Source organism: Gemmata algarum, from assembly GCF_034097035.1.
Taxonomy (GTDB): Bacteria; Planctomycetota; Planctomycetia; order Gemmatales; family Gemmataceae; genus Gemmata; species Gemmata algarum.
Genome location: NZ_JAXBLV010000077.1, coordinates 1 through 57,671, shown reverse-complemented (window position 1 = coordinate 57,671; position 57,671 = coordinate 1). Strand labels below are relative to the sequence as shown.

Annotated in this window: 48 protein-coding genes; 21 read left to right on the top strand and 27 right to left on the bottom strand. The window is 67.4% G+C overall.

The genetic code is table 11. The features are described from left to right. Positions 1 to 203 precede the first annotated feature (203 nt). From R5W23_RS07885 to pepT, 7 genes are all read left to right on the top strand, one after another. Complete coding sequence (locus R5W23_RS07885; RefSeq protein ID WP_320685864.1) at positions 204 to 1,367, top strand: hypothetical protein; 1,164 nt, start codon at positions 204 to 206, stop codon at positions 1,365 to 1,367. Between the two features lie 368 nt (positions 1,368 to 1,735). Then, on the top strand, positions 1,736 to 2,680 hold the full coding sequence (locus R5W23_RS07880) for a DUF1559 domain-containing protein (protein WP_320685863.1): 945 nt from the start codon (positions 1,736 to 1,738) through the stop codon (positions 2,678 to 2,680). A 70-nt stretch (positions 2,681 to 2,750) separates the two neighbouring features. After that, complete coding sequence (locus R5W23_RS07875; RefSeq protein ID WP_320685862.1) at positions 2,751 to 3,212, top strand: DUF6795 domain-containing protein; 462 nt, start codon at positions 2,751 to 2,753, stop codon at positions 3,210 to 3,212. Positions 3,213 to 3,243: 31 nt separating this feature from the next. Beyond that, entirely contained in the window at positions 3,244 to 4,374 is a 1,131-nt protein-coding gene (locus R5W23_RS07870) for a heparan-alpha-glucosaminide N-acetyltransferase domain-containing protein (RefSeq protein ID WP_320685861.1), read from the top strand. Between the two features lie 63 nt (positions 4,375 to 4,437). After that, positions 4,438 to 5,271, top strand: coding sequence for an enoyl-CoA hydratase/isomerase family protein (locus R5W23_RS07865; protein ID WP_320685860.1), 834 nt, complete (start codon positions 4,438 to 4,440; stop codon positions 5,269 to 5,271). A 1-nt stretch (position 5,272) separates the two neighbouring features. Beyond that, positions 5,273 to 6,025 carry an endonuclease III gene (gene nth, locus R5W23_RS07860; RefSeq protein WP_320685859.1) on the top strand — a complete coding sequence of 251 codons (753 nt, stop codon included), beginning with the start codon at positions 5,273 to 5,275 and terminating at the stop codon, positions 6,023 to 6,025. A 47-nt stretch (positions 6,026 to 6,072) separates the two neighbouring features. Next, positions 6,073 to 7,311 (top strand): peptidase T, encoded by a 1,239-nt coding sequence (gene pepT, locus R5W23_RS07855; protein WP_320685858.1) that lies wholly within the window; start codon positions 6,073 to 6,075, stop codon positions 7,309 to 7,311. Between the two features lie 484 nt (positions 7,312 to 7,795). Here pepT and R5W23_RS07850 read toward each other — a convergent pair whose 3' ends face one another. The 8 genes from R5W23_RS07850 to R5W23_RS07815 all read right to left on the bottom strand — a co-directional run bounded on the left by R5W23_RS07850 (position 7,796) and on the right by R5W23_RS07815 (position 17,416). Beyond that, the gene (locus R5W23_RS07850; RefSeq protein ID WP_320685857.1) at positions 7,796 to 8,851 is read right to left on the bottom strand and encodes a glycosyltransferase family 2 protein; all 1,056 of its coding nucleotides are present in this window, start codon (positions 8,849 to 8,851) and stop codon (positions 7,796 to 7,798) included. 194 nt (positions 8,852 to 9,045) lie between these two features. Beyond that, a complete protein-coding gene (locus R5W23_RS07845; RefSeq protein ID WP_320685856.1) occupies positions 9,046 to 9,732 on the bottom strand; it encodes a sugar transferase in 687 nt (228 codons plus the stop codon). Between the two features lie 85 nt (positions 9,733 to 9,817). Continuing rightward, the gene (locus tag R5W23_RS07840) at positions 9,818 to 10,462 is read right to left on the bottom strand and encodes a hypothetical protein (protein WP_261187115.1); all 645 of its coding nucleotides are present in this window, start codon (positions 10,460 to 10,462) and stop codon (positions 9,818 to 9,820) included. Positions 10,463 to 10,508: 46 nt separating this feature from the next. Then, positions 10,509 to 12,764, bottom strand: coding sequence for a tyrosine-protein kinase domain-containing protein (locus tag R5W23_RS07835; protein ID WP_320685855.1), 2,256 nt, complete (start codon positions 12,762 to 12,764; stop codon positions 10,509 to 10,511). 131 nt (positions 12,765 to 12,895) lie between these two features. Continuing rightward, positions 12,896 to 13,783 (bottom strand): exosortase/archaeosortase family protein, encoded by an 888-nt coding sequence (locus R5W23_RS07830; protein WP_261187113.1) that lies wholly within the window; start codon positions 13,781 to 13,783, stop codon positions 12,896 to 12,898. Between the two features lie 398 nt (positions 13,784 to 14,181). After that, positions 14,182 to 15,813 (bottom strand): glucose-6-phosphate isomerase, encoded by a 1,632-nt coding sequence (gene pgi / locus R5W23_RS07825; RefSeq protein ID WP_320685854.1) that lies wholly within the window; start codon positions 15,811 to 15,813, stop codon positions 14,182 to 14,184. A gap of 257 nt (positions 15,814 to 16,070) precedes the next feature. Continuing rightward, positions 16,071 to 16,934 (bottom strand): alpha/beta hydrolase, encoded by an 864-nt coding sequence (locus tag R5W23_RS07820; RefSeq protein WP_320685853.1) that lies wholly within the window; start codon positions 16,932 to 16,934, stop codon positions 16,071 to 16,073. Continuing rightward, the gene (locus R5W23_RS07815) at positions 16,931 to 17,416 is read right to left on the bottom strand and encodes a hypothetical protein (RefSeq protein ID WP_261187110.1); all 486 of its coding nucleotides are present in this window, start codon (positions 17,414 to 17,416) and stop codon (positions 16,931 to 16,933) included. Before R5W23_RS07815 ends, R5W23_RS07820 begins: the two co-directional genes overlap by 4 nt. Positions 17,417 to 17,834: 418 nt before the next feature. Here R5W23_RS07815 and R5W23_RS07810 point away from each other — a divergent pair, with 418 nt between their 5' ends. The 4 genes from R5W23_RS07810 (at position 17,835) to R5W23_RS07795 (ending at position 22,243) form a co-directional block, all read left to right on the top strand. Further along, the gene (locus R5W23_RS07810; RefSeq protein WP_320685852.1) at positions 17,835 to 18,482 is read left to right on the top strand and encodes a hypothetical protein; all 648 of its coding nucleotides are present in this window, start codon (positions 17,835 to 17,837) and stop codon (positions 18,480 to 18,482) included. 287 nt (positions 18,483 to 18,769) lie between these two features. Beyond that, entirely contained in the window at positions 18,770 to 20,245 is a 1,476-nt protein-coding gene (locus R5W23_RS07805) for a spinster family MFS transporter (RefSeq protein ID WP_320685851.1), read from the top strand. A 592-nt stretch (positions 20,246 to 20,837) separates the two neighbouring features. Then, positions 20,838 to 21,818: a DUF1559 domain-containing protein gene (locus tag R5W23_RS07800; RefSeq protein WP_261187106.1), complete on the top strand. Its 981-nt coding sequence runs from the start codon at positions 20,838 to 20,840 to the stop codon at positions 21,816 to 21,818. A 20-nt stretch (positions 21,819 to 21,838) separates the two neighbouring features. Continuing rightward, positions 21,839 to 22,243 (top strand): hypothetical protein, encoded by a 405-nt coding sequence (locus R5W23_RS07795; RefSeq protein ID WP_320685850.1) that lies wholly within the window; start codon positions 21,839 to 21,841, stop codon positions 22,241 to 22,243. 192 nt (positions 22,244 to 22,435) lie between these two features. Here R5W23_RS07795 and R5W23_RS07790 read toward each other — a convergent pair whose 3' ends face one another. Further along, positions 22,436 to 23,407, bottom strand: coding sequence for a sodium:calcium antiporter (locus R5W23_RS07790; RefSeq protein ID WP_320685849.1), 972 nt, complete (start codon positions 23,405 to 23,407; stop codon positions 22,436 to 22,438). A gap of 160 nt (positions 23,408 to 23,567) precedes the next feature. Here R5W23_RS07790 and R5W23_RS07785 point away from each other — a divergent pair, with 160 nt between their 5' ends. Together R5W23_RS07785 and R5W23_RS07780 are read left to right on the top strand one after the other, a co-directional pair. Beyond that, on the top strand, positions 23,568 to 25,811 hold the full coding sequence (locus tag R5W23_RS07785; protein WP_320685848.1) for a DUF4139 domain-containing protein: 2,244 nt from the start codon (positions 23,568 to 23,570) through the stop codon (positions 25,809 to 25,811). Positions 25,812 to 25,952: 141 nt separating this feature from the next. Continuing rightward, on the top strand, positions 25,953 to 27,569 hold the full coding sequence (locus tag R5W23_RS07780; RefSeq protein ID WP_320685847.1) for an alkaline phosphatase D family protein: 1,617 nt from the start codon (positions 25,953 to 25,955) through the stop codon (positions 27,567 to 27,569). Between the two features lie 21 nt (positions 27,570 to 27,590). Here the strand turns inward: R5W23_RS07780 and R5W23_RS07775 are convergent, their stop codons facing one another. From R5W23_RS07775 to R5W23_RS07720, 12 genes are all read right to left on the bottom strand, one after another. Continuing rightward, positions 27,591 to 27,908 (bottom strand): GIY-YIG nuclease family protein, encoded by a 318-nt coding sequence (locus R5W23_RS07775; RefSeq protein ID WP_320685846.1) that lies wholly within the window; start codon positions 27,906 to 27,908, stop codon positions 27,591 to 27,593. 302 nt (positions 27,909 to 28,210) lie between these two features. Next, entirely contained in the window at positions 28,211 to 29,152 is a 942-nt protein-coding gene (locus R5W23_RS07770; protein ID WP_320685845.1) for a TIGR03009 domain-containing protein, read from the bottom strand. Positions 29,153 to 29,235: 83 nt separating this feature from the next. After that, complete coding sequence (locus tag R5W23_RS07765) at positions 29,236 to 30,426, bottom strand: VWA domain-containing protein (protein WP_320685844.1); 1,191 nt, start codon at positions 30,424 to 30,426, stop codon at positions 29,236 to 29,238. Positions 30,427 to 30,576: 150 nt separating this feature from the next. Further along, positions 30,577 to 33,000 carry a DUF5682 family protein gene (locus tag R5W23_RS07760; RefSeq protein WP_320685843.1) on the bottom strand — a complete coding sequence of 808 codons (2,424 nt, stop codon included), beginning with the start codon at positions 32,998 to 33,000 and terminating at the stop codon, positions 30,577 to 30,579. A gap of 110 nt (positions 33,001 to 33,110) precedes the next feature. Then, positions 33,111 to 33,509 carry a GxxExxY protein gene (locus R5W23_RS07755; protein ID WP_320685842.1) on the bottom strand — a complete coding sequence of 133 codons (399 nt, stop codon included), beginning with the start codon at positions 33,507 to 33,509 and terminating at the stop codon, positions 33,111 to 33,113. Positions 33,510 to 33,584: 75 nt separating this feature from the next. Further along, positions 33,585 to 34,778: an AAA family ATPase gene (locus tag R5W23_RS07750; RefSeq protein WP_320685841.1), complete on the bottom strand. Its 1,194-nt coding sequence runs from the start codon at positions 34,776 to 34,778 to the stop codon at positions 33,585 to 33,587. A 21-nt stretch (positions 34,779 to 34,799) separates the two neighbouring features. Continuing rightward, entirely contained in the window at positions 34,800 to 35,921 is a 1,122-nt protein-coding gene (locus R5W23_RS07745) for a hypothetical protein (RefSeq protein ID WP_320685840.1), read from the bottom strand. Positions 35,922 to 35,923: 2 nt separating this feature from the next. Continuing rightward, positions 35,924 to 36,268, bottom strand: coding sequence for a hypothetical protein (locus R5W23_RS07740; protein ID WP_320685839.1), 345 nt, complete (start codon positions 36,266 to 36,268; stop codon positions 35,924 to 35,926). A gap of 874 nt (positions 36,269 to 37,142) precedes the next feature. Then, positions 37,143 to 38,321, bottom strand: a complete 1,179-nt coding sequence (locus R5W23_RS07735) for an ABC exporter membrane fusion protein (protein WP_320685838.1) — start codon at positions 38,319 to 38,321, stop codon at positions 37,143 to 37,145. 1 nt (position 38,322) lies between these two features. Beyond that, complete coding sequence (locus R5W23_RS07730; protein WP_261188212.1) at positions 38,323 to 38,700, bottom strand: DUF3307 domain-containing protein; 378 nt, start codon at positions 38,698 to 38,700, stop codon at positions 38,323 to 38,325. A 48-nt stretch (positions 38,701 to 38,748) separates the two neighbouring features. Further along, entirely contained in the window at positions 38,749 to 40,044 is a 1,296-nt protein-coding gene (locus R5W23_RS07725; protein ID WP_320685837.1) for an L-lactate MFS transporter, read from the bottom strand. A gap of 121 nt (positions 40,045 to 40,165) precedes the next feature. After that, positions 40,166 to 42,889: an RIFT barrel domain-containing protein gene (locus R5W23_RS07720; protein WP_320685836.1), complete on the bottom strand. Its 2,724-nt coding sequence runs from the start codon at positions 42,887 to 42,889 to the stop codon at positions 40,166 to 40,168. Between the two features lie 140 nt (positions 42,890 to 43,029). Here R5W23_RS07720 and R5W23_RS07715 point away from each other — a divergent pair, with 140 nt between their 5' ends. The 4 genes from R5W23_RS07715 to R5W23_RS07700 all read left to right on the top strand — a co-directional run bounded on the left by R5W23_RS07715 (position 43,030) and on the right by R5W23_RS07700 (position 47,544). Beyond that, positions 43,030 to 44,409 carry an O-antigen ligase family protein gene (locus R5W23_RS07715; RefSeq protein WP_261188215.1) on the top strand — a complete coding sequence of 460 codons (1,380 nt, stop codon included), beginning with the start codon at positions 43,030 to 43,032 and terminating at the stop codon, positions 44,407 to 44,409. Further along, on the top strand, positions 44,406 to 45,527 hold the full coding sequence (locus R5W23_RS07710; RefSeq protein WP_320685835.1) for a glycosyltransferase: 1,122 nt from the start codon (positions 44,406 to 44,408) through the stop codon (positions 45,525 to 45,527). The genes R5W23_RS07715 and R5W23_RS07710 overlap by 4 nt, the downstream gene beginning before the upstream one ends. A 158-nt stretch (positions 45,528 to 45,685) precedes the next feature. Continuing rightward, the gene (locus R5W23_RS07705; RefSeq protein WP_320685834.1) at positions 45,686 to 46,339 is read left to right on the top strand and encodes an acyltransferase; all 654 of its coding nucleotides are present in this window, start codon (positions 45,686 to 45,688) and stop codon (positions 46,337 to 46,339) included. Continuing rightward, positions 46,336 to 47,544 (top strand): glycosyltransferase family 4 protein, encoded by a 1,209-nt coding sequence (locus R5W23_RS07700; RefSeq protein WP_320685833.1) that lies wholly within the window; start codon positions 46,336 to 46,338, stop codon positions 47,542 to 47,544. Before R5W23_RS07705 ends, R5W23_RS07700 begins: the two co-directional genes overlap by 4 nt. A 454-nt stretch (positions 47,545 to 47,998) precedes the next feature. On the opposite strand, the gene gatA is transcribed toward R5W23_RS07700, so the two are convergent. After that, positions 47,999 to 49,462, bottom strand: a complete 1,464-nt coding sequence (gatA, locus tag R5W23_RS07695) for an Asp-tRNA(Asn)/Glu-tRNA(Gln) amidotransferase subunit GatA (protein WP_320685832.1) — start codon at positions 49,460 to 49,462, stop codon at positions 47,999 to 48,001. A 130-nt stretch (positions 49,463 to 49,592) separates the two neighbouring features. Next, positions 49,593 to 49,913, bottom strand: a complete 321-nt coding sequence (gene gatC / locus R5W23_RS07690; protein WP_010049848.1) for an Asp-tRNA(Asn)/Glu-tRNA(Gln) amidotransferase subunit GatC — start codon at positions 49,911 to 49,913, stop codon at positions 49,593 to 49,595. A gap of 231 nt (positions 49,914 to 50,144) precedes the next feature. Between gatC and R5W23_RS07685 the strand changes: the two genes are divergently transcribed. Next, on the top strand, positions 50,145 to 50,639 hold the full coding sequence (locus R5W23_RS07685; protein WP_407936110.1) for a pyridoxamine 5'-phosphate oxidase family protein: 495 nt from the start codon (positions 50,145 to 50,147) through the stop codon (positions 50,637 to 50,639). A gap of 302 nt (positions 50,640 to 50,941) precedes the next feature. Here R5W23_RS07685 and R5W23_RS07680 read toward each other — a convergent pair whose 3' ends face one another. Both R5W23_RS07680 and R5W23_RS07675 read right to left on the bottom strand, forming a co-directional pair. Beyond that, the gene (locus tag R5W23_RS07680; protein WP_320685831.1) at positions 50,942 to 51,775 is read right to left on the bottom strand and encodes a DUF1559 family PulG-like putative transporter; all 834 of its coding nucleotides are present in this window, start codon (positions 51,773 to 51,775) and stop codon (positions 50,942 to 50,944) included. Positions 51,776 to 51,852: 77 nt separating this feature from the next. After that, positions 51,853 to 52,287: a hypothetical protein gene (locus R5W23_RS07675; protein ID WP_320685830.1), complete on the bottom strand. Its 435-nt coding sequence runs from the start codon at positions 52,285 to 52,287 to the stop codon at positions 51,853 to 51,855. A gap of 866 nt (positions 52,288 to 53,153) precedes the next feature. Between R5W23_RS07675 and R5W23_RS07670 the strand changes: the two genes are divergently transcribed. Beyond that, on the top strand, positions 53,154 to 53,531 hold the full coding sequence (locus tag R5W23_RS07670) for a hypothetical protein (protein WP_320685829.1): 378 nt from the start codon (positions 53,154 to 53,156) through the stop codon (positions 53,529 to 53,531). Positions 53,532 to 53,767: 236 nt separating this feature from the next. Here R5W23_RS07670 and R5W23_RS07665 read toward each other — a convergent pair whose 3' ends face one another. Together R5W23_RS07665 and R5W23_RS07660 are read right to left on the bottom strand one after the other, a co-directional pair. After that, on the bottom strand, positions 53,768 to 55,660 hold the full coding sequence (locus R5W23_RS07665; protein ID WP_320685828.1) for a thiamine pyrophosphate-binding protein: 1,893 nt from the start codon (positions 55,658 to 55,660) through the stop codon (positions 53,768 to 53,770). A 224-nt stretch (positions 55,661 to 55,884) separates the two neighbouring features. Beyond that, a complete protein-coding gene (locus R5W23_RS07660; RefSeq protein WP_320685827.1) occupies positions 55,885 to 56,085 on the bottom strand; it encodes a hypothetical protein in 201 nt (66 codons plus the stop codon). A gap of 544 nt (positions 56,086 to 56,629) precedes the next feature. Between R5W23_RS07660 and R5W23_RS07655 the strand changes: the two genes are divergently transcribed. Continuing rightward, positions 56,630 to 57,010, top strand: coding sequence for a type II toxin-antitoxin system HigB family toxin (locus R5W23_RS07655; RefSeq protein WP_320685826.1), 381 nt, complete (start codon positions 56,630 to 56,632; stop codon positions 57,008 to 57,010). 53 nt (positions 57,011 to 57,063) lie between these two features. Further along, complete coding sequence (locus R5W23_RS07650; protein WP_320685825.1) at positions 57,064 to 57,555, top strand: helix-turn-helix domain-containing protein; 492 nt, start codon at positions 57,064 to 57,066, stop codon at positions 57,553 to 57,555. Positions 57,556 to 57,671 lie beyond the last annotated feature (116 nt).

The following is a 57,671-nucleotide window of genomic DNA, read 5'->3' as shown; positions in this document are numbered from 1 at the left end:
GCCGAGTGCAATCAAACCGAAAATGCCAGTGCCTGGGCGGTGGCCCCCGAATCACGCCAACCGTGCAATGTTGGCGCCGCCGCGGGTGAAACGCGGCCCTCTTGCAAGTGCCAACCACAGCACTCATTCTCCCTCCCCTCACTTAATTCTTCCCGATTGCGACCGCAGCCGAGCGGCTGTCGCTGCGTCGATATGAATTGTTTTTGAATTTCCGTGATGAAGAAAAGACAAAAAATGCGACACCGAGCTTGCATCCGCCGAACGGTGCAGTTAACCTTACCGTCGCGATCGGCAACAATCTTCAAATCACACGTGCGTCGTCAAAGCGCGTGTTGCCGATCGCTGCATTGCTTGCAAATCGGAGAGCAGCCATGTTCAGCCTTCTCAGCCGCATCGCCGGGCGAATCGGTTCGCGTTCCATTCAGGCTCGGTTCGCCAATCGCTCACCACTGCAATTGCTGGAACTCGAATCGCGCGACACGCCATCGGTGTACTACGTCACTAACGGGAACGATTCAGGCCCGGGCTCACTGAGAGCTGCGTATGAGGCCGCGATCATCAACGGCAACAGTGCCGAACTGCTCATCGACGACGGGGTCTCTGTTATCACATTAGACAGTCCACTGGTCAATGCTAGTGCCATTAACCTGACGGATTTAACTATAAGTGCAGAAGACAGCGATAACGTATATGTTAACGCATCGATAGCTCATCAATACAGATTTATCGACCACGTGGGAAATAACGGAATAACAATAACTCTGAATGATATTTCGGTTGTGGGTTTTGGGTCGCTATCTGGAGACGGGGGGGCTATCAAGACCGTCGCTCCGCTGCATATAAATTCGTGCATATTCGAAGGTAATAGCGCGGCCGGTGGCGGCGGGGCCATTTTTGCTGAGTACATACTTGAAGCAAACGATTCTGAATTCTACTATAATTATGCGTATGGGGATGGAGGGGCAATCTGTTCAGTCCCTCAGAACACCGCAGCTAGTTTAACAGTAAGAGATTGCTACTTTGAAGAAAATAATTCGGATGGCAACGGCGCAGCAATATATTTTAACACGGTTGCTGGAGTGTTTGGTCTTTATTCTTCTGAGTTTGTTCATAATGTAACTGATGCACTAGGGGTCGTGTATCAGTATGGTGGGACGTTTGAAGGTATTGGTGGGTCTATAATACATCATAACCATGCGTGGGGAGGTATTGGTGTCTTGTACCTCACAGAAGTGTACGCTGCGCACGTTGATATGCTGGTTAGTAGCGTTAATTTAACTAGCTCTATTCCGCCTGCTGTTCACTCGTATTGGGCTGACATAAATGAATTGGCCGCTGGCTACATCGTGAGCAACTGGCCATATTAATTAACGGTCTTGAGGTGGATTGCTGTGTCTACTGGCGAAGGTGGCGCCTAATTGGATTTTATTGGGCGGCGCGCTGTGTTTAGTGACCTATGTTTGGTCAATTAATACTGTGTTCATTGTTAATTATTTAAACTTGTTGTATTGTTTTTGTGATGGCCAAATCGCGCGCATGCGATGCTGATGTAGGCATGAGGTGGTTTCGGAATAATGTCCCCTGGCACATTCATGCCGGATAAAGCCGAATACTCCTGATCCTCACGCGCTACTCATCTTCTGCTTTTCGACTGTTTTTTCGCTGCGCGCTTGACTACATTCCCTTCACGCTGCCGCGGCTCGTCAGTTCACGTCACGTAAAGATAGAGGGCAGTATGACACGTCACCGGCGTGGGTTTACGCTTATTGAATTGCTGGTGGTGATCGCGATCATCGCGATCCTCATCGGCTTGCTGCTGCCTGCTGTCCAGAAGGTGCGCGAGGCCGCCGCACGCATGCAGTGCAGTAACAACCTCAAGCAGCTCGGTCTGGCGTTGCACAACCACCACGACAGTCAGGGTGCGTTTCCGGACGGGGTCCACCGCAACCAATCCGCGGCAGCGCCATCGACGCAGAACTACGCGCTGACAGAAAGCCCGATCCGGCGGTTCAACTGGCTGATCGCGGTTTTGCCCTACGTGGAACAAGACAACGTTTACAAGCTGTGGAACATGACGGATTTTAGTGCCAATCGCGGCATTACGGGTAATCAGGTGACCGTCTCGTGGCGCGTAATCAAAACTTACATCTGCCCGTCCGATCCGATGAGTCATGGCGGGGTAGACACGAGTGAGGGCTCCGAGTCGCCGCCGCGGCACTGGGCCATCACCAGCTACGGAGCGAATTCCGGGCGGCGCAACTACCGACGGCCGGATCAGAGCAATGACGGTCCGTTCGTTCACAACACGCCACGCAAGTTCGGAGACATTTCGGACGGCACTTCGAACACAATTTTCGTCGGTGAGCGCTCTCACAAGGACCCGGTTTTCGACGCCGCCGGCGCAATGGGCAACCTGGACACGTGGGGGTGGTGGGCGTTCGGGGCCGAAGGGGACGTGCTGCTGAGCGCCGCCGAGCGCATCAACTGGAAGGTGACAGGCACGTCGCCGACTCAGGCCGACCTCGATCTGCGGATCAACACTTTTGGTAGCGGACATAGCGGCGGGGCCAACTTCTGCATGGGTGACGGGTCCGTCCGGTTTATGACGGACAGCATGGACCTCGTTACACTTCAGCGTTTGTGCATGCACCAGGACGGTCTGGTCGTTACCCTGCCGTAACTCGTGATACGCTCTCGGGGCCGGCGCGTTCTGCGCCGGCCGCTCCCATTCCCCGAATCCACAAACCACGATGCGCCACTTATTACGCCGGTCGCTGCCGCTTGCGCTGCTCGCCACGCTCACGGCCGGGTGTTCCGACGAACCGCCGCTTACACCGGTCAGCGGGCAAGTTACGATGAACGGCAAACCTCTGAAAAACGTTCGTGTGGACTTTCACCCCGACCCCGATAAGGGGACAAAAGGGAAGGGCTCGACGGCAACAACGGACGAGAATGGCAATTTTACCCTGTCCTACGACGGGACCAAGCCCGGCGCGATCGTCGGGCACCATCGCGTCATTCTGACTGATCTCGATCCATACGGGAACGTGCTCGTCGGCCGGGGCGATTACCGCACGGACGATCCGAAGGGGCCGAAAGAAACGCCAAAGAAGTCCCGCTTCGGTGCGGCTTACTCGAACCTGGGCCAGACGCCCATAAAAGAGGAAGTCAAACCGGGCATGGGGCAGGTAACAATTGACATTAAAAAGTGACCGGCCCTTTGGCCGAGAAGATGGACGCCCCATGAGTCAGCCCTCATCAGCCCCGCGCCTCGCGTCACTGGACCAGTTCCGCGGGTACACCGTCCTGGGCATGCTGCTGGTGAACTTCGTCGGCTCGTTCGCCGTCATCAAGGCGGACGTGCCGGTGCTCGCGCACCACCACACGTACTGCAGCTACGCCGACACGATCATGCCGCAGTTCCTGTTCGCGGTGGGGTTCGCGTTCCGGCTCACCTTCGCGCGCCGCCGGGACGCGGTCGGCCCGCGCGCCGCCTACGGGCACGCGGCGCGGCGCAACCTCGCGCTGCTCCTGGTCGCGTTCGCGGTGTACAGCGTCGGCTCGCGCTGGGAGAAGTGGGACGACCTCGCCCAGCGCGACGCGGTCCTGCTCCGCTGGGCCAAACAGGACCTGTTCCAGACCCTGGGGCACATCGCGGTCACGTCGCTGTGGGTGCTCCCGGTGATCGCGGCCCGGCCCCGGGTGCGGTTCGGGTTCGCGGTGCTCTCAGGCGCCCTGCATGTGGGGCTCTCGTACTGGTTCAACTACCGCTGGGCGAACACCCCACCCAACGGCGTGGACGGCGGGCCGCTCGGGTTCCTCACCTGGGCCGTTCCGCTGCTGGCCGGCACCCTGGCGTGCGACCTGTACCGGGCCGTCGCGAGCCGCGGGCGGCTGTGCGGCCTCCTGCTGGTCATGGGGCTCGCGGTCGGCGCGCTGGCCTACGGGCTGTCGTGCCTGCACCTCGCGCCGTCGGACCTCGACGAGTGGCGGTTCCACGTGACCGCGTCAGCCGCCGCGCCGCCGCTCGTGTACGTGGACGTGAAGCCGCCCACCAACGACCTGTTCACGATGAGCCAGCGGTCCGGGAGCCTGACCTACACGCTGTTCGGCGCGGGCGTGTCGCTGGTCGTGCTGGCGCTGTTCGTGCTGGCGTGCGACGTGGGCGGGCTGCGGTGGGGCGTGTTCGACACGTTCGGCTCGAACGCGCTGGCGGCGTACATCGTCCACGGGCTCGTGTTCGACGCCGCCAAGCCGTTCGTGCCGCGGGACGCGCCGCTGTGGTACGTCGCCGCCGCGTGCGGGCTCGCGCTCGGCCTCTGCTACCTGTTCGTGCGGCACCTCGAAAAGCACCGGCTGTTCCTGAAGCTGTGATCCGGCCCGCCGGCGCGGCGAGTTCGGGTTGAATTCTCGCGGCCGAGCCGCCACCATTCTGGAATGCTGTTCGAGTCCGCACACCTGCGCGTCACCTGCGAGTACGGCACCGCCACCCTGTGGCTGGCGTTCCCCGGCGAACCGGTGAACGCCCTCGACGCGCCGCGGCTCGCGGAACTCGATTCCGCACTCGCGGCGGTCGAGCGCAACCTCTTCGTTCACACACTCGTGGTGCGCTCCGCGAAGCCGTTCGGCTTCTGTGCCGGGCTCCACCCGGATGTCGCGCGCGTCACCGACCGGGCCACCTTCGCGGGGCGCGGGCAGCGCGTGCTCGCCCGCCTCGGCGCGCTGCCGTTCGCGACGGTCGCGCTCATCGACGGGCCGTGCCTGGGCGCGGGCCTCGAACTGGCCCTCGCGTGCGACCACCGGCTGTGCGTGTCCGCGCCGCACACCTTGCTCGGGTTCCCGGGCCGGTTCGCGTGCTTCGGCGGGAGCAACCGCCTGCGGAACGTCCTCGGGAAGCGGGCCGGCGCGTTCATCGAATCCGGCCGGACGGTGTCCGGACGCGAGGCACGCGACCTGGGGCTCGTGGACCGCGCGTTCTGCACCCGGCGGGCCAAGATCGAGCTGCGAACCTTCCTCGACGAGCGGGAACGTTACCCGCGCGCCCCCGACCGCGTGCCGGACGAAACCGGCTTCGCGGACGAGCGCCGGGCCTTCGCGCGGGTCGCGGCCGAGAGCCTGAGCGCCCGGGCACGCGCCCCGCAGGACGCGGACACGCTGCTCGCCCGCGGGTTCATCACGCCGCTCGAAGCCGAGCAGATGCGGGCGCGCGCCGCGGCCCCCGCGCCCGCCCCGGCGGCCGAACCCGAACCCGCGCTCCGCAGGGCCGCGTGACATGGACGAATCCGACCCGACCGCCCCGAAACTCGCGCCCGCGCGAGACCGCGTCGGCCCCATCAACGAGCGCCTGGCCCCGCTGTACCCCGAGTTCGAGGGCCTCAACTACGCCAACCCGTTTCAGCTCCTCGTCGCGGTCGTGTTGTCGGCTCAGTGTACCGACAAGCGGGTGAACACCATCACTCCGGCACTCTTCGCCCGGTTCCCAACCGCCGCCGACATGGCGACCTGCGACATCCGGGAACTGGAGCAACTCGTCAAGCCGTCCGGGTTCTACAAGAACAAGGCCAAGAACATCCGCGCCGCGTGCGTGGAGATGGTCGCCCGGTTCGGCGGCGAGGTGCCCACCGATCTCGACGACCTCGTGAGCCTGCCCGGCGTGGGCCGCAAGACCGCGAACGTGATCCGCGGGCACGCGTTCGAGACCCCCGGCGTGACGGTGGACACGCACGTCGGGCGGCTCTCGCGGCGGCTCGGGCTCACCCGCCACCAGAACCCCGTGAAAGTGGAACTGGCGCTCGCGGAGATCGTGCCGCAGGCCGAGTGGCTGCACTTCAGCGGCCGGCTCATCATGCACGGGCGGAAGGTCTGCCTGGCGCGCAAGCCGCGGTGCGAGCAGTGCGCGGTCGCGGACCTGTGCCCCAAGGTCGGGGTGAAGGGGCTGGCTGCTTCCCGGCGCCGGAAGAAAAAAGCGAAACCGGATTCACCGCAGAGGGCGCAGAGGGCACAGAGAGAGCCGGAGAGTAAATAAGACTCTGTCGCCCTCTCGTGCCCTTTGGCCGCCGCGGTGGAACTCTCATGGCCCTCGCCACGCACACCCTTCTGGACCGGTTCCTGCGGTACGTCCGCATCGACACCAAGGCGGACGAGCGGTCCACGTCGTACCCGAGTTCGCCGGGGCAGCTCGTGCTGGGCGCGATGCTCCGCGACGAACTCCTGGCCCTGGGGCTGAAAGACGCGGTGCAGGACGAACACGGCCTCGTGTTCGCGACCGTCCCCGGCAACGTGGCCGGCGCCCCCACGATCGCGTTCAACGCCCACGTGGACACGAACCCCGAGAACAGCGGGAAGGACGTGCAGCCGCAGGTCATCCGCGACTACCGCGGCGGCGACATCGTTCTGCCGAAGGACACCTCGAAGGTGATCCGGGTCGCGGAGAACCCGGAGCTGAACGGCCTGATCGGCAAGACCATCATCACCACCGACGGCACGACCCTGCTCGGCGCCGACGACAAGGCCGGGGTGGCGGTCATCATGGAGGCCGCGCGGCTGCTGACGGAGAACCCGCAGATCCCGCACGGCCCGGTGCGGATCGTGTTCACCTGCGACGAGGAGATCGGGTTCGGCGTCAAACACCTCGAGCCGGCGCAGATCGGCTCGGCGGTGGCGTACACGCTCGACGGCGCGGGCAGCGGCGAGATCGAGGACGAGACGTTCTCCGCGGACGCCGCGACCGTCACCATTACGGGCGTGAATATCCACCCGTCGATCGCGAAGGGGCGGATGGTGAACGCGGTGCGCCTGGCGGCGATGTTCGTCGACCGCCTGCCGCAGCGGACGATGAGCCCCGAAACCACCGACGGCCGGCAGGGGTTCCTGCACCCGATCACGATCGAGGGCGGGGCCGGCGAGGTGAAAATCGGGTTCATCCTGCGCGACTTCGACACCGCACAACTCGCGGTCCAGGCCGACCTGCTGCGCGAGATCGGCCGCCAGGTCGAGCGCGAGCACCCGGCCGCGAAGGTGACCGTCGAGACGCGCAAGCAGTACCGCAACATGAAGGACGGGATCGCGCGGCTGCCGGCGGCGGTGACGCGCGCCGCGGAGGCGGTGCGGCGGGCCGGGATGGAGCCGAAGCACAAGATCATCCGCGGCGGCACGGACGGCTCGCAGCTCACCGAAAAGGGCCTGCCGACGCCGAACCTCTCGACCGGCGAGCACAACCCGCACTCGCCGCTCGAGTGGACGTGCCTGGAGGAGATGGAGGCCGCCGTCCGCGTGGTGCTGGAGCTGTGCCAGGTGTGGGCCGAGAAGTGACCCGGGTGCGCGTCACACCAAATCCGGTAGTTTCCAGTTCGCGCAGCGTGGTCCCGGCCTTTGAGTGTGGTCCGCTCACTCCGTGAGCGGTCGGCCCGCGCGTCCGACTAACCTCGTCGTTGCGCGCCACGCCCCTCCGATACCCGGAGCGCCCGCTCACGGAGTGAGCGGGCCACGCTCAAAGACCCGTGCGGGGCACGCCAACTGGAAACCACGGGATTCGGTATCACGCACCCGGAGCCGTTTCGTGCCCGCTCGCTCGGAGAGTGGGCAGAAGTTGTGACGGAATAAGAAAGGCTCGCTTTGGGAAACGCCGCTGGCCGGGGCTCGATGGACACGCCCAGAAGATTTTGACAGGATTCACAGGATCAACAGAGCTTTGGTCCCAGTGGTCTTCATCCGGTGAATCCTGTTCATCCTGTCAGAACTCGTTCTTTGTGAGCACGAGGCCCGTGTGGGGCGGAACGTGGTCGCAACCATTCGTCTATTTCGCCATCAGTTCTGAGCGCCTCGCCGGCTTGAAGGCGGGCGCCCCCGCCCGGTGCTGGAGCGACCGCCGCAACTGCTTCGCGGCCTCCTTCCAGAACCCCCACGCGAACCCGAAGTGGATCGCCACGAACACCACCGGGATGCGGGCCGCGACCCCGCGGTGCTTCTTGCGCCCGAGCACGGCGCCCGCGGCCAGCAGCACGCCCAGGTAAAAGGCGACGCTCGCGAGCCACAGCCAGCCCGCGTAAGGGACGGCGAGGCTCAGCAGCGCCCCGGCGATCACCCACACGGCCCACAGCGGCGGCACCAGGGCGGGCACCGAGAGCGACTTCGGGTGCTTGAACGCCAGCTTGGCCCGGCCGCTGCCGTACCGGCCCAGTTGGTAGAACAGGGCGCGGAAGCTCGCCCGCGGCTCGTACACGATCTTCACCGCCGGCGTGAAGTAGCAGCTCAGCCCGGCCGCGTGGACGCGCTCGTTGAACTCCACGTCCTCGCAGGCGTCGAACGCCTGATCGAACAGCCCGACCGCGTGGAACACGGTCCGCGAGTACGCGACCGCGGTGCTCTGCGGCGGCACGAACTTCGGCTCGTTCGAGTAGATGTCGGAGTCCGGGTTGTGGCCCAGCCGGCTGCTCCGCGCGGCGCTCACCGCGGACTGGAACGGCGTCGGGTCCGGCACGTCCAGCGGCTGCGGCCGGCCCAGGCAGTCCGCCTGACTCGTCTCGAACGCGGCGGACAGGTTCCGCAGGTAGTCGCGGTCGGGCACGTGGCAGTGCCCGTCCACGATCACGAGCACGTCCTTGGTGGCGTGCCGGACCGCGGTGTTGCGCCCCGCCGAGGCCAGCTTGTCGGCGTTGAACACCAGCTTCAGGTTGGGGAACTCGCCCTGGAGCCGGCGCACGATGGGGACCGTGTCGTCGGTGGACGCGCCGTCGGCGACGATGACCTCGAAGTCGGCCCGGGGGAAGTCCTGCGTGAGCAGCAGCCGGAGCGTGTGCTCGATCGACCGCGACTCGTTCCGCACCGGGACGATGACAGAAACGGACGGCATGGGTGCTCCAGCAAAGAAGTCATTTCACCGCAGGGGTGCGGGAGGGCGCTTAGGTTCTTGGTGAGCGGCACGACGAACCCGCAAAGAAGTCATTTCACCGCCGAGGGCACGGGAGGGCGCAGAGAAAACGCAGTTTTGGCGCCGTCTCTGTGTTTTCTCTGCGCCCTCCCGCGCCCTCGGCGGTGAATCGGTCTTTATTCCGTCGGCACGCGCGGGGCGCGGTAGTACAGGCGCTTCAGCCCCAGCGCCTTGAGCCCGGTGGCGAACAGGAGGAACAGCTCCATCCGCCAGGACCGGTTGCGGATGTAGAACAGGTCGTACACGAGCTTGTTCCGCACGCTGCGGACGCACGTGTCCGGCGGCAGGTGGACCTGCGCGAACCCGGTGATCCCGGGCCGCACCGTGTGGCGGCGGTCGTACCCGACGACCACGTCGCGGAGCGTCTTCACGATCTCCGGGCGCTCCGGGCGCGGCCCCACGAGGCTCATCTCGCCCCGCAGCACGTTGAGCAGTTGCGGCAGCTCGTCGAGGTGGAGCTTCCGCAGCACGCGGCCCACGGGGGTGATCCGGGCGTCGCCCGGGGTGCTCCACCGCGGCCCGGTCAGCCGCTCGCAGTCGTGGTACATGGTGCGCAGCTTGTACAGCGTGAACACGGCCCCGCCGCGGCCGACCCGGGCCTGCGTGTACACGGCCGGCCCGCGCGAGGTGAGCTTCACCAGCGCCGCGCACGCCAGGACCGCGGGCAGGGCCGGGATCAGCATGAGCGCCGCGAGCGCGAAGTCCGCCGCCGCCTTCGCCCGCGCGCCGCGCGACAGCGGCCCCGGGGCCGGGGCGGGGCCGGCGCGGCGCGGACGCGGGGGCAGTTGTAAGGGGGCTCGCAACGCGGACCTCGGGCTGGTGCGTACGGGAGGCATCCTCGTTCCTCGGGTGCGGACTCGCTGGGTGTCGGTCGGTCGGTCGGGCGGCTCACGGGCGGGCGCACGCGGCGCCGTACTGCGCCCAGGTCGCGGCGACGAACCCCTTCACGACCGGGTCGTCCTCGACCTCGGTGTCGGACTCGGGCAGGCTCGACGCGATGTACACCTTGTAGATGGTCGGGGCGCGGAGCTGGCTGGCGAACTGCCACCGCGGGTTGTCCGGCGCGACCCAGGCGCCGTCGGTGGTCCAGGCCCACCGCACCCGCACCCGGTCCACCTTCGTCTGCGTCTTCTTCTCGAAGTCCGCCACGTACACGGCGGCCGGCGCGCCGTTCACCTCGAACGTCTCCTTGCGGGTGGCGCGGAGCGTCTTGTACCCGCTGCCCGGGTAGCACACGTCCGGCGTGTGGGTCGCGACCGACCCCGGGATGCCGCTGATGAAGCTCACCACCGCGACCGACCCGCCCGCGCCGAAGTACCGCCGGCTGGTGGCGACGCTGCGCTCGTTGAGCGGCATCTCGGTGTCCACCGGCTCGGACCGGAGGTCCTCGAACTTCACCTCGAGGTCGTGGAGCCGGGCGGTGCGCTCGGTGTTCGAGGCGACGATGTTCCAGCGCTGCGTGACGGCGCCGTGAACGAACGCCCCGCACACGACCAGCGCGAGGACCGAACAGAACGTGAGCGGCTTCATCATGATGTTCCTCGAAGGAGCCCCGGGCCGGCGCGCCCGCGGGGCGGGTTCAGCACAGGGCCTCTTGCTCGGTGGCGCCAACGTACACGACGCCCGAGAACGGGATCTCCATCGTCGCGACCCGCTCGGCGGCCCGCTTCAGCAGCGGGGCGGCGGTCTCGCGGTACCGGGCGCACAGCAGCACCGCCTCGCACCGCCGGGCCACCTCCACCGACTCGGCGACGGTGAGCAGCGCGTGCCCGTGGATCACGACGCAGTCGTACGGCTCCCGCAGCTTGGCGAGCAGGGCCTCGAGCTTCTCGCCGGTCGCGGCCTTGCGGGCCTCGTCGGACCACTTCCCGGCCGGCAGCAGGTGCAGCCCGCTGGGCAGGAACTGCACCACCGACCGCACGTCCGTCTCCGCCCGCAGCAGCTCGCACACGCCGGCCGCGTTCGGGACGCCCGCGTAGGGGTGGATGGCCGGCTCGCGCAGGTCGAAGTCGACCAGCAGGGTCCGGTACCCGGCCTGGGCCAGGCTGCTCGCCAGCCCGAACGCGGTGAACGCCTTGCCCTCGTCGCCGATGGGGCTGGTGACCGCGATGGCGGTGGCGCCGCGGCTGAGCCACGTCTGCGAGACGTACGCGCGGAGCTTGTCGATGGCCTCGTTCGCCGCCGCCCGGCGCACCGGGTCCTTGCCCGCCGCGTCGGCGGGCAGCCCCGGGATCACCCCCACCACCGGCGCGGGCGCCGCCGCCCGCACGTCCGCCAGCGAGCTGACCCGGCGCGACACGGTCTCGTACCCGACCACCCCGAGCCCCATCAGCACGAACCCGATGACGCTCGCGAACCCGGTGCCCAGGAGCTGCTTCTTGGTGTCCTTCTGCGTGGGCGTGGACGCCTGCTGGAGCACCGAGATGCGGGCCGGCGCCGCGATCTCGAGCTGCGTGAGGTAGAACTTCTGCGCCGTGTCGCGGAAGATGCTGTCGGACACCAGGAGCACGCTGTCCTCGAGCTTGTACTCCTTTTCCCTATCGAACCGGGCCTGCGTGACGCCGCTCTTCTCCAGGGGGGGCAGCTCCGCCCAGTATTTCTCGAGCAGGGCGAGCGCCTTCTCCGCCTCCTTCTGCTTCTCCTCGTTCTCCTGGGCCCTGAAGACCACCGCTTGCAGCTCCTGCACAATCGGCGTGGCCTCTTGGAGCTTGCGGACCCCCTCAATCGTCTTGATCTTGTCTTCCTTGAGGGCCTTGTACCGCTTCTCGTAGGCCTCGTAGATCTGCTGGAACTTTTGGATCGCGGGCCCGCTCGGGTCCGCACTGTTGCGGGCGTGCTTCGTCCAGTCAATATGTGCCCCGACCATCAGCCGCCGTGCGGCGTCCACGTCCGCGTCGGCCTCGACTCGCTCTCGTACGAGCGGGGACACGTCCCCGTCCTGGATCGCCTTCAGCTTCGACTGGAGCACGTCTTGCTTGCGCTTGAGGGCGTTGAGGTCCAGCGTGAGCCTCTCGATCTCAGCACGCCGCGCGTGGACGTTTTTGATGAGGAGGCCCGGCTCCAGTGCATAGATCGCGCGGTCCATCTGGGTCAGGCCCGGGGTCGGGGCGGGTGCGGCGCCGGGCGCGGCGGGCGCCACCGGCAGCGCGCCCGGCGCCGCCGTGCCGCCCGCCCGCACTACCCCGGGGCCGGTCTTGCCGGTGGGCATCTCGTTGCGAACGGTTCGCTCCATCTGGTCCCGCGCTTCCCGGACCTGTTCCAGCAGCTTCTGCGTCTGGAGCGCGTTCTGCTCCTGCACGCGCTCCACGAACGCCTTCTGCACCGCGTTGATGATCTTCCGCGCGTCGTCCGGCTCGTGCCCCTTGAAGGTGATGCGGATCACCTCGGACTGGTCCGGCCACGACGCGACCAGCTCCTCGTCGAGGAACTTGAGCGGGTCCTTCTGGGCCTTGATGGTGGGCAGGTCCTTGATGTCGCGCAGCGCCGCGTTCAGCACGGACTCGGACTTGAGCAGCGTGAGCTGGGTTTTCACGTACGTGCTGAAGTCGGCGCGGGGCTGGCTGTTGCTGTTCTGGTTCACCACGTTGAGCGGCACCGCGGACACCCGGAACAGCCCGTACGACTCGTACTTGCTGGCGAGCAGCTCCCACGCCACGGCGGCCCCGGCGGCGCCGATCAGCGTGCCGCAGAACAGGACCATCAGCCAGTGCAGCTTCAGGTACACCAGGATGCGCGCGCCGGCCGCGTCGTCCGGCCGCTCGCCCGTCTTCGGGGCGGGGCGCGGCGCCCGCGGCGGCGAGGCGGGCGCGTGGGTGGCGAAGGTGGGTCCGGTCATTGGCCCTGAGTCCGTTCAGGTTTGGTGACGGGGGCGAAAACGCCTCCCCCGGTCCTTCCCGAAAGGGAAGGGGAGAATAACCGACGTCGGCCCGCGCCGCGGCGCCAGGCCCCCCGGCGGGCGGGGCGGGGTCAGGCCGCCTTCTCGTCGACCACGAGCCGCTTGAGCGCCCACACCTCGGCGCCCAGCAGCGCCAGGCCCAGCGGCATCATGAGGTAGCCGTACGCGTCGTGCAGGAACTCCCGCGTGCCCTTGTCGGAGATGAACGCGAAGCTCACCCCGGTGGCGGTGATGCGGAGCACGTTGGTCAGCACCGCGATCGGGGCGATGCCGAGCACCACCATGAACTTCTCGAACCGGCTGCGGGCCATCATCAGCACCGCGCCCACCGAGAACGCGGCGAACGTGACCATCATCTTCAGCCCGCTGCACGCGTCCACCACGCCCAGCCGCACCTCGTCGATGAGGATCAGGTTGCCGTCGCGGATGGCCGGCTGGCCCAGCGTCTGGAGCAGGAACGTGCTGGCGACGGTCGCGGCCGTCTTCAGCGGCCCGCCGACGTTCCGCTCGAGCTCGTAGGGGAGCGGGATCATGAACACGAGGAACAGGATGCCCGGGCCGACGAGCTTGAGCAGCGGCAGCCCGCCCGCCGCGAGCGCGACGCCCACGAGGGCCAGCAGCAGCGAGGCCGCGTCGAGCTGGTGGAACAGCAGGGCGCCGGCGGCGGCCCGCAGCACGAGGATGGCGACGAGCAGCGCGCACCCGATCACCGGCAGCGGCCGGAGCACCAGGGCGGAGCCCTTCGCCCCGCGCCAGATCAGGAACGCGGAGAAGAACGGCACCAGCACCCCGTGCGAGTACTGCGGGTCGTTGATCCACTTGTCGGCGAACACGCGGAGCATGGGCAGGTAGGCCCAGCCGAGCGCGGCGACGAGCGCGACGCCCTGCCACAGTGCGAGGCGCGATTGGGATGCGGCGGGCGCGGCGGAATTCGACGGTGCGAAGCTGACAGACGACATCCGTGTCCCCGTACGAACCGGGCGATTGCGGGTCTTAGTCCGTGACCCGGAATCCGAGAGTTGGGGGATTGTGTCAGATGCGCGGAGGGCGAATCAACCCCAAGTTTCGCGTTCGAGGCTGGAAGGAAACGGCCGTGAAACGGCAGAAGAGGCTTGGCCACAAAAAGGAGCAGAAGAAGGCAAGAGGATTGGCCGCAAAAGGAGCCGCGAAAGCAGAAGAGGATTGGCCGCAAAAAAGCACAAAAAGCACAAAAGGGAACAGAAACGAAGGCAGAAGACTGAGTTCAAAACCCTGTCTGCTGTTTTGGTTCTTTCTGCTCCCTTTTGTGCTTTTTGTGCTTTTTTGCGGCCAATCCTCTTCTGCCTTTTTGCGGCCGTTCCTCTTCAGCTTTCGCGGCTCACTTCTTGCCCTGGCGGTAGCGGCGGATCAGCGCGTTGGTCGAGCTGTCGTGTTTCAGGTCGGGTTCGGCCGGGGCTTCGAGCTCCGGCACGATCCGCGACGCCAGCGCCTTGCCCAGTTCCACGCCCCACTGGTCGAACGAGCCGATGTCCCAGATCACCCCCTGCGTGAACACGATGTGCTCGTACAGGGCCACGAGCGTGCCCAGCGCGAACGGGGTCAGCTTCTCCAGCAGCAGCACGTTCGACGGCCGGTTGCCCGGGAACGTCTTGTGCGGCACCAGCCACTCCTCCACCTTGTCGGCCCGCACCTGTTCGGCGGTCTTGCCGAACGCCAGCGCCTCGGCCTGCGCGAACACGTTCGCCATCAGCAGGTCGTGGTGCCGGCCCACCGGGTTCAGCGACCGGCAGAACGCGATGAAGTCGCACGGGATCAGCTTCGTCCCCTGGTGGATGAGCTGGTAGAAGCTGTGCTGGCCGTTCGTGCCCGGCTCGCCCCAGTACACCGCGCCGGTCTGGTAATCCACCTCGGCCCCGCCCAGCGTGACCCGCTTCCCGTTGCTCTCCATCGTGAGCTGCTGGAGGTACGCCGGGAACCGCTTCAGGTACTGGTCGTAGGGGAGCACCGCGGCGGTCTCGGCGCCGAAGAAGCTGCCGTACCACACGCTGATGAGCCCCAAGATCACCGGGACGTTCTTTTCAAAGGGCGCCGTCCGGAAGTGCTCGTCCATCGCGTGGAAGCCGGCGAGCAGCTCCCGGAAGTGGGTCGGGCCGAGCGCGAGCACCGTGGCGAGGCCGACGGCGGAGTCCATCGAGTACCGCCCGCCGACCCAGTCCCAGAACCCGAACATGTTGGCGGTGTCGATCCCGAACTCTTTCACCTTCGCGGCGTTGGTGCTGACCGCCACGAAGTGCTTCGCCACGCTCGCCGGGTCCTTCAGGGCCGCGAGCGACCAGGCGCGGGCGCTCTCCGCGTTGGTCATCGTCTCCTGGGTGGTGAACGTCTTCGAGCACACGATGAACAGCGTTTCCGCCGGGTCCAGGTCGCGCACCGTCTCGCTAAAGTCGGTGCCATCGACATTGGAGAGGAACCGGAAGGTGAGGTCCCGCTGCGCGTAAAAGCGCAGCGCCTCGTTCGCCATCACCGGGCCGAGGTCGGACCCGCCGATGCCGATGTTCACCACGCTCTTGATCGGCTTGCCGGTGTAGCCCTTCCACTCCCCCGAACGGACGCGGTCGGCGAACGCCGACATCGCGTCGAGCACCGCGTGAACCTCCGGCACCACGTTCTTGCCGTCAACGGTGACGACGGCCCCCTTCGGGGCGCGGAGGGCGGTGTGCAGGACGGCCCGGTTCTCGGTGATGTTGATCTTCTCGCCGCCGAACATCGCCCCGATGCGCCCCTTCAGGTCGCACTCGCCGGCGAGCGCGAACAGGAGCGTGAGCGTCTCGTCCGTGACGCGGTTCTTGGAGTAGTCCGCGAACACGCCGACCGCTTCGGCGGTGAGCCGGGTGCCGCGGTCGGGGTCGGCGGCGAACAGGTCGCGCAGGTGCGCGCCCTTGAGGTCCTGAAAGTGCGACCGCAGCGCGGCCCACGCGGGGCGCTGAGTCAGGAGCGTGTGCTGGGCCATCTGGCGGCTCTCCGTTTCGGTTAGAACAGCGCGGGGAGGAACCGATGATACTACGATTTGTGGCGCGGGTGGGAATTTCGCTTGTGCCAAGTTGGCAGCGAGTTCCGCCGGGCGGTACCGGCGGCAGCGGACGGACAGGAGACTATGGACTTACGGGCAAAGGCCCGCTTATCGAAAGCCATAAAATCACAAATTCATTATGGGGAATTCTTGTGGCTTTATGACTCGCTGACGTGACGACTTCTGACCAGCCGCCCTTACTCACCCGCCGGAACGGGTCTGGGGGCGTGGCGGTTCAGGAACGACACGAGCGCCGGCAGGTACAACTCGGCGGGCAACCGCGTGTGCCCGATGCCGTCGAGCCGCACGAACTCCTTCGGCTCGTTGGCCGCGGCGTAGAGCCGCTCCGAGTGATCGAACGGCACCACCCGGTCGGCCCTGCCGTGAACGAAGAACACCGGCCGCGGACACTTCGCGATTTTGGACAGGTTGTCGAACCGGGTCCGCATGAGCGTCTTCACCGGCAGGAACGGGAAGCGGTGCTTTGCGGCGTCGGGCAGGCTGGTAAAGGTGTAGATGAGAACGAGCGCCCGGTGCTCGCGCGTGGCGGCCAGCTCGACCGCGGTTCCGCCGCCCAGCGATTCGCCGTACAGAATGATGCGGTCTGTGCTAATCGTTCGCTCGTCCGTGAGCCACTTGTACGCGGCTTCGCCGGCCGCGTAGCACCCGCTTTCGGAGGGTGCGCCTTCGCTCTTGCCGTAACCGGGGTAGTCGAACAGTAGCACCCCGGCGCCGGTCGCCCGGCGCAAATCGGCCGCGAGCCCGCCGCGGTGCGTGAGGTTGCCGCCGTTGCCGTTTGCGACCAGCACCGCCCCGTGCTGCGGCGTCTCCGGCGGGAGCCAGCGGCCCGCGATCTTACTCCCGTCGGCCGAGTGGAACCACACGTCTTGCGTGCGGCGGTCTTCGGGTTCCAGCCACTCCTCCTGGGCCGACGTGGGGACGAACACGAGCCGGCGTTCGAGGGACCAGAGCACGGCAACTATCCCCAGGGAGGTAATCAGGAGGAGCACGGCCCACCGCCGCGCCCGGCGCCAGAGCGAGCGTCGCGGGGTACCGCTCACGCCCGCTCCTCGACAATGAACCCCTCGGCGGCGCGGATCAGGTCCGCGAGCGCGGCCCACGCGGCGAACGGGTTGTCGCGGTCGACCAGCACGAACGGCACGCCCGCGAGCCGCGACGCCTCGCCCTCCTCCTCGTCGGTGTCGCCGATGCTCGCGATCACCCGGTACTCGCGGGCGAGGGTCGCGTGAACTTCGGCCTTGTGGCGGCGGGAGCTTTTCCAGTTGGGGCAGTAGTGGACGTTGCGGTAGCCCGGCAGGCGATACTCCGCCAGAAAGTCCTCGGTCCCGCGGCGGCTCGCATCAGTACGGGCCGTGACGTAGTGAACGTCCACCTTTTGCCGGTGGAGGCGCGCGAGCACGTCGAGGGCCGCGCGCAGCGGGCACGCGAAACTGGTGCAGACCGTGTCGTCAAGATCGACGATCAGCGCCAGCCGTTTGGGCGGTGCGTCGGTGCCGAAGAGTTGTCGGGCGAGGTCGGACATGTTTTCGATCTACCGGTTGACGGTGACGAGTACAGGTTCACGGGAAAAGCCGCGCAAGCACGCCGCTTGATTCTCCCGTGTTGGAAAGTCGGCCGATGCTCGCCTGAAAACAGGCAGAGCCTTGAACACGCCTCGGGCGCCCGACTCGTGAACAGTCTGGCGGGCCGGGCCGTCGCGGACGGGTGCGGATCTCGCCCTCACGTGAACCCTCTGCCCGTCACAGTTCGGCTCGTGTCGGCCCTGTTCTGCTGGCCGGCGCGTTAAACCTCGAAGGTGGGTTCTGTGGTAATCTATACCGGTTACGCCGCCCGATTACGCGCCCCGTGCGTCGCACGCCCCTGTGTGCCTCGACTCGACGCGCCGATCGTGCCGAAAGTGAGGGTGCGTCGGATCACTTCACCCGCACGGAGGCGGAAACATGAAACGCTTATACCTCGCGGCGGTGGCGGGCTTGTGTGCGGTCGTACCGGTGGGCGCTCAAGAGCGCGCCCTGGCACCGACCGCGCCGGTGGTCCCGCCCCCGTCGCTGCACAACGGGAGCCTGGTCGCCCCGGCGGGCGCGTGGGGCGGGGGCGGCGGGATGCTCTCCCGCAGCAGTTGGGCGCCGGGGCGAGAGCTGGCGGGCACGAGCGACCGGGCGTACTTGGGCGCGGTGGCCGGGGTTCCGTGCGGCCCGGCCGGGTGCGGCACCGCGGAGCCGCGCCGCTCCTGTCTGGAGCGAATCAAGTCGTGGCTGTGCTTCCAGTACACGCCCACCGAACTGCCGAAGATGCGCCCGACCCCATACGTCACCCCGATTCAGGGGCTGCTCGGTTGCTCCTCGGGCGCCGGGTGCGCGCCGTGCGGGACGACCGGCGGCGGTTACCCGAGCGGGCAACCGGTGCCGCAACCGACCCCGCTGCCGGTGCCGATGAAGCCGCCTGCGGGGGCCGGCGCGGTGCTGATGCCCTCGCGCGGCACGCAGTGGATGATCGCACCGACCGAGTTCGGCACGGCGAAGACCACCACCGCACAGGGCGCACCGGGACCGGTGGTGAACACCGGCTACCGCGCGCCGCAACGGTAAGTTCCGTCCGCCTTCCACCCACTTTAGCCCCGTGTGGCTTTTCCGCGCGGGTTCTGTCCGAATAGATGCACCGAGTGCGGCCCGCCGGGCCGCTCTCGGTTTGCGCAATCAGCGCCGCCGCGGCGGTCTCGTGATGCCGTCGCGAGCCGCGCCCCGTATCAGGGCGCGCGAGAACGTGCCCCCGCAATGCGATGCCGCGCGGGGCGTTCGGAACGCGCGGTGTTCGCCCGCCGCTGTGCCTTCTATCCTGAACTCCCGCCCACCCGCCCCCATTTCGTGGAGCCCCGATGCACGCCGGAACGGATTCTGCTGGCCCCAAGGAACCGGTGCCGGGCGCGCGATCGGCCCTCGCACTGCTGCTCATCATCAACCTGTTCAACTACATCGACCGGCAGGTGCTGTCCGCGGTGCTCCCGCTGCTCCTGCTCGACGGCACCATCATCGACCCGAACGACCCGGACCCAAACTTCAAGCTCGGGCTGCTGACCAGTGCGTTTCTGATCACGTATATGGTGTTCTCGCCGCTGTTCGGGTGGCTGGACGGACGGGGGGCGCGGCGGTGGGTGATCCTGGGCATCGGTGTCGTCTTCTGGAGCCTCGCGAGCGGCGCGAGCGGTCTGGCGACCGGATACGCCATGCTGCTGGCGACGCGGTGCCTGGTGGGCATCGGCGAGGCGGCGTATGCCCCGGTCGCGTCGGCCATGTTGTCGGACGCGTACCCGGCCAACCAGCGCGGTAAAGTGCTGGCAATCTTCAACCTCGCGGTCCCGGTCGGTAGCGCGCTGGGGTTCGGAATCGGGGGCGTGATCGCTTTACTCACTGGCGACTGGCGGCCGGCGTTCTGGTTCACGCTCTCCGGGCTACTGCTCGGAGCGTGGTGCTTTGCCAAGCGGGAGTTGCCGCGACCGCCGGTGCAGCCGCCGACCGATCGGCCGTCATACTGGGCGGTACTCGGCAGGCTGAGTCAGGTCCGCTCGTTCGCCCTCTGCTGCGCGGGGATGACCGCGATCACGTTCGTCACCGGCGGGGTAGGGGTATGGGTGCCGGCTTACTTCTTTCAGCGCGAAGCTCGGTTTGAAGTCACCCCGGCGGCGCTGGCGAAGTTGGAAGGCGATTTACCCGCGGCCGACGTGAACAAGCTGCGCCCCCTGGCCGATGGCACCGAGCGGGCTTACCCGGAGATGCGCAAAGCGGTGGCCGCAGCCCTCGGCGAAGGAGAGAAGCGCCGTGCGGAGAAGGTGTTCCTGGCAACCGTCACGCCGGCCTCACCGAACCCGGCCGGGTTGCCTATCATTTTCGGAGGCATTCTGGTGATCGGCGGTTTGACCGCGACGGCCGCCGGGGCTTGGCTCGGAGAGCGGCTCCGCACCCGGGGCACACGAGGGGCTTACTTTCTGGTGTGTGGCGGCGGTGCGGCGCTGGCTCTTCCGTTCTTCCTCGCCATGCTCTTCGCTCCTTTACCACTCGCCTGGGTGTTCACCTTCCTGACCATCTTTTGCCTGTTCCTCTACACCGGCCCGGGGAACGTGATCCTGGCGAACGTAGTACGATCTGATGTGCGGGGCACCGCGTTCGCAATCAACGTGCTGGTCATCCACGCGCTGGGAGACGTTATCTCTCCGCCGCTGATCGGTACGGTCGGCGATCGCTATGGCCTTCAGACCGCGTTCGTGCTCACGTCGGTGATGATCGCGGTCGGTGCGGTGCTGTGGCTGTGGGGCGTGAAGTTCCTCGACGCCGACACCGCGCGAGCTGAGGAGTGATACTCCATCCGGTTGATGCGTGTCGGTGTTTCTGCCTTTGCCGGAGCGCGGGCCTCCGGCCCGCCTGACGTTCGCGCGTCGGTTCGTTTCGGCGGGAACTCGGTGCTCACTCCTGGCGCATACCAGCGGGCCAGAGGCCCGTGCTCCGGCGGGGGCACGATCCTATTGGGTTTGGCCTCTGCTGGAGCGCGGGCCTCTGGCCCGCCGGACGTTCGCGCGTCGATTCAGTTCCGTGGGAACTCGTCGCTCACTCCTGGCGCATACCAGCGGGCCAGAGGCCCGTGCTCCGGCGGGGGCACGATCCTATCGGATTTCGAATGGGCACCGCTTGCGGCGCTCAGACGCCACATGCGTTCTCGATCAACCGCTCCCCATACGGCCGCTTGCCTGCCACGTGAGCAAAGCACGCTTATTAAGGCCACATGGGAACCGCAATCAATTCATGAGAAACAACGTAGCTCGCGTGTGCGCAAAACCACTGTTACGCTAGCCGGTTGCACATGAAAGTGCCCTGGTTGTGACGAGACACGCGGTCTATCATAAACTGTGGTCCGTTGATTAGTTTACCTTATTGGTCTCTCCCGAGGTTTTCATGTCCGTTTCGTCCCACCTCCGGCGGCGCCGGGGGTTCACACTCATTGAATTGCTGGTGGTGATCGCGATCATCGCGATTCTGATCGGGCTGCTCCTGCCCGCGGTGCAAAAGGTGCGTGAGGCCGCCGCACGCATGAAGTGCCAGAACAACTTCAAGCAGATCGGTCTGGCCTGCCACACCTATCACGACACGTACTCCACGCTCCCGCCCGCTACTGCCGCCTCCGGTAACAAGTGGGGCTGGGGCTCCTTCATCCTGCCCTACGTCGAGCAGGGCGCCCTGTACTCGACGCTCGGCTCGCCCACCCCGGCGACGACCGCGGACATGCCGACCCCGTCGGCCCAACCGCTGATGCAGACGAAGCTGAGCGTGTACCTGTGCCCGTCGGACCCGAACGACAACAACCCCAACACGTTCTACCCGGTCGGCGGCGCCGGCTACGGGAAGAGCAACTACGTGGCGATGGCCGGGGTGATGGACGGCGCCGGCAGCGGGCGCGACAAGACCAAGATCCAGGGCATCCAGGACGGGTCGAGCAACACGTTCATGATCGGCGAGCGGGACAGCAAGCTGCTGATGGGCTCCATCTGGGCGGGCCGCACGACGCACACCGGCGGGGTGAACGTTGCCATCGCCGTCTGGAAGCCGAACACTCCGTGGGCCGGTGGGTACAACGCGAAGCCGACCACCTGCTGCGGCAACGAGACCACCAACAACTGGCCGGGCGAAGTGTCGGGCCGCGACCCGTGCCTCCGCCTGGGCATCTCCAGCGGTCACACCGGCGGGGCCAACTTCGGGTTCTGCGACGGCTCGGTCCGGTTCGTGCGCGACTCGATCGAGACCTCGCCCACCGCGAAGGGACAGCCGGCGCTGGACCCGGCGTCCACCGGCGCCACCGGGTGCCTGCCGGGCAAGACCAACTTCCTGTACCAGAAGCTGATGTTCGCGGACGACGGTTTCCCGATCGGCGACTTCTAACCCCACCTGCGGAGGCACACGTGCGTGCATTAGCTGGGGCCGGTTTGGCCCTGATTTGTGCCGCCCTCGCCGGGTGCGGGGGCGGCGGTGGGTCGGCGGTCGAAGGCGCCGTCACTTACGACGGCACCCCGGTGAAAGCCGGCGCCATCTCCTTCATCGCGGCCGACACCAAGGGCGGCGGGAGCGGGGGGGCGGCCATCGTGGACGGCACCTACAAGATTCCGCCGGAGCCGGGGCTCAAGCCCGGAAAGTACAAGGTCGAGATCCGGTGGGCGAAGCCGACCGGCAAGAAGTTCAAGAGCGAGTCCGGCGACATGCTCGACATGACCGAAGAGGGGTTGCCGGAGAAGTACCACACCAAGTCGGAACTGACCGCGGAAGTGACATCCGGTCCGAACAAGATCGATTTCACTCTCACGAAGTGACCGCCACCGGCCCCGAATGGGGCCGGTTCTCATTTCGGCCCCCACGCCGAATCACACCCGATTCGCGGCCACGCCGACTGGGGCGCGGACTGGCCGTTCGCTACCAACCGACTGGCCCCCAGCGGGTCACTCGCTGGGCGGTTGCGGCCGCGCGAATCGCACCCTCCGAACCCGATCCGACCCGCGCAGGCACTAACGCAACCGAAGCACCTGCCAAGTCACGAACCCGATATAAGCCGCAAACAGCAGCGCCCCCTCCCACCGCGGCACGCGCCCGTTGATTAGCGCGGGCGACACGAGGGCGGTGCTCAGCACCATCGCGGGCACTTCGTAGAGGATCGCGTGTTCGGTCAGCACGAGCGGGCGCACCAGCGCAACCGCACCAACCACCAGGGACACGTTGAACAGAGGCGGACCGACCACTAGCCCCAGCGCAACATCCGGACGCCCGCGCCGAACGGCAAGCACCGCCGCGACCAGTGCCGGCAAGGCGGTGCCGAACGCCGCGAGCGTCATTCCCGTTACTGGCGTACTGAGCCTCAATCCGACTGCCGCTTGGAGGAAAGACCCGGCGGCGAGCCACGCCCCGCTCGCGACTCCGGCCAGTCCCGTCAGCGAAAGCAGCACCGCAACCCACACCGGCATTCGCTCCGGCACCCAGCCGGCGAGCGCGGCCCGCACATCCGGCGGCTCTCGCCGTGCGGCGCGCGCGATCAGCACCAGCGCGGCGACGGCTGCCATCAGGAGGATAGCGGCATCCGGGCGCGAGATCGCTTTGTCAGCCGCGAGGAACCAGAACAGTAGGGTCATCGTGAACAGAAGCGGAATCGCCGTACCGAACAGCCGCGCCGACACCGTTACGGGACGCACGAGCGCCGCCACGCCCAGCACGAGCAGCGAACTGGCGATGTTCCCACCGATCACGGTTGCGAGAGCGGCAGCGTCCAGCCGGCGGGCCTCCAGTGCCGCGGCCGGCCGGATCACGAGGGCCAGTGCGAGAGCGAACCCCGAAACGCACGGCCCGAGCCCGATCGCGACCAACCCGACCGCAAACGCTCCGCGCCCGGTCGCGCGGTCCAGGCGTGCCGCCCCGGCCACCAGCGCCCCGCTCCCGACCGCGAGCAGCCCCAGCCCGACCGCGAACAAGATCCCGTGTTCCGCCATGCGCCCCTCGGTCCGGCCGTTCGTGTCACGGAATGTAACAGATTCTGTTGCTGCGGCAAACTTTGCGCGGCGTCGTGGCGTCGGAATACCGCACCGGCGGGCGAACGCTGCGGTGCGACCACTCCCGCCCCACACGGGGCCGTTAACGAGGGCCAGTGCGATGTCGAAGGCGAAGTGGCTGCTGTGGGCGGCGCCGGTGGCGGGAGCTGTGGGCCTGGGCGTGTGCGTGGACCAGTGGCTCAGCGCCGCCGGCGAGGCGAAGCAGGACCTGAAGCCGGCGGTGACGCTGCCGATCAGCCGGGTGGTGCTGTTCAACAGCGGGGTGGGCTACTTCTCGCGGTCCGGCGAGGTGGACGGGGACGCGCGGGTGGACCTGACGTTCCCGGAGGGGGACGTGAACGACCTGCTCAAGAGCATGGTGCTGGAGGACTTCAGCGGCACCGGGCGGGTGAGCGCGGTGAGCTACGACAGCCGGGAGCCGATCGCCCGCACCCTGTCCAGCTTCGCCATCAACCTGACCGGGAGCCCGACGTTCGCGGGGATCCTGGGGCAGTTGCGCGGTGAGCGGGTGGAGGTGGCGGTGAGCGCCACCGCGGCGAACCAGCCGGGCAAGCTGACCGGCACCATCGTGGGGATCGAGAAGCAGCGGGTGCCGGCGGGCGCCCAAGTGCTCGACGCCGAGGTGCTGAACCTGTGGTGCGCGGAGGGCATGCGGGCGGTGAAGCTGGGGGACGTGCAGACGCTGCGGTTCAGCAACTCGGTGATCGAGTCCGAGTTCCGCCGGGCGCTGGACGTGCTGGCGCTGTCGCACGACAGCCAGAAGAAGGCGGTGAGCCTGCACTTCGCGGGGGACGGGCGGCGGCGGGTGCAGGTGGGGTACGTGACCGAGGCCCCGATCTGGAAGACCAGCTACCGGCTGCTGCTGGACGCGGGCCACAAGGAGAAGCCGTACCTGCAGGGCTGGGCGATGGTGGAGAACCCGACCGACGAGGACTGGGCCGGGGTCAAGATGGCGCTGGTGTCGGGCCGCCCCATCAGCTTCAAGATGGACCTGTACAACCCGCTGTACGTCAACCGCCCCACCGTCGAGCCCGAACTGTTCGCCTCGCTCCGCCCCGTTACGTACTCCGGAAGCTTCAAGGAATCCGAGTGGCTCGCCCGCAATCCGAGTGGGTGGAGCGAGGGAGGACCGGCCGGACCGGGTCAGCCAGGCGGCGCGGGCGGCGGGCGCGGGGGATTTGCGGGCGGCGCAGCCAACCGCCCGGCCGCGCCAAGCGCCAAGGGTGGGATGCCGGCACCGAAATTCGACGCCCCCGAGGCGGACGCGTTCCGGCGCTCCGTGAGTGCGAATGACGAACAAACCCGGTTCGCGAAGAACTCCGCCGCCGAGCTGGTCCAGCAAATGGGCCGGGGCACGGTGGGGAACGCGGCCACGTCGGGCGCGCTGGGGGACTTCTTCCAGTACACGATCGACCACCCGGTGACGCTCCCGCGGCAGAAGAGCGCGCTCTTGCCGATCGTGGGCAAGGAGGTGGAGGGCGCGCGGGTGAGCATCTATAACCCGGCGGTGCAGGCCAAGCACCCGCTGCTGGGGCTGCGGTTCAAGAACACGTCGGGGGCGCACCTGAACCAGGGGCCGGTGACGGTGTTCGAGGGGAGCGTGTACGCCGGCGACACCCAGGTGCGGGACGTGCAGCCGAACGAGGAGCGGCTGGTGAGCTACGCCATCGACCTGGGCACCGAGGTGGACCCCACGGCCGGGGCCGGCAAGCAGCAGATCACCCGCGTCACGGCGGTCAAGGGGATCGTCCACACGGTCACCCAGGTGACCGAGGAGAAGACGTACCGGATCGCCAACCGGGGCACCACGGACCGCACCGTGCTGATCGAGCACCCGAACCGCACCGCCCAGCAGGTGAAGCTGGTGGACACCCCCAAGCCGGTCGACGACACCCCCGAGGTGCTCCGGTTCCAGGCCGCCGTGGCCGCCGGGCGGACGGCCACGTTTACCGTCAAGGAGCAGCGCGACGTCGCCACCACCATCGCGCTGAGCAACGGGGCCGAGGACCAGATCCGGTACGTCCTGAGCCTCAACGAGGCCGCGCCGGCGCTCAAGAAGAAGCTGGCCGAGGCGCTGCAGATCAAGGGCGAGTGGGACGGGTCGGCGCGGGACCTGCGGCAGGTGCAGGAGGAGCTGCGGCGGCTCACCGCGGACCAGGACCGGATCCGCAAGAACCTGCGCGAGACCCCGCGCGAGGCCGAGGTGTACGCCACGTACCTGAAGAAGCTGTCCGACCAGGAGAAGGAGATCGACGCGCTGACCGCCAAGGAGAAGCAGCACACCGCCGCCGAGTTCGCCGCCCGCAAGAGGTACGAGGACTACCTCGCCAACATCTCCGACTGACCGAGGGGCGCACGACACGGCTCGCGGGCCGTGTCGTGCGCGCGGTCTTCACACGCTTTTCGCGTGACTCTGGTTGAGGCGGGCTTACGGTAACCAGCGGCGCGCCGGGCGCGCCGCTCGCCCGACCCCGAAGGGCCTCTCATGCTCGACCTGTCCCGCATCCCCACCGCGCTCCGCTCCGAAGGCGGCTTGTCCCGGCGCCTGTTCCTGGCTTACGGTGCCGCGCTGGCGGCCCTGCCGTCGCTCGCCACACGCACGCACGCCGCGGACAAGAAGGTGACCTTTTCCGCCGACCCGTTCGCTCTAGGGGTCGCGTCCGGTGACCCGAACGCCGACAGCGTGGTGCTGTGGACGAAGCTCGCTCCCGAACCGCTCGCACCGGACGGCGGGATGAAACCCGAGGCCGTGGGCGTGGCGTGGGAGGTGGCCGAAGACGAAGGGATGAAGAAGGTCGTGGCGAGCGGCACCGCGGTCGCCGCTCCGCAACTCGGCCACTCGGTTCACGTGGAGGCGAAGGGGCTCAAACCGGACCGCTGGTACTGGTTCCGGTTCACGGCCGGGGACGCGCAGAGCCCGGTGGGCCGCACCCGCACGCTCCCGGCCTCCGACGCCGCGCCCGACAAACTCAAGTTCGCGTTCGCCTCGTGCCAGCACTACGAGCAGGGGCTGTACACGGCCTACGAGCAGATGGCGAAGGACGACCTCGACCTGGTCTTCCACCTGGGCGACTACATCTACGAGTACCCGAACCGCGAAGCCGCCAAGGTGGTGCGCAAGCACACGGGGCCGAAGGACGGGAAGATCAAGACGCTGGGCGACTACCGCGAGCGGCACGCGCTGTACCGGTCGGACCGGCTGCTCAGCGGGATGCACGCGCGGTGCCCGTGGTTCGTGACCTGGGACGATCACGAGTTCGACAACAACTACGCCAATGACATCCAGGAGCGCCAGCCGAAGGGCAAGGCCAAGGCGGACCCGGCCGACTTCCTGGTCCAGCGGGCCGCGGCGTACCAGGCGTACTACGAGTTCATGCCGCTGCGGCCCCGGGCGCTGCCGAAGGGGCCGGACATGCAGCTCTACCGCAAGGCGAGCTTCGGCCGGCTGGCGGAGTTCTTCGTCCTGGACACGCGGCAGTACCGCACCCCGCAGCCCAACGAGGACGGCCTCAAGCCGCTCAACGAGGCCGCGCTGGACCCGAAGAACACGCTGCTGGGCAAGGCGCAGCGCGGGTGGCTGGACGCCGGGCTGCTGGCGTCCGGCGCCACGTGGAACGTGCTGGCCCAGCAGGTGATGATGGCGCTGGTGGAGATCAGCTACGCGAAGGCGACCGGCTACGCGATGGACCAGTGGCCCGGGGCCGCGCACGAGCGGATGGCGCTGATGAAGTTCATCGCCGACCGCAAGGTGCCCAACCCGGTGGTGCTGACCGGGGACATCCACTCGAACTGGGTGAACGACCTGCGCGTGGACGACCGCAGGCACGACGCCCCGGTGGTCGCCACCGAGTTCGTGGGAACGAGCATCACCAGCGGCGGGAACGGGCCGAAAGAGGTCGCGGGGCTCGACAAGTTGCAGGCCGCGAACCCCTGCGTGAAGTTCCACAACCGCGACCGCGGGTACGTTCGCTGCACGGTGACGCCGACCGCCTGGACCAGCGACTACGTCGCGGTCGAGGACGTGACCAAGCCGGGCGGCCGGGTGACCACCCGCGCCTCGTTCGTGGTCGAGGCGGGTACTCCCGGCGCGAAGAAGGCCTGAGCCGGCCCGCACAGCGGGCCTTCAAGCGGAAGAGCGGCGTGCCCTTCGTCGCTCGTAGCTTGCGACGAGGGCGTCCTTCGCGGCGCGCGTCAGCTTCTTGACCGCGAGTTCGCGGCGCAGCGCGTCGCCGTGCGTCTTCGCCGCCTGCCGGTAGGCCACGGTCACGGGCCGCCGTGCCCGCGTGTACTTCGACGCCGTGCCCGCGTTGTGCTGCGTGAGGCGGCGGTCCAGGTCGGTGGTGATGCCGGTGTAAAGGGTGCCGTCGGCGCACCGCAGGATGTACACCACCCACTTCGGGTTCTTCGCCTTCGGTGGTTGCGAACGTGCCCGCGGGGGCATATCTTGGGTTCCGTTCTCGTGGTCCGTTTAGCTCGTCGCTCTGCGACAGGACGATGTTGCGTCGTCCGAGCTTCTGCCATCGCACGCTGCGCGGGGAGCGCTGTTCCAGCACCGCTTTCGGCCAGGGTCTGGCCAAAGTTGCGGCAGTCTGGAGCAACCCCGCGGGTCGTGGTTCAGCCGCAACTTTGGCCAGACCCTGGCCGGCGGTGCCGTGAGCGCTCCGCGCCACAGGTTGAGAAGTAGACGCCACGGGAACACCGCGGTCCGAGGGCACCCGCCCTCGGACCGCGGCACTAGACCCACTACGGTTTCGGCGTCTCCGGCTCGCTCGCGCTCCCGTCGGCTTTTCGGAACGTCCACCCCTTCTCTTTGATCTCGACGTACTGGAAGTGTTTCGACTCCACGCCCGGAAGGTCCACCTGGGGGTTCGTGAACGTCCACACTTCCGTGTCGTCGTTCGGCTTGAGCACATACACCTGGGCCGGCAGGTAGGCGACCTTTGCGGTAGCCGGTCCCGTGCCGTACAGGGCCAATCGTAGGTGCTTGAACTCGTGCTGGTCCTTGCCGAGCCGCGGTTTGATGTCCAGGTAGATGTAGTTCTCTTCGGTCTTGTACACGGAGATGTCGAATCGCTCTTGCAGCTCACTCGCCTTGACGCGCGTCAAGAACTGTAACGGAGGGCGCTGGAAGAGATGAGCCGGTCCGTACAGGCGTGCCAGCCATCGACGAACGGGGTTGTCATCCGGAACCGTGACCGCTGCCCGATCAGCAGGGGGGCGTTTGAACTCGGTCACCGTTTTCGCGATTCCGTTGTAATAATACACCGCCGTCTCGTTGCAAATATACGCCTCGTAGTCGGTGCCAGTTTTGTCCGCGGCATTATTGAGGCGCAGAACGGCACAGTTGGGCTTCATGCACAGCACCTGACCGCTGTAGGCGGTGGACTTCTGGCTCACGTTGTCGGTGCGGGTGAGCCCGACCTCGGCCCGGATGTTCGTCCGTGCGACCGTCTTCTCTTCCCACGCCTTCAGGTGTTCCGCGACCAGCGGGGCAACGGGCTCCGCGGGCTTTTCGGCCGTTTTGGGCTTCGCCGGCTCTTCCACCTGGGTCGCTGGCGGGCTGACGGGGTCACTGATGACCACCGGCGCAGGTTGCGGGCACCGCGGAACGTACACAACCCGCCCGCGCCGCGGCGGGCACGCGGCGATGAGCGAAATGGCGAAGAGAATGGCGACTGAGCGCACGCGCACCTCCGATTCGGTACGGGCGCGCCTGGCGCGCCCGCGGCTGGCGTGCGGCTATACCTTCTGGTCCGACGCTGGGAAGATCAGCCGCGGATGATTTGTGCCATACACTCCGCGAGCTTCTCCGGCGTGCAGACCAGGATGTCCATCCCGGCCTTGCGGCACTTCCCGGCGGTGTCCTTGTTGTACGACGGTCGGGCGTCGTACCCGAGCGCGCCCAGGCCGATCATGCGCACCCCGCCGTCGGCCATCAGCCGCGTTTGCGCGACCAGATCGGCCTCCGGTCGGCCCTCGTAGAAGTCCGTGATGAGGACGACGATGGTGCGCTGCGGCTGGCGCACCAGCTCGTTCGCGTACATCAGCCCCTTCGTGATGTCGGTGCCGCCGCCGAGCTGGATCGAGAGCAGCACGTCCACCGGCTGCCCCACCTGGTCCGACAGGTCCACCACCTCGGTGTCGAACAGCACCAGCGAGGTCTTCACGGCCGGCAGTTCGGCGAAGATGCTCGCCATCACCGCGGAGAAGATCGCGCTCTCGAGCATCGAGCCGGACTGGTCCACCACCACGATCACGTGCCACGGCTTCTTCTTCCGCTCGGCGGCGTAGAAGTACACCTGATCGACCAGCAGTTTGCCCTTCTCCGCGCTGTAGTTCTTGAGGTTCCGGCGCAGCGTGGTCTTGAGGTCCAGGTTGCGGAACACCTTCCGCGGCGAGTGCCGGTCCCGGCGGATCGCCCCGGTGATCGCCTGCTCGACCTGGACCTGCATCTTCCGCTTCAGCTCCTCGACCACCTGGTCGATGATCTTGCGCGCCAGCACGCGGGTCTTCTCGTTCAGCAGCCCCTGGTGGGTGAGCAGGGTTTTCACCAGCTCCATGTTCGGCTCGATCTTCTCCAGCAGCTCGGGCTTCTCCATCAGCTCCGCGATCCCGCGGCGCTTCACCAGCTCCTTCTGCATCACCTCCCGGGACTGGTTCGGGAACAGCTCGTTGACCGCGTCCACCCAGTCCGGGACGGTGAGCTGCGGGCCGCCGCTGCCGCCGGCGCGGGACGCCGAACGCCCGCGTCCGCCCCGGCCGCCGCGCCCGCCACCGTTCCCCTCACCGCCGGGCTCGAACAGGAACCCGACCAGCTCCTCCACCCGCTCGGCGTCGCCGTCGCCCCCGCAGTTGATGCCGTGCTGCTCGGCGGTCTTGCCGAGCACCAAGCGCCAGCGCGCGAGCGTGTGCGGATCGGCCGGTGCAGTACCGGCGTCGCTATCGTTACCGGTTGTCACGTTCGCGCTCCCAATGGTCGCACTCGAAAGGCCGATTTTCACCGCAGAGGGCACGAGAGGGAGCAGAGAAAGACGAGAAACGGCGTGATGGAAACCGAGCCTTCTTTCTCTCTGCGCCCTCTCGTGCCCTCTGCGGTGAAAACCTCTTCATCACAACGGCCAGTTCCGCAATGTCGCGGCCACCGCGGCATCGAGCCGGGCCACCAGTGCTGTCGCGCCCAAGCTCCCGGTGACGGCACGCAGGTCGGTCGAGCCGTCGAGCCCGTAGTGCCGCGCGACGGTCGCCGCGAGCGCGTCCTTCTGCGGGTTCGACAGCCGCTCGATCGCCGCCCGGAGCCGCGGGAGCATCACCAGGAACGGGTCCCATTCCGCGGCCTTCAAGAGGTCGTCGATCGCGGTCACCAGCGCGTCGGCGCCGAGCATCAGCGACGTGCGCGACACCGCCAGCATCCCGTCGAGCAGGTCGCCCGCCGTGACCATCACCTCCGTGGACGCCCGCGCCAGGTTCGACACCTCGGCGGCGAGCACGCCCGGCGCAATCACCCGGATCTCGCACAGCAGCCCCAGGAACGCCCCGCGCAGGAAGGGGACCGTCGATTGCGCGGCGGCGTTCTGCGCCGCCTGTGCGAACAGGGTGCGGTCGTACCGCACGCCGTCGCGCAGGACCGCCTCGGCCAATCCGATGAGGCCGTCCACGACGCCCTGCTGCTCCTCTTCCGGGACGTTGGCGGCGTTGGGCAGCGCGAAGCACGCGCGGTCGAAGCAGCGGTTCAGTAGTTCCGCGATCACGTCGCGCCGCAGCCCGCGGAACGCGGCGTACTGTTCCAGCCGCCCGAGGTACTGGAGCGCGGTCGCCTGCGACGCGAACGACGGGTCCGTATCGACCGCCGGCCCGCACGCGTCCTCGGCGGCGGACACGAGGTCCGGCATGTCCATGTCGACCGCTTCGAGCAGCCGCGCGCAGGTCTGGCCGGCGCTGCTCCCGGCCTCGGCGAGCGCCTCCCGGAGCCGGTTCAGCGCCGCCGACTCGACCGTGTCGCCGTACAGGTTCTGCTCGATCAGCGCGGGCTCGGTGCGCGGGTCCCACTTAAGGTGCCACTCCTCGCGGAACAGCGTTCCGGAGAAGTCCCCGCCGGTGCCGGACCGCGCGGCGAACGGCACCTTCAGGTACGACACCCGGTGCAGGAACGCGGACCGCCGCGCCGCGAGCGGGTCGCGCTTGTCGAGCTTCGCCGACATCTTCTTTTCTTTGCCAAGCACCTCGCCGAGTTCGAGGTCGGCGATCTGCGCGTGGAAGTCGTTCACGATCGGCAGCCGGCCGATCTTCGACGTGACCTTACCAATCTTGTTGCCGATCCCGGCCTGGTCCATCGCGTCGCGGAGCTTCCGGCCCTCTTCGTTCGGGTTGCCCTTGCAGCAGCACGTGACGAGCGCGTCGGAGATGTCGTCGAGCGTCGGGTGCGCGCGGCCCCGCAGCCGCGCGAGCATCCCGGCGTGGTGCGTGACCGAGATCGCGTCGGCGGTGGAGAGCGGGTCGCCGCCCTTGCGCATCGTGCGCAGCACGGCGATGGCGTGCTCCATCGCGATGTCGCTCGCGCGCCCGGCGGCGGTGAGGTCGTAGCACGTCTGGTAGAACTGCGGCGCCCGGTTCCCGGCCCCGTACCCCGACAGCTCCGAGATGCGGAAGTACGAGTACGGCACGACCGTGGTGTAAACGGTCCCCTCCGGACACGGCGGCGGGGGCGTGCTGTCGCTGCGGTCCAAAAACAGGTGGAAGCCCCCGCAGACGACCATCGCGTCCGCGGGCTTCAGCTTTCGCGCCGCGAGCGTGTCGGCGATCACTTTCAAGAAGTGCCGCTCGCGCTCGACGGTGCCTTCGGCGTGCTCGGCGGCGTGGTCCGCGGTCGCGCGGGCGGCGGCGCAGAACGTCGCCAGCTCGCGGCGGAACGCCTCGTAATCGGTCCCCTCGGGGTTCTCGAACAGCGTGTCCCAGGCCTCGTTCCAGCTCTTGAACCCCGCCGCCTCGGCCAACTGCTTGTAGAACCCGCTCGACGTGATGAGCCGGTCCTCGTCGGGCGCGACGCTGGGCGCCTCGAGCGGCGGCTGCTGGCCCTGCGGCTCCGGCACGTGGCGCTCGACGCGGGCGTAGTGCGGCAGGTCGATGAACACCACGTCCGCTTTAACGGTCGCCGCCGTCTTCATCGCCACGTACTCGGGCGAGTACGGCGTGAGCGGGTACCAGACCGCGAACCGGGCCGGGATGTCGGCCGCCGGGCTGACGTGGCCGTTCAGCCCCAGCACGTTGTCGTCGTCGCGGTACGAGGAGTAGATCGCGACCGGCGGCGCGGTCGCCGGGTCCGTCACGAAGGGGATGAGGTCGTTGGCCTCGAACGGCCCCTCAATGAAAATTACCTTCGGCCTGCGCGCGGTAATCGCGCTCTGAACGTGGCGCGCGGTGGTGGGCGAGTGGTGCCGCACCGGGAACCAGTACAGCGGGTCCGCGAGCACGGCATCGACGCGCCGGGCGATCTCGGCGGGGTCCAGCCCGGCGTCCGTCAAAGTGGCAGAAGACATAAGAGTGTTCACCGCAGAGGGCGCGGAGGGCGCAGAGAGAAGACTTTGAGAGAGTTAAAGGCAGCGTCTGTCTTGTGCCCCCTCTGCGCGGTTCAGGTTGGAAGCTGGGCTCAGTGGGACGATTCCGGGAACTCGCGAACGATGCGTTTGATGCCGTCTACCATTTTCGTCACGTTGAAGTTCATCAGCAGCCCGAGGTGCAAACCGGTGAGGCGCAAGTACGTGTTCACCTGAGCCTCGTGAATCCGCTCCAGTTTCTCGACGGCTTTCAATTCCACGATCACCAACTCGTTGACGCACAAGTCGAGACGGAAACCGCAATCGACAGTCACGCCACGGTACTGTACCGGGAGCACGCGTTGGCGCTCGACCGCGAACCCGCGATCGATCAGTTCGAATTCCAGGCAGGCTTCGTAAGCGGTCTCGAGTAACCCGGGACCGAGTTCACGGTGAACCGCGATCGCGGCGCCGATAACCGCTTCCGAAATGGCATTCAGTTTCTCTCGCATGGCCTCTCCTGCCGTACTCTCAGTCTTCTCTCTGCGCCCTCTCGTGCCCTCTGCGGTGAACTCTGTCTTCCCCTCCTACAACTGCTCCACGAGCGCGTCGTGGAACTCCTTCCAGGCCTTCTCTTTCGCGCCCCGCTTCTTCGCGACCACGGTCGCGTACTCCTTCAGCGCGTTCTTGTCCTCCTGGTCCTCCTTCACCACCGCGCCGATCATGTTGCGGGCGATGTCCGCCGGCCCCACCTCGCCGGCGCCGAAGAACCGCGCGTGCAGCGCCGCGTCCAGCGCCACCCCGATCGCCTCGGCGGTGGAGAGGGTGGTGCTCGGCTTCTTGATGCTCACCCCGTCGCTGCTCTTGCCGTTGCGGATCTCGCGGAACACCGTCGCCAGCAGTTCGATCACCGGCGGGCTGAGTTTCGCCGGCAGGTTGTACCGCTCCAATAGCTCCGCCGACCGCTGCTGGACGATCTTCACCTCGGTCTTCTGGTCGCCCACGATCGGGATGTGGACGTAGTTGAACCGGCGCTTCAGCGCGGCCGAGAGCTCGTTCACGCCCTGGTCGCGGGTGTTGGCCGTGGCGATGATGTTGAACCCCGGCTTCGCGAACACCATCGCGTTGTCGGGCAGCTCGGGGACCGCGACCGCCTTGTCCGACAGCATCGACACGAGCGCGTCCTGAACGTCCGGCACGACGCGGCTCAGCTCCTCGAAGCGGAAGAGCGCCCCGGCCCGCATCGCGATCACCGCGGGCGACGGGACCATGTTCTGCGGGCTGTACCCGTGCGCGATCAGTTGCGCGATGTTCCACGAGTACTTGATCTGCTCCTCGGTCGTCCCCGCGGTGCCCTGGATGGTGAGCAGCGACGTGCCACAAATGGCCGCGGCGAGGTGCTCGGACAGCCAGCTCTTCCCGGTGCCCGGCTCGCCGACCAGCAGGAGCGCCCGCTCGGACGCGAGCGTCACGATCGACCGCTCCACGACCCCGTCGTCGCCGAAGAACTTGCGCGTGATCGGCACCTCGACCGCTTTACCGCTGATGGTGGCTTTGAGCGGCTTGGGCGTGCCGACGATGTACGCCAGCACCGCCCGCGGCGACAGCTTCCAGTTGGCCGGCGGGGTGTCGGCGTCGTTCTGGCGCAGCGCCTCGAGCTGGTCCGCGTACCGCCGCTCGGCGGGCTCGCGGAGCACGGTGTCGGGCGTCACGGTCGGCGCCGGCCCTGCGCCCGTCGCGGGGGCGGGGGTCGGGGTGGCGGGGGCGGGTTTCTTGGCCATGTTGAGCGCAGAAGGTTCGGGTTACGAGGTAAAGTTCATCGCCTTGAGCAGCGCGGCCTTGTTCACGTTCTCCTTGGAGATCGTGATGTAGTCCGGGCCGCCGGCGAACGTGGTCAGGGGCTGGAGCACGAGCCGGCACCGCTCGTAGTGCATCACGCCGAACAGCGGCGGGTTCGGCGCCTTCGCCTTGCGCAATTCTTCGAACGCGCCCCGCAGCGCCTTGCCTTCCGGGTTCGCGCCGACGACCGCATGGAGCTTAAGCCGGCCGGATGTCAGTTCGTACACGGTCTGGCCCGGTTCGTCGCCGTCCCCGGGCTTGCCGATGTCGTAGTCGCGGATCACGACCTCTTCTTGCAGCTCGGTGTCCAGGTCGAGCGGCCCGGCCACGTGCTTCGCGAGGCGCTCCGCCGCGGCCGGCGCGGACCACTGGAGGTAGCGGTCCCACTGCGCGAACGGCTTGCCCACCGTGACCGTGCTCTGGTCCGTCAGCGACAGCTTCCAGCCGCCGACCTCGTCGCCCGACACGGTCGCGTTCGTGACGTTGAGGCTGGTGCGTTCGAGGAACAGGAACGGCGAGAACTTCTGCTTCTGCGGCAGGTGGAGGAACCCCTCCGGCGGGATGTCCTGGTCCTTCTTCAGGGGGAACACCGTGGACCAGCTCACCTTCTGCCCCGCTTTGATCGGGCCGGCGTCCGCGACCGCCCGCAGCCGGAACTCGAACATCGCGAACGTGCCTTCGGCGACCTTCTTCACGACCCCGAGGTTCACCACCTCGACGGCGGGCAGCGGTTGCGACGGCGGCGCCCAGGTGAGGCGGTCGTACTCCTTCTCGTCGCTCGTGTCGAGCGCGTGAATCATCCCGCGGCTGAGCAGCCACGCGCGGTTCAGGAAGAACGTGAACCGGCGGCGCGAGAACGTTTTCTCCTGGCGCGTGAACCGGCCGAGTTCGTCGGTGGCGACGCGGAGCGTGCCGCCGAGCCGCAGGAGCCGCATCCGGGCGGCCTCTTGCATCGCTCCGGCGAGCGTCTGCCGGGTCGCATCGGAGGCGGTGGTGAGCCCGCCGAGAAGCAACTCTTCGACCGCGATCGACAGTTGGTCGAGCGTGGCGCGGAGCTTCGGGCGGTCGGCGGCGGGCGGTAGCACGGCTAGGCGTCCTCTTCGGGTGCGTCTTCGTCGCCGAACTCGGGTGCCGGCGGCGCGAGAACGCCGCGGGCCACTTCGAGCGTCAGCATCCGGTCGAACAGCCGGAACGTCGTGACCGCTCGCATGAGCGCTCGGGCCGCGGACCGCTCGCCGGCTTGCACGGCATCGACGAGCGTCGTCAGCTTCTCCGCAAGGTGTTCGGCGCCGGCGGTGCGGAACTCGTCGCGAAGAGAGGTGAGGCGCGCGAGGTCGGCCGAACCCGCGGCCCGCACCCCGCGCACCACGAGGTCGTCCATCGCGGCGTGCAGCCGGTCAAGGGCGTCGCGGAGTTCGGCGATTTCGTCCATCGGTCCGGCCTTTTGTTCGATTGCCGGCGGTCACACGAGCCCACCGGCGGCACTGAACGCTAACCCCGTCCGCCCCGCCACTCGCACGCAAGGTTTCTCAAAGCCACATGTTGCGCCAACGTGCTCGGCATCGGCGGCGCCCGCACGAGCCTTACGTAACTACCGGTCGAGCCGTTGCGGGGCTGATGCCGTGAGTCACTTTTCTGCCGCTTCTCGGCTAGCTTTATGCCACTTATATGCCACTTCCCGTCTACTTCCTAACCCAGCAGGTTACCAAGTGGCTCGGGCGGCTGACGGGAACGACAGAGCTAAAAGAATCACCGATCCGGCGCCTGATACGTGAACCCACCTGCGGTGTCGCTGTCTTGACGAGCCGCGACCGCCCGGGAGCGGTGACACGTACCCCACTCCCGGGCGGTCGCGGCTCGTTAAGACAGCGGCCGTAGCACCGGGTACGTGTATGAGGGCTCACGCCGGTTCGTTATGTCTGGTTTCGTGTCACGGAACCATCCTTCCTGTGTCGTTCCCCACACCGAACCTGTGTGGCGGAGATAAACGGCTGATGGCACGCACCGGCTTCGGAGCGCGGGCCAAAAGGCCCGCCTGATTCACGGTCGCGCCCGTTGTGCCTGTTTCTTGTGTCACAGACGTTCCGGCCTGTACAGCGCGAGAAGGCCGCACAGACCGGACTGTCTGTGACACAAAGATAGCGGCTGAAACAGACGTAAATGGCCAGAATATGAATGAAGTTTCGGGCGCCGGTTGTAACGGCGTGATCGCAAAGCACCCCGATCCGCGTTGGTCGAGCGGGCCAGAGGCCCGCGCTCCAGAAACGCTCCGCGTTGGTCACGCAAGAGGCCGGGGGCAGGGGCGGTTACCGCGCCGGGGGAGCGAACGCGACCGTCACCTGGAGCCCCACGAACCGCCCGGCGTCCGCGCTGCTCGCGGCGTCGAGGTGAACGACCACCTCCACCACGCGCCGGTCGGCGTCCTCGCGCGGCCCCATCGCGAACACCTGGTTGCGGGCGATCATGCGCGTGACATCGGCCTCCGATCGAACCGCACCCGCCAGCGGCTTCGGGAGCGCCGGGTTGCTCACCTCGGCGGACACCGGCCCGCCGCGGACCCAGCCCGCGAGCCGCGCCACGTCGCTCTCGTACACCTCGGCCACCGCGGTCATTTTGGTCAGGTCGGCGAGCTGCAAAATCGGTTCGGTGCCGGTCGGCATCCCTTCGCGCCCGCTCACCTTCAACACGACCCCGGATACGGGCGCCTTGATGACCGTGAGTTCGGCGAGTTGCTCCGCGAGTTGCACCTTCTCCGCCGACGACTTGATCGGGGCGCGGGCGAGCGCCTCGTCCAGCTCCGCCTTCGCTGCCGCGATGCGGGCCTGCGCGGCCTTCTCGGTTTCCTCGTAGGTGGTCTGCGTCTTGTCGCGCGTCGCGCGCGTCGCGGACAACTCCGCATCGGCCTGGGCTTTGAGCAGTTCGACGCGCTCCAGGTCTTCCGGGGCGGTTTTCAAGCTCCGGAGCCGACCGACTTGCTTCGCGGCGGTCTGCGATTGAAGCTCTACGGCCTTCAGCTTCGCGTCCAGCGCGGCCAGATCGCTGACCTTGTTCGCCTTCGCCTGGTTCAGTTCGGCCTCGGCGGCGGCGATCTTCTTCTCGCCCGCTCGTTTCGCGGCGGCGTGGGCCGCGGTCGCCTCGTCGAGTTGTGTTTTCGCGACCTGCACTTCCTGCAACCGGTCCCGGCGGCTCGCGAGTTCGGCGATCGGCGCGCGCGCATTCAGCGGTTGGCCGACCGCGATCGGGTACAGCTTCGCGATCCGGTCGCCCGGCGGGCCGTAAACGGGGACCACGCCGCCTTCGGGCTGGAGCCGGCCGAGCGCGGTCACGCGGTCCGTGCTGGCGGGACCGCCCGGCCCGTCCGACGACGAAGCCGGTTGGCGCGTGCGGCCGGAAAGGAAGTACCCGCCGGCGGTTCCGGCCGCGAGCGCTACCAACCCGATCAGGAGCGTTGTGACCGCGCGCCCGCCCCGGCGTGAGGACCGCATGTTACGCCCCGACCGGCTTGACGACTTCGGCCGCGACCAGCGCCCACCACACGATCTTGCAGGTGATGTGAATCGCCTGGTCCGCGTGGAGCGAGTACCACTTCGCGCACTTGCCGTAGTCGGTGACCCAGTGGATCGCGGTTTCGGCGACGGCCACCGCGGCGACCACGTTCCAGTCGAACCCCATCCACCGGAACACGACCCCGACCCCGACCCCGTGCAGCATCGCGTGCGAGGTGAGCCAGTAGTACCACGGCACGTACGCCGCGACCTGGTGCGTGCTCTGGCGGCACTTGCACGAGGCCATAGTGTCGTTCTGCAACGAGTAGTCCATGAGCGCGTGCGACGCGATCAGGAAGAACAGCAGCGCGAACAACATATACGTTGGCCCCGGCGGGTGCCCAATTGTAGCACGTTACCCAGGTTCTCAGGCCGCGGGCGCGACCGAAACCGGCTTACGGATTATGCGGCTAACCAGTACAGCCGCTACCAGCAGCCCGCCCGACAGGTAGAACGCCCCGTCCCAGCGGTCGGTGGCGTCCTTGATCGCGCTGGCGAGCTGCGGCACGAAGAACGCGATGCCCCACCCCGTGAACACCAGCCCGTAATTCAGGCCCAGGTTCTTCGGGCCGTAGTAATCGGCCGTGACCGCCGGCAGCACCGCGAGGGTGCCGCCGTACTGCCACGCCATCACCCCGATCACCACGAACAGGAACGCGACGTTCTTCTCCCCAATCACCCACGGGGTTGCGAGCAGGCACACCGCGGACACGATCCCGTTGAGCGCGTACGCGTTCAGCCGCCCGACCCGGTCCGAGTACTGCCCGGTTCCGACGCGCCCGAGGGCGTTCACCGCGCCGATGAAGGTGACGAGCACCCACCCGTTCCGTGCGAAGTAGCTCCCCTTTTCGGCCGCGTCGTTGAGGAACGACTTCGCGTTGGCGATCACCAGCAGCCCGGACTGCGCGGAGCCCACGAACAGGAAGACCAGCAGGTAAAACTGCCACGTCGCGAGCATTTGCGTCGCGCCGAAATCGCGCGCGGGCGGTGCTCCGGTGGCCGGTGCCCCCGCCTGCGCCGCCGCTCCGGGCGCCGGCGCCGCGTACCCGATCGGCGGCGGGGTGAGCAACTGCCCGGCGACGACCACCACGACCGCGAACAGCACGCCCAACCCCACGAAGCTCCCGGTGAGGCCGTAGGTCTCGATGAGGTAGTCCGCGAGCGGCGAGATGTACACCGCGGCGGCGCCGTACCCCGCCACCACCAGCCCGACGATCAGCCCGCGTCGGCTGCTGTGGAACCACTTCACCGCGGCGGGCGTGGCCGCGGCGTACCCCAGCCCCATCCCGATGCCGCCGAGCACCCCGAACCCGAGCACCAGCCCCTCGAAGCTCTTCAGCACGCCGGCGACGACACACCCGAGCGCGAGGAACAGCCCGCCGAGCGTGGCGCCGAGCTTCGCGCCGTACCGGTCCTGGAGGCGCCCGCCGGGGATCATGAACAGCGCGAACGTCACCCCGCACACCGCGTAGGCCAGGTTCCCCTCGGAGTTGGAGAGGTACGTCCACCCGGCGTTGGTGCCGGTCATGGGCTGCCCGTACAGCGTCTTGTCTTTCGGCACGAGCGCGGCCTTCCACACGCTCCAGCCGTAGAGGATGCCGAGGCACAGGTTGACGGCCGTACCGGCGGCCGTCACCGCCCACGCCCGCGCCGGAACCGACATGCGAAACGCCCCCGGGAGAAAGAAGTCGAGTCGCCAAGAAGACCGGAGCGGGGTGAAGAAAGCAAGCAAAAGATTACGAACCGAGCGGGCGCGCGGCGATTCCGCACCGCGCCGGCCGCACTCAGCGCAGCGCGAGCCACGCGACCAGTGCCAGCACGCTCACCGCCCCGGCCGCGGCCCCGGCGACCACGAGCAACTTCGCGCGCTTCTTGGCGATCGTCTTTTGCGGCACGAACGCTTCCGGCGTACCGAACTCGCGCACGTCCTCTTTGGGGGGCGGGGCGGCTTCGTCGGGGTGCTTCTGGAAGTGCGCGTGCATCTGCCCGAACGTGAGCAGCAGCACGACGGGCCGCGCCAGCGTGCGCGACTCGAACGCCGTCAGGCGCGAAACCGAGTCGTGGAAGAAGAACTCGGACCGCTCCAGGAACCGCGCCTTCTCGGGGCCGGTCGCGTGCTTCGCGGCGAACTTGAACACCTCGCTCTTGCGCACGTCCTGCGCCGCCCACGTCTCGTTCGGGTACTCCAGAATCTCGGGCCGCGACAGCGTCGGCACCTCGTGGTCCGCCATCCATCGGGCGTAGTGGAGCAGGCTCGCGCGGGCGTAGGCGTACATCCGGTCGAGTTCGCCCCGACCTGCCTTGTAATCCAGGTACTTGCCGAGCGAGTACAGGAAGATCGTGTAGAACCAGCGATTCTCCACGTCCAACAGGTTGCGGCGCGCGATGTCGTCGTTGGGGTGAACGCACCGCCGGACCAGTTGTTCGGCCTTCGCCAGGAACGCGGGATCGCCGCTCAACCGGTGCCCGTCGATGAGGGCCGCGAGCGAGTTGCCCGACCCGCGCCCGGGGCCGTGGTAGCTGTCGTCGCGGCTCTGGCTCGCGAGCCCCGTGTCCGCCCGCGACAGGAACCGGAACACGGTCTTGCGGCCGTCGTCCATGTCGATCACCCACCGCGCGAGCCCCAGCGCCGCTTCCCGCGACTGCGCGCGACCGGTGAGGAAGTAGTGCAGCATCAGGCCGGTGGTGTAGTTGTGCTCGTCGGCCGGGCCGCCGCCCCGCGCGTACAGCCCCTTCGACCGCCGCGCCTGCGGGCTGTTCGGGTCGAGCCCCGGCATGTGCGACATCTGGAGCAGCGCCCGCGGGTACGAGCGGTGCGTGCCGGTGTCGGCGTCGGCGTAGTGGTAGGTGTGCCAGAACAGCCCGCCGCTGTACGCGGACTTGTCCTGCGTGGTGTGGTAGATGTCGATGTCGATGACGTGCTGCGCCAGTTCCTCCATGTGGCGCAGCCAGTCGAGGCGCCCGCTGCGCAGGAACTGGTACGCGAACCCGGCGACCGGGTCGTACTGGTTGTTGTAATGCGACACGACGGGCCGCGCATCGGTGCCGTAAACGGCCTCGTGGTCGCCGTAGATGTCGCCGAAGTGCCGCCAGCCGTACTCGTCGATCTTCTCGCGCTTCGCGTCGAAGTTGTCCGGCCCCTCAACGGCCGAGTCCACGAGCTTCAGGTAATCGGCGTTCGGGTCGGCGGCCTTCGGCGTGAGGTACGGAACCGCGCCGCTCGCGCAGTACCACTCGGGAGAGGCGAACGCCCGCGCCGGCTGCCGGAACCATTCGAGCGCTTCCGGCGTGGCGTCCGGCCCGAACGCGACCGCGAACGTCCACGTCTTCTGCTCCCCGCCTTGAAGCTCCTGAACGCCGCCGAACTGATCCGGCAGCAGTTGGAGGTCGAGCACGCCGTTGGCAGCCTCGATCGCCATCGGGAAGTTCTGCCAAAACTGCGGGACCACAACCCCGACCGCATGTTCACCGCGCGACAGCGTGACGAGCGGCGTGGCGCGAAGTCCGGTGCGCTCCTGACCGCCGGCCTTCAGCCGGTAGCCGCGGAACCGTGTTGGCACTTCACGCGAGCGGTTAAGGTGGTTGGTGCTGCGCCAGTTCTCGCCGCCGCTCGAATCCTGATGCAACTCGAACGGCCACGAGAATCCATTGGTCGGTGACGTCAACCCATCGGTCAGTGATAACTCGTCGGTCAGTGATAACTCGTCGGCCGGCGCACCGACTTCGGGCGAGTAGCGGACCGTTGCGGTTCCGCCCCCGGCCGGTAGGTCAAACGTCAGCGACGCGCCCTTGATGTCGATCGATCCTGCATCGCCCAAATCCCACAGTCCGCCTTGATGGACCGCCCGGCGCGGGTTGCGGATCGTTAGCTCCACCCGCACGACAGACGCCCCGGCGAAGAAGTGGAGTCGCGCGTCGAACTCGGCGTAGGGCGTCTGGGGGGTGTAAGCGGTCGATAGGAACCCTTTCAGGTGGAAGCACGTCCGGAGTGGTCCCGCCTCTTCGATTTCCGTCGTAACGGTAACGGCCTGACACTCCAATCCGGCATCGTTGCCGACGCAGAAGAGCACACCGGACGGAGTTTGCGGAATTTCACCACTCGGATCGAGAGGGGTAAATGGGAACTGATATCCGACCTCGAACCGGGCCGATCCCGTGTTGACCTCGGAGGTCGCGATTGTGACCGGTTCGCGGCTGTGGGCGAAGGACCGCTCGTGTTTCCTGATGTTGACCTCCGGTCCTTCGATCGCGAGCGGTTCGCCCACGGTCACGCGGTACGGCGCCTTTCCGGCTTCGGCGATCCAGTCGAGCAGCACCCACCGCACCGAACCGTCGGGCCAGAAGTCGGTTGCGCGCGACTGGAGCCGGACGGCCGCCCCGGCGGCGTCGCGGAGTTGCAGCCGCGTGGCATCCGGAAGGGCGCCCTTCGGGAACGGGATACCGGTGGTCACCGGCCCGCGGCCCGCCGGCGGACAGACGACGTTCAAATCGACGGCGATCGGTTCCAAGGTGTTGCGCCCTTTCGAGATCCGGGGTGGGCTTTCCAGTGTGCTATGAAAGATGGTACAACACGCGCCCGTAATCCGGGTGGTATCGGTTGGCGGTACTAGGATAGTTGCGAGGCCGGCGGCGCGTCAGGACGGAGCGAATGAAGCAACTGGTGTTCATGGCGGTGACGATGTTCCTGGGGACGGCCGGCACGGTCGTGCTGTCCCCGGTGTACGGCATCGCCGTTTACTACATGTACGCCGTGCTCCGGCCGCAGGCGATCTGGGACTGGGTGGAGTACTCCGGGCTCCGCCTCTCGGAGGAGAACTGGTCGTTCCCGGTCGCGGTGGTCACGCTCGCCGTCACCGTGCTGTGGCGGCTCAAGCTGTGGACCCCGTTCGCCGCGTCCACCCCGCCCTGGTACGGCAACCCGAAGCTGACCCGCAGCCACGTGCTGTTCCTCGCGTTCACCGCGTGGATCAGCCTCACCTACGTCACCGCGCGGCACCCGGACGTGTCCTGGCCGTACTTCATCGAGTACGTCAAGATCTTCGCGATGTTCCTGTGCGCCACGCTGGTGCTCCGCACGGTCCGCGAGCTGTGGACGCTCTACTTCGTCGTGCTGGCGTGCGCGGTGTACATCGCCTACGAGATCAACTTCTTCTACTTCTCCGCGGGGTGGCTGATGCTGGCCACCCGCGGGTACGGCGGGCTGGACAACAACGGGGCCGCGCTCATCTTCGCGATGGCGGTGCCGCTGTGCTTCTTCGCGTGGGAGGCCAGCGCCCGGTGGTGGCGGTGGGCGTACCTGGCGGTGATCCCGATCCTGCTGCACGCGGTGCTGCTGTCGTTCTCGCGCGGGGCCATGCTGTCGCTGTGCGTGACCGCCGTGCCGATGTTCATGCGGGCGCGGAACAAGCGGTTCGTCGGGGTGATTTACGCCATCGGGGCCTGCCTGGTGGTGGCGATGGCCGGCAAGGAGATCCAGGAGCGGTTCTTCTCGATCAGCAACCACGGGATGGACGAGAGCGCGAACTCCCGCAAGGTGACGTGGGGCATCGCGATCCAGATGGCGAACGAGAACCCGCTGTTCGGGATGGGGATCCGCAACTCGAACCTGTACACGTACCAGTACGGGGCCGACATGGAGGGCCGCACGATCCACAGCCAGTACCTCCAGACCGCCGCGGACAGCGGCTGGGTGGCGCTCGCGCTGTACGTCGGGCTGCTGGCGTCCGCGTTCGTCGGGCTCTGGCAGACGCGGCGGGCGCTGCGGCCGTACACCGACCCCGAGACGCTCAAGATCAAGTCGCTCGCCGCCGGGCTGGAGTGCGCGCTGGTCCTGTTCTGCTTCGGGGCGCTGTTCCTGTCGCTCGAGCACTTCGAGATGCCCTACATCTGCGTCCTGATGGCGGTGCAGTTGCACGCCATCACCCGGGCGGTGGCGGCGAAACTGAACCCCACCCCGTCCGGGCTGCCGCCGCTCACGCTGCCGTACCCGTACCCGGCCGTCCCGCGACCCGTGGCGGTGCCGTCGTGAGGCCCGTCCGGGTGGCGTTCGTCGTCCACGTGATGCAGGTGGCCGGCGCGGAGGTGCTCGTCCGCGAGACGATCCGCCGGCTCGGGGACCGCATCCGGCCGACCGTCTTCTGCCTCGACGCGGTCGGCCGCATCGGCGAAGAGCTGGTGGCCGAGGGCGTCGACCTCGTGTGCTTCCACCGCAAGCCGGGGCGCGACTGGCGCGTGAGCCGGCGCATCGCCGCGGCGATCCGGGAGCGGGGCGTCGAGGTCGTTCACGCCCACCAGTACACGCCGTTCTTCTACTCCGCACTGGCGAAGCCGCTGTGCGGGTTCCGGCCGAAGCTGATCCTCACCGAGCACGGCCGCCACTACCCGGACCGCGTGTCGCCGCTGCGCCGCGCCGTGAACCGGCTCGCGCTCGACCACCTCGCCGACGCCGTGACGGCGTGCTGCGCGTTCAGCGCGCGGGGGCTGTGCCGCACCGACGGGTTCGCCGGCGCGCGGATCGCGGTCATCGAGAACGGCATCGAGGTGGACCGGTACGGCCCGCCCGCGGACAAGGACGTGGCGAAGGAGGAGGTCGGGCTGGAGCCCGAGCGCCGGTACCTGATCCACGTCGCCCGGCACCACCCGGTGAAGGACCAGAAGACGCTGATCCGCGGGTTCGCGGCGGCCGTCCCGGACCTGCCGGGTGTCGATCTGCTGATGGTCGGGGACGGGCCGCTCCGGAACGAGCTGGAAGCCCTGGCGGTGGAGCTGCGCGTCCCGGACCGCGTGCGGTTCCTGGGCATCCGCACCGACATCCCCGACCTGATGCGGGCCGCCGACGCGTTCGCGCTGACCTCCCTGAGCGAGGCGGCGTCGCTGACCCTGCTTGAAGCGATGGCGAGCGCGCTGCCGGCCGTCGTGACCGCCGTCGGGGGGAACCCGGAGATCGTGCGGCACGAGCAAGAGGGGCTGCTGTTCCCGCGCGGCGACGCCGCCTGCTGCGCGGACGCGATCCGCCGCCTGTTCCGCGCGCCCGACTTCGCGGCCCGGCTGGGCGCCAACGGCCGCGCCCGGGCGGTTGAGCGCTACCAACTGGCCCGGACCGTTGACGAGTACTACAAGCTGTACGCCCGGCTCGCAACAAGTTGAAAGGCAAAAGTGTCAAGGCAAAAGTGCGGGCGCTTTCGGCTTTCCCTTTTGCCTTGACACTTTTGCCTTTTAACTTGTTCCGCGCCGGGCGTAGCACAGGGCGGGAGCCCTGTGCCACCTTCACCGTTCGCGCTCAGCCTCCAGAACACAACTGCACCATGAGTTCGCCGGTCATCCACGTTCCGCCTTCGGCCGCTCCTTCTCCGCTCAAGCGCGCCGCGAAAGGGGCGGCCCGGCTCGCGGCCCTCGTGGGCGTGTCGCCGGTGCTGGCGTCGTTCTGGCTCAGTGCCGCGGCCCGCGGGCGCGGGCCGGCGCTCGAATCCCGCTCGCAACTCCTCTCGCTCTGGCCAGGGCTGACCGGGCAGTACCTCCGACGGGCGTTCCTCGAACGGGTGCTCGCCCGCTGCCACCCGTCCGTGTGCGTCGAGTTCGGCACCTTCTTCTCGCAGCCGGGCGCGATGCTCGATGAGAACGTGTACGTCGGCCCGCGGTGTACCCTGGGGCTGGTTCACCTGGAACGTGACGTGCTGCTCGCGGCCAACGTGCAGATCCCCTCGGGGGGAATGACGCACTACTTCAACGACCCCACCAAGCCGATCCGCGAGCAGGGCGGCGAGCGCAAACTCGTGACCGTCGGGGCGGGGGCGTGGGTGGGGAGCGGGGCGATCGTCCTCGCCGATGTGGGGAAGGGAACGGTGGTGGCGGCCGGCTCGGTCGTGACGAAACCGCTGTCCGACAACGTGATCGCGGCGGGCGTGCCGGCCAAGGTGATCCGCAACCGGTTCGAGGCCCCGGCGGAGGGCGAGGCGTGACCGCGAAGCCCCGCGTACTGGCGGCCACCAGCGAGCCGCCGTGGCCGCTCAACTCCGGCGGCCACATCCGCAGCTTTCACCTGATGAAGGCGCTCGCCGCCGCCACCGACTTCCGGCTGGTGTGCCCGGTCGGTCCGGACCAGGCCGCCAGCGTCGAGGCGCTTCAGAAGGCCGGGATCGCCGTGCGCCCGGCGGCCGTGCCGGCGCGCTCGAAGTGGTCCGAAGCGAAGCGCCTGCTCGGCGCCGCTCTGAAAGCCGAACCATACGTGATGTACCGGCGGCACGCGTGGGCCGAAGCCGCCCGCGTGTGGGAGCACGAACTCAAGACGGCACCGCCGGACGTGCTGTACCTCGACCACCTCGACGGGCTCCTGTACCGCGCCGCGGCGCCGGCCGTGCCCGCCGTCATCGACCTGCACAACGTCTACTCGCTGCTCGTGCGCCGCACCGCCGAGGAACAAACCAGCCCTCTGAAGGGCGCGTTCCTTCAGGGCGAGGCGAAGCGGCTCGACCGCGCCGAGCGCCGTGCGGCCCGGGAGTGCGACGCGCTCTTCGCGGTGTCCGACACCGAGGCCGGGCACTTCCGCGCGCTCGGGGCGAAAGCCGTTCACACCGTTCCGAACGGCGTCGATTGCGCCGCGCTGGCGGACCTCCCGACCGGCCGCGGCGGTCCCCCGGTGGTGATGTTCCTGGGGACGATGTCCTGGGGGCCGAACGCGGCGGCGGCGCGGTTCCTTGCGCGCGACGTGCTGCCCGCGCTGCGCGCCCGCGTCCCGGACGCGGTTCTCGCCGTCGTGGGCCGCGACCCGCCCGCGGATCTGCTCGCGCTCAACGGCTCGCCGGGGATCGAAGTGACCGGCGGCGTGCCGGACGTGAAGCCGTACCTGTTACGCGCGTCGGCGCTGGCGGTGCCGCTCGACGCCGGCGGCGGCACGCGGCTGAAGATCCTCGAAGCGTTCGCCGCCGGGCTGCCGGTCGTCAGCACGGCCGTCGGCGCGGAAGGGATCGCCGCCGAACCCGGGACGCACTTCGTGCTCGCCGAACGACCCGCGTTCGCCGACGCGACCGCGAAACTACTTGCCGACGCGGTGGAAGGTGCCAGGATGGCTGAACGGGCGCGGGAGCTGGCCCGTGCGACCTACGACTGGCCGCAGATCGGCCGCAAGGCGGCGGAAGTGGTCGCAGGGCTGGCGCGGTCGCTGTAACAGCGATCGACCCGCCCGGACCGTGCGGCAAAGTGCGAAACGGTGGCGGAATGGGTGGCTGGTCGTGGCTTCGTTTCGGCCATGCGGGCTTCGTGCGTGAAAACCGTTTTGACAGGATCGACAGGATAAACAGGATGAAGACAGACCAACTTTAGATCCTGTTTATCCTGTCGCTCCTGTCAAAACTGCCTTCGCCCATCCATCGCTTCGATGCCACATTGCCCTCGCCTCGGGCAGGCAACCCGCTCGGGGTAACACAGCAGCCCGGAAGCTGGGTAGCTCAACACGCGATGGCTGGGCCAAGACGATTTTGACAGGATCGACAGGATTTTAAATCGGTCTGTCTTCAATCCTGTTCATCCTGTCGATCCTGTCAAAAACTGTCTTCGTCAACACAAGGCCCGTTTGTGTCGGAACGAAGCCGCGCCCGGCCCGTCCGTTCCGCCACCGTTTCTTACACCACCGGGCGGCGGGTGTGCCACGCGGTCGCGGCCTCGTACATCCGCGCGACCCGCAGCAGCTTCTCCTCCTCGAACGGGGCGCCGAGCAGTTGCAGCCCGATCGGGAGCCCGGCCGTCGTGAACCCGCACGGCATGCTCAGCCCCGGGATGCCCGCCAGGTTGCACGACACCGTGTACACGTCCGACAGGTACAGCGCCAGCGGGTCGTCCGACTTCTCGCCCGCCTTGAACGCCGCGGTCGGGGTGGTCGGCCCCATCACCACGTCACAGGTCTTGAACGCCTCGTCGAAGTCCTTCTTCACGAGCCGGCGCACCTTCAGCGCCTTCAGGTAGTAGGCGTCCTTGTACCCGCTCGACAGGACGTAGGTGCCGAGGATGATGCGGCGCTGCACCTCCGGCCCGAACCCCTCGCCGCGCGACTTGGAGTAGGTGGCGATCAGGTCGCCCTTGGTCGCGGTGCGGTGCCCGTAGTGCATCCCGTCGAACCGCGCGAGGTTGCTCGACGCCTCCGCCGGCGCGACGATGTAGTACGCCGCCAGCGCGTACGGGCTGTGCGGCAGCGACACGTCCACGAGGGTCGCGCCGAGCTTCTCGTACTCCTTCAGCGCGCCGCGGACGGCCGCCTCCACCTCCGCGTCGAGCCCCTGGCCGAAGAACTCCTTCGGCACCCCGATCCGGAGCCCCTTCACGGGGTCGTTGACGGTCCGGGTGTAGTGCGGCACCGGCTCCGCGACGCTCGTGCTGTCGCGCGCGTCGTGGCCGGCGATCGCCTCCATCATCAGCGCGCAGTCGGTCACGTCGTGCGTGAACGGCCCGACTTGGTCGAGCGAGCTGGCGAATGCGATCAGCCCGTACCGCGACACCCGCCCGTAGGTGGGCTTCAGCCCGACGATGCCGCACAGCGCCGCCGGCTGGCGGATCGAGCCGCCGGTGTCGGTCCCGAGCGAGAGCGGGGCCTGGCACCCGGCGACCACGGCGGCGCTGCCGCCCGACGAGCCGCCGGGGATGCGCTCCACGTCCCACGGGTTGCGGGTGGCCTGGAACGCGCTGTTCTCGGTGGACGAGCCCATCGCGAACTCGTCCATGTTCGTCTTGCCGAAGACGATCGCGTCCGCCCCCTTGAGCCGCTCGACCGCGTCGGCGTCGTAGGGCGGTACGAAGTTCGCCAGCATCTTGCTGGAGCAGGTGGTGCGGACGCCCTTGGTGCAGAGCACGTCCTTCACGGCCACGGGCACGCCGGCGAGGCGGCCCAGCGGCTCGCCCTTGGCCCGCTTCGCGTCAACGGCCTTCGCCGCGGCGCGCACGGCGTCGGCGTCCGGCGGCAGGGTGAAGGACTTGAGCTTCGGCTCGCGCGCCGCGGCGGACGCGAGGAACGCGTCGGCGATCTCGAGCGCGCTGGCCTTCCCCGCGCTCTGGAGGGCGAGCAGCTCGGTCGCGGTCTTCTCGATGAGGGACATGGCTGTTCCGGGAGGTCGAAACCGAGGGCATAACGTTTGATGTCGTAACGTCGAACGCGACAAAGTCGAAGACCGTAACGCCGAGTGCCTTCGACTTTACGACTTTCGACTTTGTGACTTCCGACCCGAATCAGTGGCTGACGGGCTCGTCGGTGTCGAACACCGCGGGCACGCCGAAGTAGCCGGAGTCCTTGTCCAGTATCTTGCTGGGGGCGTTCTGGAGCGCCGCCGCCGCGGGCAGCGACGGCACCGGCGTGTCCGGCCGGAACACGTTCTGCACCGGCAGGGGGTGCGCGAGCGGCTCGACGCCGTCGGTGTTCAGTTGGTTGAGCTGGTCGATGTAGTCGAGGATGGCGGAGAGCTGCTGCTGCATCCGCGCGAGGTCCGCGTCGGACATCTCGAGCCGCGCCAGCTTCGCGACCTTCGCAACTTGTTCAAGAGAAAGGGACATCGGTTGGCGTCCGGGGTGAGCGTGCCGTGTCATCTTAGTTAGGGGAGCGGGGGACGTAAGCCCCCCGGGAACCGACAGCGCATTTCGGCGCCGAGTTCGCGGAACTTCGCGGACCGCTCGGATGAGGGAAGGGGGGAGAGAAGATACCTCGCACCGGCGCGGCCCGCGATTTGCGTTGCCACATCTCACCTGATCCGCCGTCGCGGCGGGGATTCCACACGGGCACTCGTTATAGCCACCACACCCGACAACAAGCTCCGGGAACTGCTCGAAGAGTTCGGCCTCGCAATGCTGGTCACCCGTGCCGCCGACGGCCAGTTGCACGGCCGCCCGATGGCCCTCGCCGCGGTCGAACCGGACGGGACGCTCTGGTTCGCCACCGACCGGCACTCCGGAAAAATGGACGAACTCGCGCGGGACGGGCACGTCGTCGTGACGATGCAGTCGCGCACCAAGTTCGTCTCGCTGAGCGGAACCGCGGCCCCGGTCGAGGACCGCGCGAAGGTCGCGCAGCTCTGGAAGGTGGAGTGGAAGGTGTGGTTCCCGGGCGGCAAGGACGACCCTAACATCGTGCTGCTCCGCGTGGACGGCAAGACCGGAGAGTACTGGGACAACAGCGGCACCAGCGGGGTGAAGTACCTGATCGAAGCCGGCCGGGCGCTCATCACCGGCTCGCGCCCCGAGGTGGGCAGCGATCCGAAGGTCCACGGCAAGGTCTCGCTGTAGCCGGGAACGCCGGGCGCGTTCCCGGTGCGGCCGAACGGGGAACCGGTACGTCGGGTGTTCCCGCACCCAGGTTCTCCGACACGGCACGGCCGGACGTTCCCGCCACCCAAATCACAGCGAGCGGCGCGGGCCGGGCGGCACGACACCCGAGAAGCCAACCGCTCGCGCAGGTCCGTAGCTACCACAGGGACCAGCATCCGTCCGGCGTCCAAGGTGACGGGTGGCGCAAGTCGGTGCATGCCCCGGTGCCGACCGCGAACAAGAAGTGACCCGCTCGCACCGAGCGATTTCAAAACGCACCCTTACTCGGCTACAATCTCGCCGCCGGCCGGAGTAATCATCGCCCAGTAAGCGGTTGGCGAAACGCTCGGGGAGATCGTTCGGACGCTCCCGTCTGCCATCGTGGCGAGCATCCCGCTTTGGTGCGGCGTTTGAGCCAGGGCGGGATCACAATGCCCCGAGCGTGGCGCGGCCTGGAATGTCGACAGGGGCTCACTTCCGACTGTTTCCGGCGGCGACCCGCGGGTGATCGGATAAACATCCCCGAGGTTATGCCCCCCTCCAATGGGGCCGCCGTCAGCGATGGACGCACGGTGCGTGAACGCGTGGGCGTCCGTCTCCGTGTACATGATCAACGTGGACCCACAGACGCCGTACCGTTCGCCGATCATCACGGTTGAGGAGGTCCCATCAGGGATCGAAGACTTGAGCGACGGCATCCCGTCGAACACCCAGGCGTTAACCGGGTAACTCGTAACCGTAACCGTGCGATAGCCATCGTCTGCCAAGGTCGGGTCCGCCGGGCTCTGGTAGATTTTGCACGCGTAAGCGAACGGTAGCGCCGACCGGTTGGCGTACAAGTTGTTCTGCTCGACATAGGGGAGCAGAAAGTCGAAGATCGAATCAGACAACGGGTTAATGCTCCCGGTCGCCGGGCGCAAGGAGGGCAGCCGGGAGTCGTGATCGGATGCGGCGTTGTGCAGGCTCAGAGCGATTTGCCGCAGGTTATTAACGCTCTTGTGGCGGGTTGCGGCGGCCCGGACTTTTTGGACGGCGGGAAGGAGGAGCCCAATCAGTACGGCGAGGATGGCGATCACCACCAGAGCCTCGATCAGCGTAAATCCGAATCGTTTCATGGCCTTCTCCTCGTCCGGCTGAATCGGCCGCAGGCCGCTACCCGTTGTCGGCAACCGGCAACGACGCCGCGTTCACGTTATGGAACCATGATTTGTACAGTTGCTGTCTGAGTTACGGGCTGCTGGCCCGCTCTTGTAAATCGAACTGACACCACCACGTTGTAAGTTCCAGCTGGGAGGACGGGTAGGTTTCCTGCGGGTGCGTTAGGGTAGGCAGTTGTCCAGCCGTTCTGTTGCGCATTGACTTGCCCAATCACGTTCGGCTGTGCTGCTCCCATCGGGAACGGAATGATGGACACCGATCCCGACCCACCAGCCGTCCAGGCCGGCACGCCGACGTTGACGGTACCGCTGAACGTCCATTCGCCCGTCTTCTTGTCTTGCGAAGCCGTAATAGTCACCGAAGGCGGCGTTGCAGCTAACGCTACGCCGCTAAGACCCAAGCAGCCGATCGCGAAAAGCCCTGCACAGAACAGGAGTCTGGCAACGCCGCCGCTCGTGAACCGACTCATGGTGAGGCACTCTTTGAAAGGAATCTTGATCGCCTTCCGGCCCGAACGTCGCATGTCGAACGTGAGTGCTGTAGGTCATTTGTCCACTGTCTCATGCAAAATCAGCCACCATCCATGATGAAATGTATCAAATCAATTGATTGTTTGATTTTGACAATGATCGCAGTTGGCTTGCACTCGTTTTGACAGTCTGAAGTATCGCTCGATGGCGAAAGGCTTGAAGCAAGGTACCGCAACGATGGTTGGAAAACAAGGAGAGTTGAAAAGTTTTTTTCGTGCGCGCGATTGTTGCTTCGCTGCTGCCAAATTGTGCAGTAGTGAAATCGAACGCTTTTATCCGTTGCCAGTTGCTACCGTGTGAAACGTACGCATCAGGTTCGTTTTCCCACAGCTTTTGTTGTTGTCGGGGCCAGTTGCCCTACTTCAATTTCGCGTGCGGGCCGCTGCTCGTGACTGCCACAACTCCACGTAACTCGCGCCATTGGCTGCACCAGCGAGTTCGGCGCGGGCGGGTAAGCCGTTGCCTGTCTGTCTTTATGGTTGTCGTGATGGGTGTCTCAGCCGAACAGAGAGCCTGTTGTTCGGCGAAGAGGTGACCTGATACCTGATCCGGCTGGTTGTGTCTGTTGCCTTTGTTGCACAACCGTTGCTGAAAAGATTCGATATTGTAACAATTAGATTTTTCTGTATGCGCTGCAAGAATCAGACATAACTAGCCGATCCGTGAGCGAGAGGCTTCGCATCCAGCCTGGGTAGTGCCCCCAGCACCTCATGGGCCGGATAACGCAACCTGAGCGAATCTGACACGGCTGCGCACGCGCTCGCTCCGCGAGCGGGCCGCGGCCGAACGTCTCAAGGCCGAACGGTTGCTGGCCGAGGAGCGCGCACGCCGCGACGCCGAGCTGCGAAAGAAGGAGGCCGAAGCCGAAGCGGAGCGGCTCCGGAACGAAACGGCCAAGCGCGAGCGCGAGGCGGAGATCGCGGCTCTCCCGGGCAAGCTCGCGGCGGCCAAACAAGCGCTCGAAACCGCTCAGGACAAGCTCAGCAAGGTCAAGGCGTCCAAGAGCCGGTACGTGTACCGCGAGCCGACCCCGCCGGACGACTACTTCGACGCCGGCGGCAAGTACATCTTTTACACCGCCGCACAAAAGGCCGCGCGAACGACGGCGCTGCAAAAGGATATCGACCGCCTTTTGGCTGAGATACCCGATCTCGAAATGCGGATCAAAGCGACGAAGCCCTGAACGTGTGCCGCGGGCGCGGCTGCGGTGGCGAACGCAAGCTCGCCACCGCGACCGCACGGAAGTCGGCGCCACGAAGACGCGGCACTGGCATCGAGCCGCGCCTCAGCCGGGGCCGGATGCGGCGTCGGCGTTCAGCTTTTACGCTTGCGCCCCCGTCACGCGCGCTCAACACCGACACGACGGACGGCGCCCGGTGCCGGTGCCCTTTTCGACACCGGACTTTTGACCGGAAGTCCTTAATCACTCTTCTTTTCGAGCTGGATGGCTCGGGAGCCGATTCGGGCCAGGAACCGCGCCTTCTGCGCCGCCGTCAACTCCTTCGTGTACCGGGCGCGGACCGCATCGACCCACCGCACCTCGCGCTTGCCGTAGTCCGTCACCACCCGCACCAGGACCGGGCCGTCGTGGCACACTGCCCCGCGGAGCTTCGCTTCCAGCTCGGCGTGCGAGGCGATTTCGACGTATGCCACCCCGAACGCCTGGGCGAGCGCCCGGTAATCGAGGCGGGTGAGGATCGTGGCCGTGGTCCGCAGGTACGCCGGCTTCTGGAGCATCTGCATGTAGTGGTACGACTGGTCGTCGAGGATCACGAACTTCACCGGCAGGTGCTCGCGCGCGGCGGTCGTGATCTCGAGCGCGCTCATCAGCAGGCACCCGTCGCCGGTGAGCGTCGCGACCGCCTTCCCGTGGTGGACCCGCTGGGCGCCGAGCGCGGCCGGGACGCTCCAGCCCATCGCCTGGTTGTCCACCGGGTTGAAGTACGTCCGCGGGTGGCACACGCGGAAGTGCTCGGCCGCCAGGTGCTCGGTCACGCTCACGTCGGTGAAGAGGAGCGCGTCTTCGGGCAGCACCTTGCGGAGCGCCGCGACCGTCGCCAGCGGGTCCACCCCGCACTTCGCCGCCGGGATGTTGCACAGCGACCGGGCGGCGTCGGCCTTGAGGTCGCGGATGCGGTTGAGCAGCCACCGGTCCTCCGGGCGGCGAAGCTGGTCGCCGCAGGCGAGCAACCGGCCGAGGAACAGGCCCGCGTCCGCGTGGACGCACACGTCGGTTTTGAGCACGCGGCCCAGGTTGCAGTGGTTCGCATCGACGTGAACGACGTGCTTCGGCTGCGGGTTGCCGTAGTAGCCCGTCGACACCTCGCTGAACTTCACGCCGATCGCAAGGACCGTATCGACGCCGGACTTGAGCGGGTGCTTCTTGTCGCCCGCGAACACCTTTTCCGCGACCTCCGAGGCGTGCGGGCCGAAGCCCCAGCCGACCGCGAGCGGGTGCCCGTCGCCGACCGCCCCGCGGCCCGAAACGCTGGTGGCGATCGGCGCCTGGAGCAGCTCCGCGACCGCGGCGAGTTCGGCGCCGTAGGCCATGCACCCGACGCCGGCGTAGATGCCGACCCGGTGCTTCTTGTCCGCGAGGAGCGGCAGCGCGCGGGCGAACGCCGCTTCGTCGAACGGCGGGGCCGGCGCCGCGGGCGGCGGGGTGCGGTAGTCGTGGGCTTCGATGAACAGGTTGTACGGCACCACGACGGCGACCGGCCCGGGCTCGCCCTCCGCGGCGGTCACGAACGCCTGGCGCACCGCGGCGGCGATCTGCGCGACCGTTTGCACTTGGTACACGCACTTGCACACCGGCTTCAGCAGTTCGACCTGGTTCAGCGAGTGGACCTGAAACGGCTTGGCCTTTTCGCCGTTCGCCACGTCGCCCACGATCGCCACGAGCGGCGACGAGTCGAGCAGGGCCTCGCCCAGCCCGGTGAGCGAGTTCGTGACGCCGGGGCCGGGCACCACGCACAGCACCCCGGGGCGGCCGGTGCTGCGGGCGTAGCCGTCGGCCATGCACGCGGCGGAGAACTCGTGCGTCACGAGGAGGTAGGGGATGCCCTTCTCCTTGAAGGTGTCCCACAGCTCGTTCTCTTGCGCGCCGGGGATGCCGTACACGCACCCCACGCCCTCCGCGCGGAGCGCTTCGCAGAGTGCCTCGGCGCCGGTCATGCGGCCGAACACCCAGCCGGGGTGGCGGGCGGCGCGGGCGTCCGCGACCGGTCCCGCGTGGGCGGCGTTCGCGGCGAGGGCGCCGCCGACGGCCGCAGCCCCTTGAAGCAACCCGCGGCGGGAGAACGCGAAGTCCATTTCGCACCTCGAATGACGGAACGGCCCAGGTGTATCGGCAAATCGGGAATGGCGGGTTCGCGCGGAATGCGCAAGTTTGGCGTTTTTGGCTGCGCTGCCCGCGTGCCGCGTTTGGGTCTGGGTTGTCGGAGCAAAACCCCTCCCCAACCCCTGCACCGGCCGCACCCCGTCCGCCCCGAACCCGCTGGTGAAGCCGGTGACACGGTCCGCGTGGAAGCCGCGGCTCACGTGAACCGCTCGATGAGGAGCTTCACCCTGTCGCTCGGGACCCTGTAGCTGGCGCTGGGCTCTGGTCCGCTCAGGAAGAAGAAGGTGACGACGCTGCTCCCGCCTTTGTGCTCGATCGCCACCCGGAACACCAGGGCGAGGTTGATGAACACCTGCGAATCGGGGTCGGTCGTGACCTCGAAGAATTCGGTTTGCAAGGCGGTCCTTTGGCGGGCGAGGGGAAGCCTGTATTGGACCAGCGCACGGCGTGCGTGTCAACCAGGGCGGTTGAGCCGCTCTGGCGTTGGGTACGGTGCCACCGGTAGCGGGCCGTCGAACCAGCTCATGTCTGACGATTGAGCGGTCGCCATATTTGGCGCAATTGCGCTTTCGAAGTACGATCCGTTACACCTGGCAACCTGCAATTCGGGGCGCGGTGCCTCTCTGCTATCCAAATCCAGTACCAACCGGGCTGGCTCGGGCGAAGCGTCACAGCGGCCCTTGTTCAATGCAGTTGGGAACTGCTAGCATTTCACCAGCCGCGGGTGCGCGCCAGCGCGCGTCCGCCCAACCGAACACCCCGCGCCCCACCCCTGACCGCTCGCCAAGCTGTTCCCGCTGGGCAACCTGGACCAACCGCCAAGACCACGCCGGCACGGTCGCTATCGCAAATTGCGATAAATTCACTTAATGCCTCATCGCATTTTGCGATAGTGTCGTTGTGCCGGGGCCGGCCCTTTCGAGGCGCAAGCTGTGCGGGTGATGTCCTTCCAAGCGCTGCAAGACTTCTGGGCGGAACCGCAGTCCCCGGCCGGGTGCGAGCCGCACCTGCGGGCGTGGTACGCGGCGGTGGAGGCCGCCACCTGGCGCAACTTCGCCGAGCTGCGCCAGATGTTCCGCTCAACGGACAAGGTGGGCGACTGCTACGTGTTCGACGTTTGGAACAACAACATCCGGCTCGTCGCCTTCGTGCGGTTTGCCGACGCCCCGCGCGGCGGGCTGGTGCTCGTCCGCAAGGTGATGACGCACTCCGAGTACGACAAGAACGACTGGCCCGACGAGTGCGGGTGCCACAAGGCCCGGCCGAAGGGCAAGGGGCCGCGTCCGACGCGAAGCCCGAAGGCGAAGCGGTCGAAGAAGTGACCGCCGCAACCGGAAGGCGAGAACATTCCTCTCCACCGACCGGAGAAAAGAGAATGGCGACTAAAACCACCCGGGCCGCCAAGCGGCCCGCGCGGGCGGCTTCCCGGCGGGCGAACCGGCCCGCGGGATGGGCGCTCGTTCCGAAGACGTTTCTGGCGCTCAACGCGCGGTTCCCGCTCCGCACGATTCGCTCGCCGGAGGAGCTGGCGTTCGCGCGCGAGCTTGTGGCGGAGCTGATGGTGCGTGACGACCTGGACGACGGCTCGGCCGACTACCTGGACACCCTGAGCCAGCTCGTCCAGAGGTACGAGATCGCGGCGCACCCGATGCCGGAAGCGGCCGAAGGGGACGTGCTGCGGGTGCTCATGGAGGGGCGCGGGGTCAGTCAACCGGTGTTGGCGAAGGAGGTCGGAATCGCGCAGTCTACCCTTTCAGCGGTTCTGACGGGCAAGCGGACCCTGACCCGCGAGCACATTGTCGCGCTGGCGGCCTATTTCAACGTCTCGCCCATCGCGTTCATGGGAGGCCCATCACAAAAGGGCTGATACACCGCGTGCCCGAGGGCGCGACAATCCACGCTCCGCCTCCGGAGTTCCGCCGTGGAACGGCTCCTCTGCGACGCCATCACCGCCCGCCGCCGAAGCACATACCCGTGGCTGGT

Excerpts from the sequence above, each read along its gene's own strand:
- R5W23_RS07880 (WP_320685863.1), top strand. The coding sequence starts at position 1,736 with ATGACACGTCACCGGCGTGGGTTTACGCTTATTGAATTGCTGGTGGTG.
- R5W23_RS07875 (WP_320685862.1), top strand. The coding sequence starts at position 2,751 with ATGCGCCACTTATTACGCCGGTCGCTGCCGCTTGCGCTGCTCGCCACG.
- R5W23_RS07870 (WP_320685861.1), top strand. The coding sequence starts at position 3,244 with ATGAGTCAGCCCTCATCAGCCCCGCGCCTCGCGTCACTGGACCAGTTC.
- R5W23_RS07865 (WP_320685860.1), top strand. The coding sequence starts at position 4,438 with ATGCTGTTCGAGTCCGCACACCTGCGCGTCACCTGCGAGTACGGCACC.
- nth (WP_320685859.1), top strand. The coding sequence starts at position 5,273 with ATGGACGAATCCGACCCGACCGCCCCGAAACTCGCGCCCGCGCGAGAC.
- pepT (WP_320685858.1), top strand. The coding sequence starts at position 6,073 with ATGGCCCTCGCCACGCACACCCTTCTGGACCGGTTCCTGCGGTACGTC.
- R5W23_RS07850 (WP_320685857.1), bottom strand. The coding sequence starts at position 8,851 with ATGCCGTCCGTTTCTGTCATCGTCCCGGTGCGGAACGAGTCGCGGTCG.
- R5W23_RS07840 (WP_261187115.1), bottom strand. The coding sequence starts at position 10,462 with ATGATGAAGCCGCTCACGTTCTGTTCGGTCCTCGCGCTGGTCGTGTGC.
- R5W23_RS07835 (WP_320685855.1), bottom strand. The coding sequence starts at position 12,764 with ATGACCGGACCCACCTTCGCCACCCACGCGCCCGCCTCGCCGCCGCGG.
- R5W23_RS07830 (WP_261187113.1), bottom strand. The coding sequence starts at position 13,783 with ATGTCGTCTGTCAGCTTCGCACCGTCGAATTCCGCCGCGCCCGCCGCA.
- pgi (WP_320685854.1), bottom strand. The coding sequence starts at position 15,813 with ATGGCCCAGCACACGCTCCTGACTCAGCGCCCCGCGTGGGCCGCGCTG.
- R5W23_RS07815 (WP_261187110.1), bottom strand. The coding sequence starts at position 17,416 with ATGTCCGACCTCGCCCGACAACTCTTCGGCACCGACGCACCGCCCAAA.
- R5W23_RS07810 (WP_320685852.1), top strand. The coding sequence starts at position 17,835 with ATGAAACGCTTATACCTCGCGGCGGTGGCGGGCTTGTGTGCGGTCGTA.
- R5W23_RS07805 (WP_320685851.1), top strand. The coding sequence starts at position 18,770 with ATGCACGCCGGAACGGATTCTGCTGGCCCCAAGGAACCGGTGCCGGGC.
- R5W23_RS07800 (WP_261187106.1), top strand. The coding sequence starts at position 20,838 with ATGTCCGTTTCGTCCCACCTCCGGCGGCGCCGGGGGTTCACACTCATT.
- R5W23_RS07790 (WP_320685849.1), bottom strand. The coding sequence starts at position 23,407 with ATGGCGGAACACGGGATCTTGTTCGCGGTCGGGCTGGGGCTGCTCGCG.
- R5W23_RS07785 (WP_320685848.1), top strand. The coding sequence starts at position 23,568 with ATGTCGAAGGCGAAGTGGCTGCTGTGGGCGGCGCCGGTGGCGGGAGCT.
- R5W23_RS07780 (WP_320685847.1), top strand. The coding sequence starts at position 25,953 with ATGCTCGACCTGTCCCGCATCCCCACCGCGCTCCGCTCCGAAGGCGGC.
- R5W23_RS07775 (WP_320685846.1), bottom strand. The coding sequence starts at position 27,908 with ATGCCCCCGCGGGCACGTTCGCAACCACCGAAGGCGAAGAACCCGAAG.
- R5W23_RS07760 (WP_320685843.1), bottom strand. The coding sequence starts at position 33,000 with ATGTCTTCTGCCACTTTGACGGACGCCGGGCTGGACCCCGCCGAGATC.
- R5W23_RS07755 (WP_320685842.1), bottom strand. The coding sequence starts at position 33,509 with ATGCGAGAGAAACTGAATGCCATTTCGGAAGCGGTTATCGGCGCCGCG.
- R5W23_RS07750 (WP_320685841.1), bottom strand. The coding sequence starts at position 34,778 with ATGGCCAAGAAACCCGCCCCCGCCACCCCGACCCCCGCCCCCGCGACG.
- R5W23_RS07740 (WP_320685839.1), bottom strand. The coding sequence starts at position 36,268 with ATGGACGAAATCGCCGAACTCCGCGACGCCCTTGACCGGCTGCACGCC.
- R5W23_RS07735 (WP_320685838.1), bottom strand. The coding sequence starts at position 38,321 with ATGCGGTCCTCACGCCGGGGCGGGCGCGCGGTCACAACGCTCCTGATC.
- R5W23_RS07730 (WP_261188212.1), bottom strand. The coding sequence starts at position 38,700 with ATGTTGTTCGCGCTGCTGTTCTTCCTGATCGCGTCGCACGCGCTCATG.
- R5W23_RS07725 (WP_320685837.1), bottom strand. The coding sequence starts at position 40,044 with ATGTCGGTTCCGGCGCGGGCGTGGGCGGTGACGGCCGCCGGTACGGCC.
- R5W23_RS07715 (WP_261188215.1), top strand. The coding sequence starts at position 43,030 with ATGAAGCAACTGGTGTTCATGGCGGTGACGATGTTCCTGGGGACGGCC.
- R5W23_RS07705 (WP_320685834.1), top strand. The coding sequence starts at position 45,686 with ATGAGTTCGCCGGTCATCCACGTTCCGCCTTCGGCCGCTCCTTCTCCG.
- gatA (WP_320685832.1), bottom strand. The coding sequence starts at position 49,462 with ATGTCCCTCATCGAGAAGACCGCGACCGAGCTGCTCGCCCTCCAGAGC.
- gatC (WP_010049848.1), bottom strand. The coding sequence starts at position 49,913 with ATGTCCCTTTCTCTTGAACAAGTTGCGAAGGTCGCGAAGCTGGCGCGG.
- R5W23_RS07680 (WP_320685831.1), bottom strand. The coding sequence starts at position 51,775 with ATGAAACGATTCGGATTTACGCTGATCGAGGCTCTGGTGGTGATCGCC.
- R5W23_RS07675 (WP_320685830.1), bottom strand. The coding sequence starts at position 52,287 with ATGAGTCGGTTCACGAGCGGCGGCGTTGCCAGACTCCTGTTCTGTGCA.
- R5W23_RS07665 (WP_320685828.1), bottom strand. The coding sequence starts at position 55,660 with ATGGACTTCGCGTTCTCCCGCCGCGGGTTGCTTCAAGGGGCTGCGGCC.
- R5W23_RS07655 (WP_320685826.1), top strand. The coding sequence starts at position 56,630 with ATGTCCTTCCAAGCGCTGCAAGACTTCTGGGCGGAACCGCAGTCCCCG.
- R5W23_RS07650 (WP_320685825.1), top strand. The coding sequence starts at position 57,064 with ATGGCGACTAAAACCACCCGGGCCGCCAAGCGGCCCGCGCGGGCGGCT.